Here is a 57671-nt window from a genome sequence, read left to right on the forward strand (position 1 = left end):
ACAGGGAAGTTAAGCCCGTTTGCGCCGATGGTACTGCCACACCAGGTGGGAGAGTAGGTCGCCGCCTTCCTCAAAGCCCGATACATTGCGTATCGGGCTTTTTTGTTTTTATATGGTATCTTTGCACGACGAGAATGTTACCTTAACCAATTCAATTGAGCACCAAATCCGACCCTATTCTGATTGAAGAAAAACTGAATGCCTATTCCCATGCATTGGGGATAGTACTGGCAGTATTAGGAGGAATATTTCTTTTTCAAAATGATCTGGAAAGCAACCCTTATATGAGAGCAAGCATTATCGCTTATACAACCTCCCTAATAGTATTGTTTTCAGCTTCTACCATTTATCATGCAGTAGAAAATCCTAAAATAAAGAAGAAACTTAGAATCCTGGATCACATTAGTATTTATTATTTGATTGCAGGAACGTATACCCCAGTTTGTTTATCAGTGCTTTTACCATCCAAAGGCTGGTTGTTGTTCTATTTGGTTTGGGGAACTGCACTTTTTGGTACTATCCTTAAAATATTCTTCACAGGTAGGTTTGAGGCGTTCTCGCTTGTGCTTTATGGTGTAATGGGGTGGCTCATTGTAATTGATTTGCCTTACCTATTGGAGCATATGTCTTCCATGGGACTTTTATATCTAGCCGTGGGAGGCGCTTTTTATACCATTGGAATACTTTTCTATGCTGTAAAAAAAATACCATATAATCATTTGATATGGCATTTTTTTGTACTTGGAGGGGCTATCAGCCATTGGTGGTTAATCTATTCTTTAATCCAATAAAAAATTTGGTGCCCGATTGTAGTATCCTTGTACGGTGGAATTAAACTTGGATTCCATACTGGGAGAAACTGTATAGGAGTATTTGTTATCTTTTATCACACCATCCAAATAGCCATTATAATCTACTAATCCTTGAAAACCTTTTAGCTCAACTTGTTGCACTTTGAAGCCATCATTTTGATATACCGTATAAAAACCCCATGATTGTATTTCCTCAGGAATTTGTGGCAGAATCACTTGATTCATTTTTTCGCTATCATAAACCAAATTCCATCGATAGGAGACGTTCATTCCATTGATGACCTCTGGAGTTTCAGAATCGATGAAAATTTTACCAACTGTATGACCTACACCAGATTTGTTGATGTCGATTTGGTTGTTTAGGAAGGTATAATCAATAGTCCAATCCACTGGAGTGAAACTACTTTCAGGCTGACCAGTTCTTTCCGTAAAATAATCATTTATTCTTACGGTATATTTATAATCGGTAAAAGCATCACTGATGAAATATGGTATACCATTGGGCGGTATGTACCCGTATCCGTGGTTGTGAATTTGATGATGTACATTGTTATTGAAATCTTCTTGGTTTAAATAACCACGGATGTCAATTGTAGAGCTTTCAAATGCCTGTCCGTTCATAAGAGGTTCATAAAAGCGTGTTTCTACACCTTGAGTCGTAAACATATCTGCAGTAATGACCAGATCGGGAGCAATATTGGAATCCAATAAAGCATAGGAGTAATTATTCAGAGTGTTATTGTACAGAGCGAGGTAAAGCGAATTAGATTGTAAGGCATTGTTGATATTCTGTTTCTTAACAATCGACACATCGCCTGTTGGGCCACTTTCCGCTTGATTAAATCCTCCATAGTAGTCAAATCCTTGGAGCACGAGGTTTAATTCATCCGTGAAATCAAAATTTTCTGTTGGAATCACATAGGAATTTGATGAATTTAAAAACCTTTGGTACGTGTTCAGATTTATTACCGGCAAAACTGCTGGCGATATATTTTGTACGGTTGTGAATTCACTTGCATTACCTATTGAGCCACTGATGTATTCGCCGAAAGTGAGCATATACTCAAAATCACCGGTAGTTTCCATATTGGTATGAAGTCTTATCATTTCGGTATCACTATAGATTCTTTCTACATCCAATAATTGGCCATCCATACCTGAGGCAAAAACAAAAAGTCTTGCTGAATCAGGATTGTAAAAACCTGTCGGGATGTTGATAGTAATCAATCTTCTCAATATTTCGATCGGAAATTCCTCAACGGTCTCGTTGCCCAGTGCATCCGAAGATTTAATAAACAAACTGATTGCGCCTGTATTGAATAGATAAGGGTCTAATTCCCACTCATAAGTGGTTTCACCTTCAAGAGCCAACTGGGATATATCGGCCATTAAAAACTGCACCGAGGAAATTGTAGAATATTCATCAGAGATGGTTGGGGAAAATAAAATAGGTTCATCAATAATTTGATTTGCCGCAATGGATTCTAATGAAATAGTGGGTCCCGTGTTGTCTGAAATAAAAGGTACGGCATAGTTGGCAATGTTTTCTGCTAAATCTATGGCTTCGATTCTCAAGATATTTTCACCATCGGATAATTCCAGGGTATTTAGGTTGATTTCATACGTATCGCTTGTATGCTCTTCCAATAAGGTGCCGTTCAAATAAGTTTTTACAGAATTTAAACCTTCATTGTCAGTTACCATAAAAGTTACGGAATTGGTTTCTCCACCTATGATCTGACCCTCTGCAAGGGAAACATCTGTAATTGCTGGTAGTTCATTATCAATATGGATGACCTGTTCCTTGGACGTTTTATTTCCAGAAGTATCGGTTACGGTAATTTTTAAGATATAGTCCGTATACTTGCCAGTTAACGAATTTTTAGAGGAATAACCAGATACATCGATTACGATTTGATAAGGTGCAGCGGTATCTTCGCCCACTTTTTCGTTATTTATAAAGGCCTCTACCTTTGCAACCCCACCAGCATCTTCAGCATCAATATCCACAACAATCTGGTTGCTTACCACAGGCGTTTCCGTACTTGAAGCACCTGAATTTACAGGAATGGAAAAATCAACATTCGGGGCTACCGTATCTGGTTCTGGAGTAGGTTCTTCTGAATCTGAGGAGCAAGAAAGTAAAATAAATAAGCTTGATAAAGCAACAATGGTTAGTCTTGGTAATTTCATTTTGGTATTTTGTAAGTACCTAAATCTATATGAATTTGACAAAATATCATGTCTGAAATTCATAAAAATGTAAGAAAAATCCGTAACTTATTGTTTAAGAGTTAGATAGGTCGTAGCTCGGGATCAATCCAAAACAGAGCTAATTTTTACACCAAATAAGCAATCCCGATTCCCAATATGATCACCACCAATTTTCGAAGATTAAAGGCGTGTCCCTGTGCACTTTCGAACAAAATAATGGTGGATATATGGAAGAATACCCCAATGGCCAATGCAGTAAGTAGATGTCCGTAATTAGCCACCAAAGGTGATGTTGAAATATAGCTTCCCAAAGGGGTCATCAATGAAAAGGCACCGATAAAAAATAAGACGGTGGACAATTTCATTTTTGAATTGATCAAAAAAATGCTCAAAATGATGGCTATCGGAATCTTGTGGATGATGATGCCATAAAGGATGGAATCGTTGTCATGTATCGGGACTCCTTCAACCAATGCATGAATGGAAAGACTTAGAAACAACAATGTTGGAAATTTGTTTTCCTTTAAATGTACATGCATGTGCCCGTGCTCCGCTCCTTTGGAGAAAAATTCCAAGAATACCTGTAGCAAAATCCCACCTAAAATATAAAGGGCTATGTTTTTTGGATCATGGCCGTTATATACATCGGGCAATAACTCAAAAAACGTAAGTGATAACAGAAATGCGCCGCTAAAAGCCAGCAGAAGTTTAATATTGTCATTGTTGTTTGGTTTGGTGAACCATACAAATGCAAACCCTGCCCAAACGGCCACGATGGGGATTATATAGATGATAGCGGAAGGAAAATCCATAGTAGGGATTAAAGGAGCAAAAATAGCCTATTTTTACGGAAAGTTTTTAAGATAGTATGGCAGGAAATTTTAAGATGATGGCCAAAACCCTTTACGGATTTGAACCGATTTTGGCGAAGGAGCTACGTAATTTGGGTGCTGGGCATGTGGAAGAAGGAGTTAGGAATGTGACTTTTGAAGGGGATACGGGGTTTATGTATAAGGCCAATCTTTGTCTTAGGACGGCCTTGAAGGTGTTTAAGCCTATAAAAACGTTTAGGGTTTTTAATGAGAAAGACTTGTACAGGCATGTGTATGATATGGATTGGCCCGATATGTTCGATGTGGAAAAAACGTTTGCCATTGACAGTATAGCCAATACAGAGGTTTTCGATAACTCCATGTTTGTTTCCTTAAAGGCGAAAGATGCCATTGTGGACAAGTTTAGGGCAGTGGTTCGTGATCGTCCCAATGTAAAGACCCAAAATCCAGATATCCGAATCAATATCCATATTTATAAAAATACCTGTACGGTCTCATTGGATAGTTCCGGGAATTCGCTTCATCAGAGAGGCTACCGTATTTTGACCAATATTGCACCGATAAATGAAGTGTTGGCCGCTGGTCTGTTACTTAAAAGCGGTTGGGACGGTCAGACTGATTTTTTTGACCCCATGTGTGGTAGCGGAACTTTTTTGATCGAAGCGGCCATGATTGCCTGCAACATTCCGGTAAACATCAACAGGGAGTCGTATGCATTTATGCATTGGAACGATTACGATGCTGAGCTGTACGATAAAATTGTTGATGCAAGTTTAAAAAAGGTCAGGGAGTTCCATCATAAAATTATTGGGTATGACAAGGCTCCTTCGGCTGTAAGAAAAACCCAAGAGAACGTGGACCATGCGAACTTGTCGGATTATATAACTGTGGAACGGAAAGACTTTTTTAGGGCGGACAAGCCTGTTGAGGGAAAGCTTCACATGGTATTCAACCCACCATATGGGGAACGATTGCCCATTGATATGGAGATTTTCTATGGAAAAATCGGGGATACCCTTAAACAAGTATACCCTGGTACAGAGGCATGGTTGATTACGTCTAATTTGGAGGCGTTAAAACATGTGGGTTTAAAGCCTTCCAAAAAAATAAAGACCTTTAATGGGAAGTTGGAGGCAAGGTTGGTGAAGTACGATATTTATGAAGGTAGTAAAAAAGCTAAAAAACAAGACTACGATTAGTTGTGTGTGCAACAAAAAAGCAAAGCTTTGTCTTAAAATAGAGTTGGATGGAGCTAAAAGAAATGTTTAAATTTGAAGATGTGTTTAAAACACGACTAACTAACTCAACCAAATTTACGAAAGGAGTCCTTTTAGGCTCCTTTTATTTTTCTGACCAAATGGCCAGTTCGTTGCCCGATGGATCTTTAAAATGGAATCTTTTTCCACCTGGGAATTCAAAAATTTCTTTGCTAATAATACCTCCAGCAGTTATTACTTTTTCCTGGATTTCTTCCAGGTCTTCGTAATAGAGGACAACAAGTGCACCATTGACGATGGGACCTTTGGTCAATTCAAACCCCCCGGCAACACCTATTTTGGAAAATGATGTGTAGTTTGGACCGTAATCGGTAAACGACCAGCTAAAGGCATTGGAGTAGAACGTTTTCGTTTTCTCAATATCCGTGGTCTTGAACTCGATGTAATCGATGGGAGCAGTCTTCATATTATTGTCCGTTTTCTTCTTTCTTCTTTTTTGATTTTTTGTACAGTGGGATAAAGTAAGAAATGGAATAGTTGTAATTAATACCAAAATTACTACCGTCGGTAACCTTATTGAATCCAGGAATCCATAGGTTGGGGAATTGTTCATCTTCGGAATTGGTGATCAAAAAGCCCAATCTTGCACTCATGCCCACAAAAATATTAGCAAACAATTCCACTTTGGCGCCTATAACAAATTCAAGCCAAGAAGCGGAAAGTCCGCTAAACTCTCTATTGGGTTCTGAACCGAGCAAAAAATCCGGGTTGAAAAACCGATTTGTTTCATAAAGGCTGTAATCGTACAAAGTGTGGTTGAAACTAGCTACTGCATAGCGTCCACCAATCGTGATTGCGTTGTTCATACCGAACCAATTGTCGTATGTATTTAAATCAACTCCAGCTTTAATATAGCTGCCAGAGGTTTCATAATCGTACAAAAGGGTATTGTTTAAGGTCTCGTCCTGTCTTTTGGTTTCATTCCCAATTTCTGCAGCCAGATATAATTTGTGGGTAAGCCTATAGTCACCTACTAATTCAAGTCCGGTATAATCCTCATCAATAAAAGAGAGTACCAGTTTACTGATATCTGCACCAACACGTAGACCATATTCATCTTTGTACTCTACCGTATCTTTTTGTTGTAGATCGATAGGTTGGCTTTGTGCCTGAACAACAAAGGGGAGCACAGTGATAAGAATGCTAATGAAATATTTTGACATGGATGTTATTGGTATTTTCTACGTTGGGTTCGACAACCGTAATATCTTGGATCCAGTTTTCAGTACTTTCGGAGACAGAAACGGATATATTATTGTAATTGGCCACAAATCCACACGCTCGTGAAACAAAAGCTTCGCCCAGATCGTAAGAAATGGTCAAGGTGTCTATATTGCCAGTTTCCGCCCCGGTATCGGCATCATCCTGGGAACTGTAAATGATTTGATACGTTGTGGCTGTGGCATTGCTCCTTAAAGGGACTTGAAGTGAATCGGGGGAGTTTGATCTATCATTAAATGATTCATTGGTTAAAATACTATCTATATCTATACTCTTTATGCGTACGGACGGAACTCTTTTGAAAGCCGTTGTATCCTCAATATCATAAAAACCAATGACCAATAGCGGCGTGTCGCCATCAACACAAATATCATCCTTTTCGCAGGATGACACATAAAAAATTATGAATGCTATAAGTAGGATGGGGATTATCTTTTTCATTATGGTTGCCTAAGGGTTTTAATTCGAAAAACTACACCCGTTTTTCCAAAAGTACAACATTTTCAACGTGGTGCGTTTGAGGAAACATATCTACGGGTTGCACCTTTGTGACCGCATACTGTTCTTTCATTAGCGCTAAATCACGTGCTTGGGTTGCACTGTTGCAGCTTACGTATACAATTTTTGGCGGCGCTACTTGCAACAATTGCTCAACAACCTGTTTGTGCATCCCATCGCGTGGCGGGTCGGTAATGATTACATCGGGTTGCCCGTGCTCCGAAATAAAATCATCATTGAACACATTTTTCATATCGCCGACATAAAAATCCACATTGGAGATATTGTTGTGCAAGGCATTTGCTTTGGCGTCTTCAATGGCTTCGGGAACGGATTCCACCCCGACCACTTTTTTGGCGTCTTTGGATACAAATTGCGCTATGGTTCCCGTTCCTGTGTACAGATCGTAAACCAGTTCATCACCTGTTAGCCCTGCAAAATCCCTAGCTACTTTATAAAGCTCGTAGGCTTGGGCAGAATTGGTCTGATAAAAAGATTTTGCATTGATTTTGAACTGAAGGCCTTCCATTTCCTCGAAAATATGGTCGCGACCTGCATAACAGATGACTTCTTGGTCGTAGATGGTATCGTTTCCTTTGGAATTGATGACATATAACAAGGAGGTGATCTCCGGGAATTTTTCCTTTAAATGGTTTAACAGAAGTGCCCTGTTTTCTTCCTCATCTTCAAAGAATTGGATAAGTACCATTATTTCTCCAGTGGATGATGTACGAATCATCAAAGTTCTTAACAGCCCTTCTTGCTTTCTTGGGTTAAAAAAGGACAATCCATTTTCGTTGGCAAAGTTTTTAACCTCCAATCGTATCGCGTTGGACGGGTCCTGCTGCAGATGACATTTTTTAATATCCAGAATTTTGTCCCACATGCCCGGAATATGGAAACCCAGGGCATTTCTGTCCTCAATCTCCTCGTCTGAATTTATTTCTTCCTGCGTTAACCACCGACTATCGGAAAAAGAGAACTCCATTTTGTTCCTGTAGAAATATTGCTCTTTGGATCCTAGGATTGGAGTGGTCTCGGGCAATTCCAGATTGCCTATGCGTTTGAGGTTGTTCTCCACCTCTTTTTGTTTAAAATAGAGTTGGTGTTCGTAGCCCATATGTTGCCATTTGCATCCACCGCAAGTGCCAAAGTGCTGGCAAACAGGTTCCGTTCTTTTATCGGAAAGGGTGTGGAATTTGGTGGCAACTCCTTCAAAATAGGCTTTTCGTTTTTTGGTGGTCATCACGTCCACCACATCACCGGGCACGGCATTGGTCAAAAAAATTACTCGTCCGTCCGGGGCTTTCCCTACGGATTTGCCTTTTGCACCGGCATCGACCACTTCTACGTTTTCAAACGTTTTTCTCCTTCTGTTTTTACGCATGCCGCAAAAGTAAGTTCTTTTAAAGAACTCAGTCGTATGTCAAGTCAAAAATTAAATGTGCCGGAGTAATTATGGCCATTTTCCCTCCAGTACTATCTCCTACTGTACCTGATACTATGCCTACACATTTTGGAGTAGTAGAACCAAAAACTAGCGTATTGTTGAAAGCTCCCCCAGAATAAAAAACAGGTCCTCCACTAAAACCTCCAATAGATGGGTCTTGAAGAAGAATATGTATCAGGCTTTTTCCATTAAATACATCATTATTGCCATAAATATCCTTGCTGTTTTTAATGAATACATTGTTTGAAGCTAACCGAGAAGCTTTTATTAGTGGATTAAAATTAGGTGAGATTCCATAACCTAATGGAAAACCAACCGTATAGTAAAGATTGTTATTGTTAATTGTCGAATCTGGTATTTTTTGCATAAAATATTTGGAATCTAAAAATCTATGTTTGATGGTATCTAGAACCTTCTTGTGGTTGCTTAATTTTAGGATAGATAAATCGGCTTTGTCATGGGTTCTCCAAAGAGGAACTAATTTGTTTTTAATTAGTTTGATTATTGGAATATTGAAAGTATCCTTTTCAATGCTACCCAATGAGATATAACTATTTGAATTTGTAATTGCTTTTATATGCTCAGCAGTTACCAAATAGTACTCATCATTATTTACCATTAATACTCCAGTTCCTGTTTTTTTTGAATACAGACTTTCTTTTATCATTACAATCGATTCTAATATTTGATTCGTTGTGATGATGGAATCATTTTTTTGCTTTTGTCCAGAACCTTGGGCAAAACAAATTAAAAATGTGAAATAACACGCAGATTTAAATATTGGTTTCATTTATAAGCTTTCTACTAATCTCCGTATTTTTTTTAAAATATTATTTATAAATAGGTTATTAGAAATTGTATTGGGTATTTACATTTTGTAATTTGCGGGCACTCCAAGGGATGATTTCTCTCCCACGCTGCTTTTTCGAGACTTCGAAAGAATAAAGGTACAGTAGGAATGGTTATTTTATCAATTTTAATCATTTAATGAAATGGCTGTTTTAGAGCATTTAACATCGCAGCAAGCGATAGATTTGGAAAACAAGTACGGAGCACACAATTACCACCCACTTCCTGTGGTTTTGAGCAAGGGTGAAGGTGTTTATGTGTGGGATGTGGAAGGAAAAAAATATTATGATTTTCTCTCTGCATATTCTGCTGTGAATCAAGGGCATTGTCACCCAAAAATTGTTGGGGCCATGGTAGAGCAGGCAAAAACATTGACCTTGACATCACGCGCTTTTTACAATGATATGTTGGGGAAGTATGAGAAATATGCCACTGAAACCTTTGGTTTTGACAAGTTGTTGCCCATGAACACAGGGGCTGAAGCTGTGGAGACCGCCCTGAAAGTATGTAGAAGATGGGCTTACCAGAAGAAAGGCATTCCAGAGAACCAAGCCAAAGTGATTGTATGCGAGAACAACTTTCACGGTAGGACAACCACTATCATTTCCTTTTCCAATGACGAAGTGGCAAGGGAAAACTATGGCCCATACACAGAGGGATTTGTAAAAATCGAATATGATAATTTGACAGCGTTGGAGAATGCTCTTAAGAGCAACCCGCACGTTGCCGGTTTCTTGGTGGAACCCATTCAAGGTGAAGCTGGTGTTTATGTGCCATCCGAAGGTTATTTGAAAGGGGCGAAGGCCCTTTGTGAAAAATACAATGTGCTTTTTATCGCTGACGAGGTGCAGACCGGTATTGCCAGAACAGGAAGGCTATTGGCCACTTGTGGCAATTGTAGCTGCGCTGATAAAAACTGTAGCGGCACACCGGATGTGAAACCCGATATCTTGATATTGGGCAAGGCCCTATCGGGAGGGGTGTATCCTGTATCGGGTGTTTTGGCCAACGACGATATTATGGAAGTGATCACTCCTGGTAGCCACGGGAGTACTTTTGGGGGAAACCCTGTCGCTGCTGCGGTAAGTACCGCGGCTTTAGAGGTGATCAAAGAAGAAAACCTGGCCCAGAATGCCGAGGAATTGGGCGAACTGTTCCGAGAGGAGCTGAACAAATTCATCCCTACCTGCGACTTGGTCGTGAAGGTGAGGGGCAAGGGATTACTCAATGCGATCGTGATCAACGATACGGAAGAAAGTTCCACCGCGTGGGATATTTGTATGGCCCTTAAGGAAAACGGTTTGTTGGCCAAGCCTACTCACGGTAACATTATACGGTTTGCACCACCTTTGGTCATGAACCGCGAGCAATTGATGGACTGTGTGTCCATAATTATAAAAACCCTGAAAGATTTTGAAGTAAAAGCTTAAATAAAAACCGGGGCAGTTGCCCCGGTTTTCAATTAAAAATCTCCTTTGGATTCTATCGACATTTCACAACCAAAATTATCCACAAAGTAGTTGTCCAAATCGTCTGCTTTTATAGCTAGGTTTTTCAGATTTCCTTTGATTTTTTCTGCATGATCTGTAAATATATCAGATAGGTGTACTCTGTACGATAGATAGATTTGGTTGTCATGGATGCCCAAATAATAAGGTACTGTATTGCCTTCCAATAAATGGTTCAACAGTTCTTGTATATTTTGTTTTGGAAGGTGGTTTATCGGTGAGGTGGCTACCAAATAATCTTTTTTAAAGACAAAGATCCTGATCAGGGCGCTGCCTTGATGGAATTCCCAAAAATCCCTGCCTGCACGGCCGAGCACCGGGTTTATTCCGAGATCTTCAAGTGCACTTTCTACAAATTGGGCAAAATGGCTTTTTTCAAACTCTTCCCAAATAGAAATATCCAAAGTGTTACCGCAATTGGCACAAAATTCTGATTTCTGATCGATGTAATTATCGCACGAATTGCATTTCACATTATAGATTGATTTGTTTTGAAGTAGCTCGAAATCATTGATTTCCTTTATCAAGTCCAAATGTTTGATTCCAAATCCCACATTGTCCGCATTGTTGAATTTTGATGTGGTCACCCCAACCAATACGCCTACTTCATTAAGCATGGGACCTCCGGAATTCCCGGGGTTTACCGCCGCGTCGGTCTGTATATAATTTCTACCGCCCATGGGCTGGTTTGTGGCGGAAACAATTCCTTCCGTAATGGTATAGGGCATGCCAAAAGGATAACCGTTGATAAAGATTCGTTGGGTGTTCGCAATTGTAATTTCTTCTTGCAAAGAAATATCCGTCTGTAGGTTTTTAAACCCATCAATGCTCAAAAAGGCAAGGTCCACTTCTGGATTTACCATAACTACCTTGGCAACATACCTATCTTTTTTATGGTCTTCAACGGCGACTGTTTTTTCTCCTTGGATCACATGGTAATTTGTGATGATGTGGTCATGGCCACATACTGTAAAACCGCTTCCTGTTCCAGAAGCTGTTACGATTTTAAATACTGATTTTCTTATGTTTTCCACTTTAATTTGTTTCTGGTTAGCTGAATAATCTTGTGAAGAAGCCTTTTTTGGCTTCTTGTTTACCATTGGCAGTACCTGCTGTACCGTTTAAAAAGGCATTGAAGGTATTGAGCAATATGGGCTTGGCCTCATGCAGTTCTTTACCTGAAATGTTTTCCAGGACATCGTAAATGGAGTCTTGGTGATGCTCCTCCAAATTATAATCATATATCATTTTTAAGAAGGAATGCTGTAAATGGTAGCAGAGCATTAAATCGTTGTCCTTTTGTATAAATGAGTTGACATATTTCTCCATATTCCTGGCATGGTCCTGTAAGATTTTATCGGAACTGCGCCATTTGAGCGAGATCAAGGCTTCAGCATGATAAATATCCTGCATAAACTCTTCTTTGGATTTTGCCTGTAGCGTTTGCATAAAGTTTGTTCCTTTGTCAATTCGATGGTTAAAATCGATTTGGCCATTGAATAGATAGCCCACATATTCTTCCAATTTGGTTCTTAATGTGCCATGGACACAAGGAATGTTGACAATTTTCAACAAAGAAATCACGATAATGTCCCATTGAAAGTCATCCCATCTTTTTTCTTTGAAGAGTTGGCTGTAATTCTTGTAGTCCTCCAAAATATCACTGATTTGTTGCCAAACGACCTCTTTTTCCTCTTCGGACAATGTAGTGACCCTTGATTCCTTATAGAACTCGGCGTTGTATTTCTCAATGAATTCATCATCATAATTATCGGCATAAACGCTTATTTCCCTTAATAGATCATATACTTTGTGGGGCTGACAAAGTTCTATTGTGGTTTCATGTTCAAACCATAGGGCATTGCCCCTAAGATGAATCTGTGCCAATGTCAACGGATTGAAATTGATTTCTGCCACTCTTCTTAATAGGGCGACTTTGTTTGTTTTTCCAGTGATTTTTACAAAAGGAGCCTTAATGGAAAAGATTTCTTTTGTAATAGAAATATGGATCTCTGCGGAACCCTGGCCTTGAACAATTTGGATGTCTTTATCCGTAGAAAGGCCTTTAAGTACATTGGGATTGATGTAGTTTATGGTTTCGATCAATGCCGTTCTATGGTTTTTGGCATCGTAAGCTACCATTGCTTTGTTCCAGTAAGAAACGTCCATAAGAGGGTCGTTCTCACTTTTAATAGGTCTTGTGAACCTAGGGAGTACATGTTTCATTATTTATAGGTTAAGAAATTACAAATCAGATTTGGGTGAGGTTGATTTGTTTTCCAAGTGAGGTTGAAGAAAATTATGCTACTAATATAGTCTGTTTTTGATAATGGGCAACATTAAATTTCTTCTATAATGTAAATAATCAGTATGTTGAGGTGCTAACACACCGCGGCCTCTACTAGCCTAAGTTGTTTTTTATAGGCATTGAAGCTCGCTTCAATACCAATGGGAAGGGTTGAGTTTTGGGGAATATGTCCAAAGCTCATCCCATAAACCGCAGGTATGTTCAAAGGTGCGATCCTATCCATGATCACTTCCCTTAATGTAAAGTTTTCGGTAGTTCGTTTTCGGTCGCAGCCTTTACAAACTCCAAAAATAATTCCCTTGGCTTTAGTAAAACTTTCCACATCGGCCAGTTGGGTAAGCATGCGGTCTATGCGGTAGGGAGCTTCCTCGACATCTTCCAATAGAACCAGTTTGTCCGTAAAGTCAATTTCGTAAGGAGTGCCTATCAAGGCTGCCACCAGGGTCAAGCTACCTCCAACCAGTTCTCCCTGCCCCACACCGGGGGTTATGGTATAGCGATAGTATTCGCTGTTGCGGTATTGTTTTGGGTCTTTTAGTATCGCATTGTTGATGGGCAGGGACTCATGAGGTTCCATCAATACTTTTTTAAAGTATTCTTGGCTGTACTCATTGTCCAAGGTTTTGCCGACCGGACCATGGAATCCAACCAGACCGGTTTTTTTATAAATGGTATTGATCAATGCTGTAATATCACTAAAACCAATCAACGCTTTTGGATTGGTTTCTATAGCTTCATAATCCAACATATCCAAAATCCGGGTACATCCGTATCCGCCTCTGGCACACAAAATGGCATTGATATCGGGGTTGGCAAACATTTCGTTCAAATCCTTTGCCCGTTCTTCATCGGTATTGCTGAAATAGCCGAAATTCCCTTTTATACGATCTGTGTAATGGGTTTTGAATCCCATTTTCTGCAAGGTATCAACAGCTAGATAGAGTGCTTCCTCTGCTACGGCAAACCCAGGGGCAACCAAACCAATGGTATCGCCCGGATTTAGTTTATTGGGTTTTATTTTGTTTTTGGGTTTAGATGGCGATTGGTTTCCCCAACTTGTTTGATGCAAGAGAGTTGTAGCACCAAGGGCCGCGGCGGATTTTATAAAGCTTCTTCTTTTGGACATCTAATTTGAATTATGCAACGCAAAGGTAAAAATGCACAAAATTTAGAAGAAAAACGTTATCTAATCACTGTTTCTTTCGGCTCTTCTTAATTGTCTTTGTATTTTCCTAATAGCTGATTCTATGGACTTTTCAGGTTCTATTATATTGTATTCACCCCAAAAGTTAGGGTCGGAAAAACCGGAAGCCTCATCACTTAAAATTATTGATTTTTTTATTCTTTCCCTGTACCTGGGTCTATTACCATTTATGTTTTTTTCCCAATCTGTGATCGCCATTTCAGCGGTCATGCTATACTGTGAGTTGAACCATTTATCCTCCCAATCCACTTTAAACTCCATAAAAACGCTACTGTAGCCATAATACCATTTGCCGTCCTTTTCACGGTAATCAACCCGATAGGATACCTCGGTAGGCCATACATCAACCCTTGCGGGTTTTTTACGAACAAATAGCTGGGCCGCTTTTTTTCTATCTGTAATGTTCAAGGAAAAGATGGCACTGGTCAATACTTTGTTCTCAACATCAATGTACAATTCCCCTTGGTACAAAGGTTCATAAATTCCTGGGTATTGGTTGAACTTGATCACATAGATCAATCTGTCATTGGTCCTTGTAGAGCGGTCAAATGTAAATTTGTAATTGGATAGCGCCTCTTCGGAAAATATATATTCGGGATATTTCATCATATCCACATATAATGTATTGTAAGGTCCACCTTGAAGTTTTAGGGCAACCGTATCCAATTTACTGTAATCCGTGCTTTTACGTGCTTTGTAGAGTTCAACGGCATCGTCTCTGAACGAACTATAAGGTGTTTTGTAAATATTTACCACCGCTTCTGCCAAGGAAACATTTCTCCTTCTCCTTTTTATGGTTTCCCGGTAAAATGCGGTCATAAGTGTTGGGTCTTCAAAATAATTTTCATCCCTGTTCTTTAAGGTTTCCTTTACCAAGGCCAAAGCATCTTTAGGTGCGTTTATATTTATTTCTGAAAGTTGGGTTACCGACACCTGCAGCGAAATCTCGTTTTTTTCCGGCTCAAGACTGGCAATAGGAACCATTTTGGTTCTGTAGCCCAAAAAGGATACCACTACATTTTTATTAATATGCTCCCTTGGTACCTTTAAAAGAAAATTACCTTCGGTATTGGTGATGGTACTAATGTTGGTACCCTCAACGGTAAGTGTGGCAAAAACCAAAGGTTTGTTGCTCGATTCTTCGGTTACTTCGCCACTGTATTGATTAAAATCGACTGCTGTATCATTTTGCTGGAATGCCGATGCGTCTCTTGGGATTAGTATGGCCAAGGCGCATAATCCAAACAACAACAGTGCTGAAGATTTTTTATTTAAAATTGATAATGAGGTTTGTAATGACATATCTGCAATTTTTTCTTTTACTAAAAATACGAAATTTTGAAGATACGCATGAAGACAGGTCCTGTTAAAAACCGAACAATCAACTCATAATCAGCTGTTTTTTCAATCTACCATGAAAAGTGCATTGGCAAAGAACAATTTTCCATTTTCCCAAAACCCTCGGAACAAAGGGTTGTCCACCATATAAATCACTTGGCCACGACCGTAGTTTTCCACTCCAAACACCAATGTTTCTGAAATCCTTTTTTGTGCTTCGGTACCGGCAAAACCAGAAAATGGTTTGGAGTTCTTCTCCAAGTATACGGCATTTCCACTGTCGAGATATTTGTATGCATTGCTTCCTAATTTTAGAGAGAAATAATCAGAGCCGTAACCATAGGCCAAGGGGTTGGAATTATCCACCTTGGTTTTAAAGATAGCACCTGTGATAGCGCCTTTGATGCGTTCTCTTTCCCAATCTTTATAGGGCTGTGGTTTGTTGTCGCCGGAATCTTTCTCCATTTTCTTTTTCTCGATGCCAAAACCTTTTTCACCATCAAGGGCATCTATGGAGCCTCCCATGGCAATAATTTTTCCGCCTTGTCTAACCCAGTCTTTAAGTTTGGATAGCTGGTCTTCGTTAAAATGATTGCCATATCGGCCACCTGGCAGAACAAGAATATTATATTCGTTAAGGTCGACCCTATTGGCATAGTCATCGTCGATTACGGTGAGGGGATAATGCAATTGCTGCTCAAAAAAGTGCCAAATCTCCCCAAACCTAAGGGTGGAAGTTGGTCCTCCCGATAGCACTGCAATTTTGGGTTTGGTAATCATTTGAATGGATGAAGAGCCGAAATCCTTTCCAGAATCCACAAAACCGGTATTGGTAGAGGTAATATCTTTTTGAAATTTGGTGGCGATGGTTTGAACCATGGATATGAAACCTTCCTTGTTCTCGTTGTCGCCCTTGGTGATGATCAATGTGCCACGTTCAAAGGATTTGCCCTCAATGGTAAAGGGGTGGTCTGCTTTTCGAACTCGAATTCCTTCTTTGAGCAATGCAGCCAAAAAGCGTGCATCGTCCATGCTGTTCCAATCGGTTAGATAAGCATAGCTTCCGTTGCTAATATTTGATGAAGTTATTGTTTCCTGAACATTTTGAACAGAAACCGAGGATGTGGAGGCAACAGCATCCAAACCATAGGCATAGGGCAGCGACCACGCGGTAATGTCATAGGTCAGAGAATCCGAAAGCTTTGCGCTGGGTTCGAACAAGACCTTTACCAAAGTCCCTTTGGGTTGGTCGGTAGAAACCACCATACCATTTTTATTGATGGATATGCTACCGCTGCTTCCTGTGCCATAGTTGTGGCCCCGGTAAGAACCACTTGTCAAATCGCCATATTCAATATTGTGTTTGTCCAAAAGGGATTTAAGTGCATCCAGTTTGTCCTTATCGCCTTTTAGTACATAGCTTTGGTACTTGAATTCTTTGTTCTGATGAAACTTTCTGAATTCCGCGTTCAATTTTTCAGCATTTTTTGAGGAAACTTCCACAGTGGAGAGTCCTGTTGTAAAGTGATGTGCGATTCTATCCTTTAAGGTCAAAGTGTCACCAATGGCCGTGATAACACCTAGTCCAGCCCTGCCACTTCCTCCTTGTTCATACGTCATTCCAATGGAACCATTGTAAATGGGGTAGGTGTCACCATAACTTGGATATAACAGGTCAAAAACTTCTTTGGTAAAGTAAAACCAGCCGTTGGCATCAAAATACTTGGCATGATTTCTACCCAGTGTCACCTGAAAATCGCGTTGGAAGTCCGTTATCACCTCGTGATAGGGTTCTGCTGCGGGAGCAAAATAATACGGATTGTTTACGCCTTGCTCATGAAAATCCACATGGATGTGCGGTAACCATTGATTGAACATTTTTAAACGTTGCTGGCTCTCGACCTGTGTAAGCCAAGCCCAATCACGGTTTAAGTCGAACATATAGTGGTTGCTACGCCCGCTCCACCAGCCTTCGTGGTGTTCCTTGCTGTTTGGGTCCACTTGATATGGTGTATTCTTGTATTGGTTGTACCAGTTGCTGTATCGATCACGACCATCGGGGTTAATGCAGGGATCCATAATCACAACAGTGTTCTCCAGATAAGAACTCTTTTTGGTCAAAAGTTCATAAATGGTCTTCATGGATGCTTCGGTACTCACACTTTCGTTGCCATGTACGTTATAGCTCAACCAAACAATGGCTTTTGAGGAATTTCCCGTTCCTTCGGTGTCCTTTAAATGCTCTTGCCTAATGGTTTCCAAATTGGCAAGGTTTTCTGCAGAGGAAACGTACGCCAAAATCAATGGTCGGCGTTCGTTGGTCTGTCCATAAACCGTTAGTTGTACCCTATCCGAGGCAGTTTCGGCCAAATATTCGTAGTAATCCACTACTTCGTGGTGGCGTGTAAACTGTGTTCCGAGTTCGTAACCCAAAAACTCCGATGGGGACTTTAATTGTTGGGCAGATAAAGAAATGGATACTAAAAAAACGAGGGAAAATAAAAATTTGGTCATGCTTGGGTTAATTAGTTCTACCAAATCTACTAATAAATTGAGGCAGAAACCTAATTTTATCGAGGCTCGCCCTCTGAAATTGCATAAAATTCAATTAACGTATTTTTAGGAAGAGAAAAAAAGAAGAGGCTTATCTTTGAACACCTCATTACAGTTTTGAATGGAAGTAGAATGTATACCCTTTAAGGAGACCGGTTATTTTTCCCAACTAATTTGTGACTATCTTGATCAAAAAAAAGGTTTATCCCCTTTTTTTAACAGGTATCCCTTGCCAGAAAACTTTGGTGATCAAATCAAAGAGAAGACGGCCAATTATCCAAAGGAGCACAGGGCTGTATTGGTGAATTCGTTAAGGAATCAATACAAGGGAATTCAGGTTTCCAAGGCAACACAAAAAAATATCGATTCCCTTGAAAAGGAGACCTCCTTTACTGTGGTCACGGGACATCAATTGAACTTGTTTACGGGACCATTATATTTCCTGTATAAAATTGTTTCCACGATGAACCTGGCCAAAAAACTCAACAAGGAACATCCAAATCATCATGTTGTGCCGGTTTATTGGATGGCCACGGAAGACCATGATTTTGACGAGATCAACTACTTTAATCTGCATGGAAAAAAAATCCACTGGAACAAAAAGGCATCGGGTGCAGTAGGTAGGTTATCTACCGAAGGGCTGGACGAGGTTTATGAGATATTTGTTTCGGAACTGGGTAATTTGGGACTTACTGACAGATTAAAGGAACTTTTTAAAAAAGCCTATCTGGAGCATTCCAATTTGACCGGGGCAACCCGCTATCTGGCGAATGCCCTATTTGGGGAAGAAGGTTTGGTAATCGTGGATGGTGATGATAAGGAACTTAAAAAATTGTTGGTTCCCTATGCCAAAACAGATATTGTTGATCATACTCCTTACCAAAAAATATCGGATACTATTCAGACGTTGGGTGAGGTTTCCCCAGATTATACGATTCAGGTCAACCCAAGGGAAATCAATTATTTTTATTTGAAGGATGATTTACGGGAACGAATTATCCTGAAAAAGGGAAAATACCATGTGATCAATACCCATATCGATTTTTCCAAAGAAGAACTACTGCAAGAACTGGAATCATATCCCGAGCGTTTTTCACCAAATGTAGTGGCACGACCGTTGTACCAAGAAGTGATCTTGCCCAATCTGTGTTATATAGGTGGGGGAGGAGAGCTGGCTTATTGGTTGGAGCTTAAATCTTATTTTGATGAGGTGGGAGTTACCTTCCCCATGCTGATGTTGCGTAACTCAGCTTTGCTGATCACCGAAAAGCAGTCCGAAAAAGTGGAGAAAATGGGGCTCAAGGTTTCCCATTTGTTCATGAAGCAACATTCGCTCATCAACAAAAAAATAAGGGACATCTCCAATATCGACATTGATTTCTCGCCCCAGAAAAAATTGTTGGAAGAGCAATTTCAGCATATGTACGAACTGGCAGAAAAGACGGACAAGAGTTTCTTGGGTGCCGTAAAAGCACAGGAAGTAAAGCAAAAGAAAGGGTTGGATAAGCTTGAAAAACGTTTGCTGCGGGCTCAGAAACGTAAACTAAAGGATCATGTGGTACGGTTGACCGACCTTCAAAATGAATTGTTCCCCAACCAATCGCTTCAAGAAAGGCAATTGAATTTTTCAGAGATCTATTTGGAAATGGGCGAGGACCTCTTTCCCTTATTGCTGAATACCTTAGACCCATTCTTACAAGATTTTACCATTCTTAAACATAAATAATGGGTGTGGGCAGGTTCTGAGCACCCTGAAAAACCAAATTTTTTTCAAAAATTTATAAAACCATGGTAGGGTATTGCTTCCCTTGGTTGTTCTATAGTTGAAAATTGCTATGAAAAAGTAAATATTTTGAGTTGGTTAACTCATATGTTTAGGTTGGTTTTGATTTTATTGGAAAGCCCCGGAGTGGTTCCCGGGGCTTTTTGTTTTTACAGGTTTATCAAATTCTAAATTTTATTGGCTTTATTTGGCTCTGACTTTAGCTTCTTGCATTAGTTTGTCAAGCGCACCATTCGCGTTACAGTTACCAACTTCTGGCCTAGAAATCTCAATTAATTCGTTCTTATTGAAAATATTAAAACTCCCAACTTCTTTTTCCTCTCCATTGATGATTATAAAATGGGAGAATTCCTTAGTGTTGTGGTCGAATACAAATCCAGCTCCGCCAATACCATTGGTAAGCTCCTGAACACATGCTTCTACATTATATTTCAACCCTTCCAACTCTTCTACCGTAGGCAATTGGTCAACAACATCTTGGGCATCGATTCGAATACCATCAGCCTCTTCAATATATTTTACATTGTCGGCAGCTTCCAAAAGTTGTGCCTTTTGACTGCTAGTGAGTACCGTTTCATTGATGGTTACACTTCTTGATGCGGTCATGGTCCACAGGTCACCACAACCAAAAGTGGGATGACCATGGATAATGGTTACCGAAAAAGTCCTATTAATTCTATCCAGACTGGCCAAATCACGCAAAGCCCCTTCCAACTCGGTTCTTGTAGTTGCATTGTCACTTGTTTCATTTAGAGCATTTCGCAACCTTGTTAGGGTATTCCTATGCCCTCTTACAATGGCATCGATCTGTCCAGAAAGATTATCACTACAAAGTATACGGTTATTGTCGCTCAAATAGGAGTTGATTGTATTTCTTCCAGATGTTAGTCCTGCATCAACAGCATCATCAATGGCTTGTTGAGCATTATCGATAATTCCCGGTAGAACAGCTCTTAAACCTCTTAAGCTAAGTTCCAATTCATATTGATCTTCGGCATCTTTAAGGTCTTGGATTGCTTGTTCTGTAGCGGCAATGGCATTGTCAATCTGTTCAGTAACGGTTTCAGAGATACCTTCGGAAAAATTATCGGGCTTCGTGGCGATACATTTGGTTTCATTTGTGGTGTAGACGGCTGATGCACCCCAAACATCGTCGCCTGAATACACTTCCCCCTGCATGGTGAAAGCCTCCGGGGTTGCCCTTACAGAACCCTCCATGCCTTGGTCGCCTGTGGGCATTTGAATTTCAAAAGACCCCGACAATCCGATGTCAAAGTTGCCCGTTTGCTCTACAAATCCATAGGCATTCAAGTCTCCGTCTGGCATCAGGGGAATAAAATCCGGCCACCAGGATAGATCAGGGTCAACCAAACCATTAATAAAGGCTTTGGCCGTTACACCATCGTTGGTGGAAGCTTCAGCAACCACTGCAGCACTTCCCGAACCAATGGGGAAGCCAAAGGATATGAAAGAGGTTATTTCCATTGACAGGTCGAGCTGGCCATTGATGCCTGCCCGATAGTTTGCCCCAAAATCTGACTCCATAGGTTCATTAAAATCAAGATCAGCACTGAAACCTCTATTTTGGTAGTACATGCCGGAAGCTTCCAATAATTTGAAAAATGAGACCGTACCACCAGTAACTTGATTGGCTTGGAACGCTACAACATTCCCTTGAACAGGATTGGTAGGTTCATACATAAAGTTGGAACCAAAAGATCCTCCGAAACTAACACTACTCAATTTAGAACTGCTATCACCGTTGGAGTTGTCTCCATTATTATCCTCACCACCTAAGGCATTACCTCCCATTGAAAAGAAAAACATGGGGTCTGTATAGTCAGCAATCAAAGTGATGTGACCACCAACAGGTGTTTCTATGGAAAGGGGTTTGTGAGCATCGGGATCATCATTCACTCCGAGTTTTAATTCCAATCCGACTGAAATTGCAAAAACGAAATAGGAACGTTCATCCACCAGTTTAATTTCGAAATCTCGATTCTCGTTCAGAAATTTACCGGTGAAAAATCCAATTTCTGCCTGGACCGGCGTTTCAAATTCAAAATAGTTCGTAGGCGCCGGTATTTCCGAAGTGCCGCTTACACTTTTTAGGGTGCCGTCCTCATTAAATTGAACATCAAGCTCTGCTTCTGCAAAAACGATGGGTTCTTCTTCCGTGTTAAGAGTGAGTGATCCATCAACAATATATCCGTTTGCAGTTTCTGTAACTGTTCCCTCGGGGTTGAGGTCGTCTTCTGTGATTGCATCACCGGTATCTATGGCCACACATTGATCAGGACATTGTTCTGGGTTGCCGCATGGGTTTTCTTCACAAGGGTCGTTGGCAATAGGCTCTATTCCGCTTTCTTTTCCGCAGGACATGGTTAATGCCACTAGGAACAAAAGGCAAATTCCATTCAATGGTTTCAGTATTGTTTTCATCTCGTTCTGTTTTGTGGTTAAATGTGATTGCTGTTTTGTGTGACTTACTCCGTAACAGTCTGCAGGCCTTAGCCGAGCAAGACCACAAAACGGTGCCAAAAACTTGACAAAACAAACTTAAATTGCTGATATTGAGGGTGAAAATATTTAGGGTGGACAAAAGGTGGACACCCTGAAAAGTTGGTGGGGACAACAAGTGGACATGCAATAAACCTTTACAGGCTCAATACGAGGTCTTGAAGTGAATCTTCTGTTGGGATATTAAGTTTTTTTCGAAGACGGTACCGTGCTTTTTTAATCCCCTCGTTGGAGATGTTCAAGATATTGGCAATCTCTTTGGAGGATAGGTTCATTTTAAGCAGTGCCAACAAACGTAGCTCATTGGAAGTGACTTCAGGAAACCGGGCTTTCACATTGCTGTTGAAATCGCTGTGGACTTCCTCGAAATATCGAGAAAAGTTTTTCCAATTGTTATCATCCTGCAGATCAAAATCAATGGAGCGGATAAGACTTTGGTAGCCACTTGCTACAGACTCTTCTTTTTTTAGTACTTCCGCCTTTTGTTTTAGACTCTCCAACACTTCATTCTTTTTGGCCAAATGCAGGGCATGAGTGGTAAGTTCCTTCTTTTTAAATTCCAGTTCGGCATCTACCTTGGCCTTTTCGGCCTTGTTTCTTTTCAATTTTTGTCGGACTCCATAAAAACCGAACCCAAATACCAATACCGAAAGTCCGAGACCTCCGCCCAAAAGATACTTTTGAAGTTTGTCGACCTTTGCCTCCTGCTCCAATAAGGCAATTTGCTGCTCTTTTTTTTCGGTTTCATAAATAGTACGAAGCTCCTCGATTTGTTGGGATTTGGTGGAGTTGAAAATTGAATCGTTCAAAATTATGAACTGTTTTTTGTCCTCTAGAGCTTTTTGGTGTTGACCGTTCAGTTCATAGGCCAAGGAGCGCCCCTTATATCCATCTTTTAGTTCGACCAAACTATTTATGGAATCTGCTAATTGTATGGCCTCGGTATGGTATTTTATGGATTCCTTTGGGACATTTTTCTCCAAGTTCAAACTTCCCAGTTCATTTAAAGAACTGATACTGTTGTTGGCGGTTGTTTTTCCAAGCGCAATGCTTTTTTTTAAAAATTGCTCTGCAGCTTCAAGATTTCCTTTTTTGCGATTGGCCAAGCCCAGGTTGTGGTAGCAAATAGCTTCAAAGCCTTTTCTTCCCGAGCTTATTGAAATTTCCAAGCTTTTGTTGAAATGTTCGATTGCTTTGTCAATACTATCAAGTCCTAAGTGAACATAGCCAATTTCAGTGTGGGTAATGCATTCCCAAAGATGATTTTCCAGTGCTTCAAAAATACCGAGTCCTTCCATTAGAGGTTCCAATGCAGCCTTATCGTTGCCCCGCAGACTTTCGATTCTGCCCACACCGACCAGCATGTCCGCCCTTTGTCTTAAATATGGCTTTTTTAGCGAGTCTAAACCCCGTAGGCCTGCCAGCATATATTTTATGCCCAGTTCGTAGACACCTTTATCCATGTAGATAGTGGCTATTTCTCGATTGGTTTCTGCAATACGAATGCCACTTTTCATGTTTAGGGCGGTTTGCATTACATCGTCATACAGGCCAATGGATTTATCAAAGTTGCCGGATAACTGTTCTATCTTGGCAAGACCATTTAGGGTTTTAAACATTCCAGCTTTATTTTCAATAGTTTCCCATATAGGCTTGGCAAGTTGAAAGTAATATCTAGCGGAATCAAAAGAGTAAGTGCGACGATAATAATTGCCATAATTAAAGAGTGCGTCACCTTCCCCTTTTTTATAATTGAATGTTTTGGATAATTTAAGTTGTTCCTTTACATAGGGCAGTACGTCCTCCGGTTTCTTTTTTTGAAATACTTCGTAATAGAGATGGTCTAGCGTTTCAATTTTATCGATGCCCTCGCTTTGGTTTTGATAAACCGTTAGAAGACTGTCGAGTTTTGAATTCTTTTGTGCATGCAAAATATTGCTTAAAAGCAATACTAGACATCCCAAAACTCGGGATATGGTTTTCATGGAGGCCGATTTGCTAACTAAAATAAACATTTTAGCTCAACTTTTTGAAAAAGAGAGATTTGAGCTATTGAAGAATGCTTTGATAAATTTTTTAGAACAAATCTTTGAAATGTGCCTTTACTTCAAAAAGCGTGGCTTCCTTCATGGTATCGAACCTAATATCTGCATGGCCTACCCGTTCTTCTGGACCAATGCCCACACTGTGGAATTTTCCAGCTTTGGCGGCATCAATTCCCTTTTCGGCATCTTCAAAAACAATACAGTTTTCAGGGGGTAATCCCATTTTTTCGGCAGCATACAGAAAAATATCGGGAGCTGGCTTGCTCCTGGAAACGCTGTTGCCATCTCCAACAACATCAAAAAAATGTATGGCGTTGAGTTGTTTCAATACCTTGTTGGCATTTTTACTGGCACTCCCCAGGGCAACACTAAACCCTTCTGACCGTAAATGAGTTAGAAGCTCTCTGGCCCCGGGCAAATAATCTTCTGGTGTCATGTCGTCCAAGCTTTCCACATAAATGTCGTTCTTCTTGGTGGCCAGATCAATCACGGTATCTTCATCCAGGGATACACCATTGTGGTCCATGATCACTTTAATGGAGTCCATTCTGGAAATTCCCCTGAGCTTTTCATTGAGTTCACGATCAAACTGCCAGCCCATATCGTCCGACAGTTTTTTCCATGCAGCATAGTGAAGTTCCGCTGTATCGGTAATGACCCCGTCCAAATCAAAAATGAAACCCTTGATCATGGTTGTAGTTGTTTAGAGGGCAAAGAAAAAAGGAAAATAGTTAAGAAAAAAACTATTTAAGGGTTAGATTTTTAAAAGGAAAATGTAATATCGATTAAGATTGATTCACTTGTTAATAACCCGTTGGAATTACTTCATGGAAAAACTTGTCATAAATATCCTTTAAAAGATATTTTTGCAACTAAAGCAAATTGCTATTTTTGCCCATGCATAACAACGTACTCATCCTAGACTTTGGTTCCCAGTACACACAACTGATCGCAAGACGCGTGAGGGAACTCAACATTTACTCAGAAATCAAGCCATATAATAAATTGCCCGAGGATTTATCGGATTACAAGGCGGTTATCCTTTCCGGTTCGCCTTCTTCGGTGCGATCGGAGCAGGCCCCTCATCCGGATTTATCGGAGATAAAGGGCAAGAAACCTTTGTTGGGTATCTGCTACGGGGCGCAATACTTGTCGCATTTTCATGGAGGCAACGTGGCACCATCGGCAACTCGTGAATATGGTAGGGCCAATTTGTCCTACGTTAAGCCAAATGAGGATTTCCTAAGCGGAATCGGGGAAGGCAGCCAAGTTTGGATGAGCCATAGTGATACGATCAAGGAGCTTCCCGAGGGAGCCGTTTGTTTGGCCAGCACACACGATGTGGAAAATGCCGCTTACAAAATCGAGGGCGAAACAACCTACGGGATTCAATTTCACCCGGAAGTATACCACACCACGGATGGCAAAAAGCTTTTGGAAAACTTTTTGGTAAATATTGCAGGATTGAAACAGGATTGGACGCCTGATGCTTTTGTGGAAACCACTGTTGAGGAATTACGGAAAGAGATTGGTGACGAGAAGGTTATTTTGGGACTGTCCGGTGGAGTGGATTCCAGTGTTGCCGCCATGTTGTTGCACAAAGCAATCGGAGATCACCTGTACTGCATCTTCGTAAACAATGGACTTTTGCGTAAAAATGAGTTCGAAAGTGTTTTAGATCAGTACAAGCATATGGGGCTTAATGTGAAGGGCGTTGATGCTTCGGCACGTTTTTTGGATGCCTTGAAGGGAGAGTCCGACCCCGAAGGAAAAAGAAAGATTATCGGAAGGGTCTTCATTGAGGTTTTTGATGATGAGTCGCACAAAGTGGAAAACGCAAAATGGTTGGCCCAGGGCACCATTTATCCGGATAGGATCGAATCCGTTTCAGCCAGTGGAGGACCATCTGCAGTGATAAAAAGTCACCATAATGTAGGCGGTTTACCCGATTATATGAAGTTGAAAGTAGTGGAGCCTTTGAAAATGTTGTTCAAAGATGAGGTGCGAAGAGTAGGGGCCAGCATGGACATGCCAGCTGAGATTTTGGGAAGACATCCATTCCCTGGACCTGGTCTTGGAATTCGTATCTTGGGCGATATTACGGCAGAAAAAGTGGCAATTTTACAGGAAGTGGATGCCATTTTTGTTGATGGATTAAAAAAATGGGGGCTTTATGACAAGGTTTGGCAGGCCGGAGCCATGCTTTTGCCCGTAGATAGTGTAGGAGTTATGGGAGATGAGCGTACCTACGAAAAATGTGTGGCGCTGAGAGCGGTTGAAAGTACCGATGGTATGACGGCCGATTGGGTGAATTTACCCTACGAATTCCTACAAAAGACCTCTAATGATATAATAAACAAGGTTAAAGGCGTTAATAGAGTGGTGTATGACATTAGCTCAAAACCACCGGCAACTATAGAATGGGAATGAAAAAATATATTTTACAACTGGTTTTTACCATTGTCCTTTTGTTGGCGATGGCACCGGTTTCCGCACAAAATTATGCAACGCACGCTGTAAAGGAAGGAGAAACCCTGAAGAGTATTTCGCAGAAATACAGGGTAACGCCCTACAGTATATTACAGGCCAACAAGGAAATCAAGAGTGCCTCTGATGTAAAGGAGAACACCATCCTCATTATTCCTTTGAATGGGAAACCTATAAAGGATAAAGAAGACACCAAAAAAGAAGAGCAGGAGGAAGAAGAGGTGAAACCAATCCGTTTTATGCGTCATAGGGTAAAAAGGAGGGAAACTATCTTTGGTCTTACACAGAAATACAACATTTCCGAAGATCAACTGAAAAGGTACAATACCAGATTATATTCTGAACCACTCGAGCGTAGAATGGTGCTTCAAATTCCCGTTTTCCCCGAAGTTGACCCCGATGAGGAAAAAGAGCTGGACTTTGAAGTCTACACCGTGCAACCTAAAGAGACCCGTTGGAGCATTGCCCATAAGTATGGTATAAGTGTGGACAGTCTTTTGGTGTTGAATCCAGAATTGGACAAGAACAACAATTACTTGGCAGCAGGAGAGGAGTTGAAATTGCCAAGACCAAAAGGGGATAGTCTAAAAGAGCAGAAAACAGAAATATTCACCTCCTACACAGTGCCACCAAAAATGACCCTTTACAGTTTGGGAAGGGAGTATGGCATCCCAACGGACTCGATTGTTCGATTGAATCCTGAGATCGTAAAGGAAGGAGGACTTAAAGAAGGTATGGTGGTAAGACTTCCCAAAAAGAAAGATGATGAAGGGGAGGTAAACACGGAAAACTTTATTTTTTATGAGGTTAAGCCAAAACAAAATATTTTTAGAATTACCCAAAACCTTAAAATTACAAGGGACGAACTGTTCCGTTTAAACCCCGCTTTAGAAAACGGGTTAAAAGCCGGAATGGTACTAAAATTACCCAAAGAAAAGGCGGCAGACCTAGAGGTCAAGAATGCCTTGGTACTGGATAAAATCAACTTGGTGGACAGCATAAACGTGGAGAATAGGCCAAAATTGGTATTTATGTTGCCCTTTAGATTGGACAAGGTCAATGTAGCCGACGCCGAAAAAGCCGAAGAGCTGATCAAAAACAGAAGGGATTTGGCTTTGAGCCTTGGTTTTTATACCGGTGCCATGGTAGCATTGGACTCTATAAAAAAAATGGGGGTTTCGGTAGATGTAAAAACCTATGATACCCAATTGGACCAGACCAAAGTAAAGGAAATTCTCTTCAGGGAAAACCTAAATGGCGTTAGTGCCATTATCGGCCCATTGGCTTCGGGACCTTTGGACGAGGTGGCTGTTCAGGCTTCTGCAAAAGATATTCCTGTAATCGCTCCGATTTCCTCGGACAGTAAATTGAGTCACAGTAATGTGTTTTTCTCTGTTCCAAGGGATGTGGTACTCCGCGAGAAGATGTTGTCCTACATGGAAAAAATCCACAAGGATGAAAATATTATCATTATTGCAGATTCCACTCACCAAGTGGCACACGACTCCATCTTGAGCAAATTCCCGGCAGCCCAAATTGCCAAGGTGATCGATAATAAATCACTTCACCTCGACGAGTTTTTGGTTCAACTTTCTGAAGAAAAAGAGAACTGGGTATTTTTGGAAACCGACCAACCCAATATGGTGGCCAGTGTTACTTCTATCCTGAACTCAGCAAACACAGCGGCAATTAGTGATGAAGAAACGGTGGAAATCAATGTGCGCATGTTTACCACAAGTTTTAATGCGGCTTTTGAGGATGACGCGGTCTCCAAGACCCATCTTTCCAACCTTAAGTTTACCTATCCATCATTTTATAGAGAATCCGTAAATGATTCTTTCACTAAGGCGTATAGCCGAAAATATAATGGGGTGCTTCCCGATAGGTACGCCGTAAGAGGATTTGATGTAACCATGGATGTATTGCTAAAGCTGGCATACAAGGACAATCTATTCGAAACGTCCAAATATATTGGTCTGACCGAATATGCGGGAAATGGATTTGACTACTTTAATGATTGGACCTCTGGTTATTTCAATAGAGCGTGCTTTATCATGGAGTATGATAATCTTGAAATTAAAGAAGTAGAGCCAAAAGATGACATCAAAAGTAACCTATAACGGAAACCTTCGTACCACTTGCGTTCACATACGCTCTGGGAACGAATACATTACCGATGCCCCAATTGATAACAATGGTAAAGGCGAGGCTTTTTCACCAACCGATACCGTGGCAACCGGATTGGCCAATTGCATGATGACCATGATGGGCATAAAAGCACGCGACTTGGAGGTGGATTTAATAGGTTCCACAGCCGAAGTAACCAAGCACATGGCGGCAAACCCAAGAAGAATTTCCAAGATCGAGGTGAAAATGGAGCTGCCTGCATCGGTTTCTGAAAAACACCGGAAGATTTTGGTGCATACCGCCCAAACCTGTCCCGTACACTACAGTTTACATCCCGATATTGAAAGAGTAATTGAATTTAATTGGGTAAAATAATTGGCATAATAGGTATTCTTCTACTTGGTTTTTTAGGCTTTTCGCAAGAAATCGAGGAGGGAGTTTCATGGAACAAGGACATGCGGCTTACTTGGGCGGATTATAAGGGTAAGGTACCTCCTGCCGATGAGTCGGCAGCAACTACTGCCAGTGGTATCAGTTATTCCTATTCTGCAAACCTTTTGCACCATGAGGTAAAACTGGATTTTGAGGTAGGCGCCTATTTTTATCCCAATGAATCTTGGTACAAACCACAATTATGTGATGAAAACACCCTAGCGCACGAGCAGCTCCATTTTGATATCACGGAGCTTTTTGCCAGAAAAATGCGCGAAAAATTGAGACGTACTTCCTTTTCCGATGATGTAAAGGCAGAGGTCCGTAAGATTTATCGGGATATTTTAAAGGAGTTGCAACAATATCAGGAGCAATACGACTGGGAAACCAACTTTTCCCGAAATAGGGAAAAACAACGGGAATGGAACCGTAAGATTGCCAATGCATTAAACGGAGAAGGGTGAAATTGTATTTGATTTCTGCCTTTCGAATTGTCATTTAATTTCTTCATCAACCCTTTCTTTCATTCTTAACGCATTTTCAACAATATTTTTAGCCATACGTCGGGTTCTGTAAGCATAGGTAAGTTCGTGATCGATCAGTTGGCGAAACTTTTTAGTTTTCAATTCCTCCAAAAATTCATTGGTATCATAATCGTTAACATAGCTTGGATTCTCATTGTCGAATGGTCGAATTGCATTAATGTAATTACCATACTCCGTATTATAACTTTTGGATAATTCACCCTGTACTTTCATATCGGTATAGAACTCGGATAAATCTTTTCGTAAGCTATCATTGCTTATCAAACGCAAATTACCTGTGCTTACAAGTTCTTGGTATGCCTCATCATCGACCAGATAAAAACCACTAAACGATGCCGCTCCTTTTGCTATGGTATTTATAAAATTTAAAGTATCTGCAATGGGGAAGGGTGCCTCTATATATTGTTTGGCAAAATTTAAGTTTTCAATTTTTTCGTCAAATCGGTCAACATAAATTCGCTGGGTATTAAAAGTTAAATTTTCCAGATCAGCTGAGATGGATAAAAGATAATCTTGCTCTAGGTTGGCATTTTTTCGTTCCTCGTTCCAATTATTGATCTGTAGGGCAATAAGAATACCTATGACCACCAAGATGATTTCACCTAATGCGTAAAGCAAATATTTGCTGAGTTTGTTTTCCGATAGTAATCGTTGCCTAATCTTTCTAAATATTTTGATCATAGTATTGGAAGGTCAAAAATCAAGTTGGTTTAAAATGTTGGTCATTCCAAAATAAACACAATTGTTTGATTGATACTGGTCTCAAGGGACCGAGATTTGGCTCTAGTCTTTCAATTGAAAGAGAATTTCCATCACTTCAATTTTGGGTGCTTCCACAATTTCATAGGCCATAGGGATGCCCTTAGCCAGTTCGGACTCCCTAAAGGCCTGTGCTGACTCTTCGGAATCCCATACATATACACCCCCATATTCATTGGGCCCGTTCAATTTGACATAGTATTTCTGTAAAAGGCCTGGAATGGCCTTGAACTGTGGTTCTCTTTCTCGTGCCTTTTCCAGCAACGTAACTTCATCCAGATTACTTTTTAATCGTATTATTTGAAGTATCATAAGGTTTTCATTAAACGGATTTCAGGTAATCAATACTTTCTTTAAGGGCAACCCTTGGGTTTTCTACCACATCTTGCTCCACAAAAAAATGTTTTACGCCAGATTTTTGGGCTGCATCAACAATAGCAGGAATATCCATAGCTCCTTTTCCAACGGAGGTCATCAATGGAAAAAGTTCTATCCACTGGTCGGCCGTTCCACCATCTCCCTTAAAGGTTGTAATTTCCTTCATGTCCTTTAAATGCATTGCAATGTAACGGTCCTTATATTTTTGAAGGTATTCGGCAGGGTCCGCACCTCCGGCCGTGGTCCAGTAAATATCCATTTCAAAAAATACAAGCTCAGGGTCTGTGTTGTCCAAAATAATGTTCAAAGGAATCTGTCCATCCATTTCATGCAAACCATAACCGTGATTATGATAAATAAATCTGAACCCTTCATTTTTGGCATTTTCTCCTATGGCATTTAAGGTATCCGCCATACGTTTATAGTCATCAAGGGAAGTTCGCAATTCCCCTGGTATGGCCGAAATCCCCATGCAATCCAATCCCAGCGTTCGAACTGCTTCGCCTACTTCCGGCATTTTTGTCTGTAGTGAGACCAGGTCAATGTGCCCCGAAGTAGCTTTTAAACCATTGTCTTGCAACAATCCTTGAAATTCTTTTGCCGAATGCCCATAAAAACCACTACCGGTAAAACCCAAACTTGGTGTTACGGCCTTCCACCGCTCGTGTGCGGCAACGGAGCTGAATGGATAGGGACCATAAATCTCAATCTCTTTATATCCCATTTGGGACAACATGTTTAAAGTGCCGGGCAAATCATTTTCCAACATTTTTGGGAGTGAGAACAGTTGAATTCCGATACTGTCCAGGCCTTTTTTTGAGGGTGAACAGGCTCCAAGGCCCAAAAGCATGGTTGCACTGGAAGCCAAAGCGGTGTTTTGGATAAACTCTCTTCGTTTCATGTCTGTTTAGTTTGGTTATTTTATTGGGAGTATGGATTAAATATCACATCTCATAAATCCATCTTTCAATGCTTCGATTTTATCGTCCCAGGTAGCGATAAACTCTTGCGCCACATATCCTTTAAACCCGGTGTCGTGTATAGCTTTTATTATGGCAGGATAGTACAATTCCTGTGTTTCATCAATTTCGTGCCTTCCTGGCACACCTGCTGTATGGTAGTGTCCAAAATAAGGGTGGTAATTCTGTATGCTTCGGATGATGTCCCCTTCTTGGATTTGCATGTGGTAGATATCGAACAGCAACTTAAAATTGTCGCTTCCCAAGTGTTTGCAAAGCTCTACGCCCCAAAGGGAATTGTCGCACATATAATCTGGATGGTTTACTTGGTTGAAGAGTTCCATTTGAATGACAACGCCATGCTCTTCTGCCAAGGGTATGATCTGTGAAAGACCGTCCACACAATTTTGAAGGCCAACGTAATCGTTCATGCCATCTCTGTTGCCACTAAAGCAGATCAGGTTGGTATATCCAGCCTCGGCAACCTTGGGAATCATTTCGGTATAGTTTTTAATGAGTTGCTCATGATATTTTGGATTGTTCCATCCTTCGGTAAGGCTGATCTCGGCACCATTGCACATGGAGCAATGAATATCGTATTTCTTTAAAGTGGGCCAATCCTTTGGTCCGACCAAATCAATCGCCTTAACACCTAATTCGTTAAGGGTCTTTAAAAAATCTTCCAGGGGGATATCATTAAAACACCATTCGCACACGCTATGATTGATATTGTGCTTTAGATTAAATTCTTTGGATTGTCCATAGTTGTTTGAGGCCATGGCAGAAGCCGAAGCCAGTCCTGCAGACCCTACGGCAGCAGTGGTTATAAAATTTCTACGTTTCATTTTGAGGATTTGTTAATGGAAAGATAGTATTTTAGACCTACATATGGAAATACGTCCCGATACAAAACAGCTTTTGGAACTGGCCCATTACAAAATGCCTTTTGGCAAGTTTAAAGGACGATATCTTGTGGATCTGCCACTCCCATATCTGGTCTGGTTTCGGCAAAAAGGTTTTCCCAAAGGGAAATTGGGAGACTATTTAAATACCATGCTTACCATTAAGGATAATAACCTGGAACCCATCATTAGAAAACTGCAAAAAGATTTTCCTAAAGAATCTTCCTGATTTTTGTCCTGCAATTAGTAACTTTACGCCCCGTAATAGAATGATCAATATGTCAGAGACCAAGTACATTTTCGTTACGGGAGGCGTTACTTCTTCATTGGGTAAAGGAATTATAGCCGCATCCTTGGCCAAACTACTGCAGGCCAGGGGATACCGAACCACCATACAAAAGTTAGATCCATACATAAATGTTGACCCGGGAACACTGAACCCATACGAGCATGGCGAATGCTATGTAACCGATGATGGTGCGGAGACCGACTTGGACCTTGGCCACTACGAACGTTTTTTGAATGTTCGCACCTCACAGGCCAACAATGTTACCACAGGTAGAATATACCAAAGTGTAATCGAAAAGGAACGTAGAGGTGAATTTTTGGGCAAAACCGTGCAGGTAGTCCCCCATATTACCAACGAGATAAAGGAACGTATCCAAATTTTGGGCAATAATGGGGACTATGATATTGTTATTACCGAGATTGGTGGTACAGTGGGAGATATCGAATCATTGCCCTACATTGAAGCTGTAAGGCAATTGCTTTGGGAGCTTGGTGAGCACAATGGAATTGTGGTGCACCTTACTTTGGTCCCATTTTTATCTGCAGCCGGAGAATTAAAAACCAAGCCTACGCAGCACTCTGTCAAAACCTTAATGGAGAGTGGAATAAAGGCCGATATCTTGGTATGCCGTACAGAGCATCAAATTTCGGAGGATATCAAGGAAAAATTGGCGCTTTTCTGTAATGTGAAGAAAGAAGCGGTAATCCAATCCATAGATGCATCGACCATTTACGATGTTCCCTTATTAATGCAAGAAGAAGGTTTGGATACGGTTACCTTGGAAAAATTGGCCTTACCCAATGATACCGAGCCTAACCTAGATCAATGGAAAGAGTTTCTGCAAAGGCACAAAAACCCAAAGGATAAAGTTGTAATTGGTTTGATTGGAAAGTACGTTGAACTTCCCGATTCCTATAAATCCATTCAGGAAGCCTTTATTCATGCAGGCGCTGCCAATGAGGTGGATGTTGAGGTGAAATCGATTCATTCCGAACATTTGTCAGCAAAGAATATAGATAAAAAACTAAAGGGCCTCGACGGTATTCTGGTAGCCCCCGGTTTTGGTGAACGTGGAATCGAAGGAAAGGTAACGGCCGTAAAATATGCCCGTGAGAACAATATTCCTTTCTTAGGTATTTGTTTGGGTATGCAAATGGCCGTAATCGAATTTGCAAGAACCGTTCTTGGTCTGGAAAAAGCCAATTCTACCGAAATGGACAGCGAAACACCAGACCCTGTCATCAGTTTAATGGAAGAACAAAAATCCATCACCAATAAAGGTGGTACCATGAGATTGGGTAGTTGGGATTGCCACCTAAAAGAACGTAGTCTGGTGGAAAAAGTATATGGTTCTTCCGATATTGAGGAGCGCCACCGCCACCGTTATGAATTCAACAACAAGTATAAGGAGCAAATGGAGAAAGCAGGTTTGTTGGCTTCCGGTTTAAACCCGGAAACAGGCTTGGTGGAAGTTGTGGAAATACCCTCGCATCCATGGTTCGTTGGTGTGCAATATCACCCAGAGTATAAAAGTACCGTTGCCAGCCCTCACCCCTTATTTGTTGGGTTTGTAAAAGCGGTATTGACCCATAAACAGAAACAAAACAATGCCAGTTTGGCATAAAATGGGGTTTTGGGCATATATTTGCCACTTGAAATACCAATAAAATATTTCTACTAAATAATATTCATGGAAGAAAAGAAGCTGGATATTAAATCCATTATTGGATTTGTACTGATTTTTGGGATACTCATTTATATGTTTTACCAAAATCAGCCTACGCCAGAAGAGTTAGAGGCACAAAAAGCTGAACAAGCACAGCAAGCGCAGGTCGAGGAAGAGGAAGCCAAAGCTGAGGAAGAAGCCAAAACGGCTCCTGTTAAGGAAACAAAAACCATCGACTTGTCCGATTCTACGGCGGTTGCCCAGTATAAAAGCACCGTTGGGGCATTTGGTTTTACACAAACATCGGACGGTAATACCATTCTGGAAAATGAGGTGCTGAAACTTGAGGTCTCCAATAAAGGAGGACAAATTGTTGAGGCAAAAATGAAGAATTTTGTCACTCACGATTCTGTACCCATCTATTTGGTGAAAGATGGCAACGCCAATTTTGCCTTGAACTTCACTACTTCGGACAATAGAGTTTTAAGTACGGCCGACCTGTATTTTGAGCCTTCACTGAGCCAAAGTGGTGATAATAAGGTGCTTTCCATGAAGGCCAAAGTGGCCAATGATCAGTATTTGGAGTACCGTTACGAAATGAAACCAAATGAATATTTGGTGGACTTCACCGTTCGGTCCCAAGGTTTGAGCGGTGTTTTCAACAGTAGCCAGCCAGTTACTTTGGAATGGGATTTAAAAGGTATTCGACACGATCAGAGTGTGAGATATGAAAATCGATATACCCGATTAACCTATAACCACGACGACGGAAATATCAGCAAGCTTTCGGAGAGTAGCGATTTTGATGAGGAAACCGAAGTGGATGTTAAGTGGTTGTCGTACCGTCAGCACTTTTTTAGTTCAATTTTAGCTGCCGACGATCATTTTAAAACAGCTGATTTGACTTCTACAAACTTGGTCGAGGAAGAAAGCAAGGAACTACGTTTTACCAAAGAATACACGACAAGGGCTCCGTTGGAGTTAAAAGGAGGCGAACTGGGCCAAAATATGTATTGGTACTACGGACCAACGGATGTTAAAGTATTGGATGATTATGAGGATTTGGGTCTGGTAGAGTCGATTCCTTTTGGATGGGGAATCTTTGGTTGGATCAACCGCTATGTCTTTACTCCGTTCTACACTTTCTTGAGTTCGTTCTTGCCCTATGGAATCGCCATTATTATCATGACAATTATGGTACGATTGGCACTTTCGCCAGTGACGTACAAATCCTATTTGTCGCAGGCCAAAATGAAGGTGTTGAAACCTGAAATTTCGGAAATCAGCGAAAAGTACAAGGACAATGCCATGAAAAAACAGCAGGAGACCATGAAGGTTTACAACAAGGCAGGGGTGAGCCCTATGAGTGGTTGTGTGCCCGCATTGTTGCAGTTGCCGATTTTCTACGCACTGTTTATGTTCTTCCCAACATCGTTTGCACTGCGTCAAAAATCATTCCTTTGGGCGGAGGATCTTTCCTCTTACGACACCATTTTTGAGTTGCCGTTTACCATACCATTTTATGGGGACCACGTATCGTTGTTCCCGATTTTGGCATCCATAGCCATCTTCTTCTATATGCAGATGACAACAGGTCAGAGCATGCAGATGCAACAACAGCCTGGTATGCCGAACATGAAATTTATTATGTACCTATCGCCTATTATGATGTTGTTCTTCTTTAACAACTATGCGAGTGGGTTGAGTTTGTATTACTTTATCTCCAACTTGATTACCATCTTTATAATGTTGGCCATCAAGAACTACATTTTGGATGAGGATAAAATCCATGCCCAGATACAGGAGAACAAGAAAAAGCCTAAAAAAGAGAATAAGTTCCAGCGTAAGATGCGCGAGATGATGGAGCAGGCCGAGGAGCAAAAGAAATCTGGAAGAAGATAATCCAGAAGCAGATTGCTTTTTGATCAACATAAAAAAACTCCCTCAAGATTTCTTGGGGGAGTTTCCATTTATAGGTATAGTTTGGAAAGATTTGGGACTCCAAAGATGCAGGATTACCGACGTTCAAAAAATTAAAAGTTGTAAAACACCTTTTTTTTGTGGGAAAATATTCCCTTGTTGATGTGTCATCGACGAACGGTAAACCCCAGACGATAAAAAGCCCCCTCAATTTGAATTGAGGAGGCTTCTAAGCACTATCAATGTAATCAAAAACTGGTTAGCTTAGTTTGAAGTGTCTGGAATAAGTACAGTATCTACTACGTGAATCACACCGTTTACAGCTTGTACATCCACAGCGTCTATTCCAATCCCAGGATTTCCTGCTCCATCGGTAATATCGGCAATGTTATCACCTGTACCTGGTAGGTTAATGGTAATCATGTCACCTTCCAATGTAGTTGCGGTGGCTCCATCGCTCAAGTCACCAGAGCGAACATTGGCACCAGCTACAACATGGTGTTGCAAGATTGGAATCAAGTCAGCTTCGGCTGGAATGCTGGCAAGCGCATCGAATGCAGCATTAGTTGGTGCAAATACGGTAAATGGATCGCTTCCGGCTCCGTCTTGGGCGGACAATACGCTTACAAAATCTGTACTTGGCGTCAATTCGGTCAAGGCTTGAACCAAAGTGGAGAAGTTAGGATCGGCAGCGGCAAATGTTACAACTGTTGGCAAGTCGATTACGGCATCAACAGTATGGATTACCCCGTTGCTTGCCACAATATCCGCCATCACAACATTACTAGTTCCATTTAGGGTAACACCGTCATCCGTATTTATATATAGGCTCAAGTTTTCATCTACATCAAACTCCGCAGCAGTATTCACATAGGAATTTGTCAAATCTGAAGAGAAGGCAGCTGCACCTACTACAACATGGTTGGACAGAATTGCATTTAAATCATTGGAGTTTGGATTGGTAAAAGCACTAAAAGCATCGTTGCCTGGCGCAAATACGGTAAACGTTTCCTCTTCATTGGATAGCAAGTCGGTGAAAGTTGTGTTTCCACCATCGGTCAAAGCACCTACCAAAGAAGTAAGTCCTGGGTTAGCAATGGCATGGTCCACGATATTAGGAATATCGATTACGGCATCAACTACATGTACAACACCGTTAAGGGCTTTTACATCTGGAGTTACTACAGTAGAACCTCCGTTAAAAGTAACACCATCAGAGGTATCGAAGAACAGACTTACGTTTTGGTCGCCAGCTCCAATGGCCAAAGTACTTGTATAACCAGAACCAAGTCCAACCAAGTCTTCCGAAGTCACCTCGCCACTAATTACGTGGTTGAGCAAAACGTTGGTCAAAACGTCCACTGGAATATCTGTCAATGCTGCACCATCAAGGAAAGCTTCAAATGCTGCATCGGTCGGTGCCAATACGGTAAATGGTCCGTCACCGCGCAATACGGTTGGCAAATCCCCATCAGCTTCGGTCAGTGCTGCAACCAAATTTTGAAGGTTTTCGTTACCAATGGCCAAATCGGTGATAGGTACCAAAATAATATCGGCCAATTCATCTATAATGGCTTGGGGCAATAAAACTTTATCGATTATATGAACAACTCCATTAGAAACTTCTATGTCCGCAGTAGTTACCTCTGCAGCAACATCGGTGGCATCTTGTATAAACACTCCTCCTTGGGTAGATACTTGTAAAGAAGAACCTTGCAGGGTGGTTAGACTCATCCCATCGCTCAAATCTGTGGAAAGAGCAGCATCGGCTACTACATGGTAAGTTAGAATCACGGCCAACAAGTCTTGTAGTTGTTGGGAACTAAAGTCGTCCAGTGAATCAAAACCATCCAATTGGGCCAATAAATCATTAAAAGCCTGGTTGGTTGGTGCAAAAACTGTGAAAGGTCCTTCACCACTTAAAGCAGTTACCAAATCGTTGTTGGCACTTTCGTCAGCCTTTTGAAGGGCAGCGACCAAAGTACTCAATTCTGCAGTGGCCTGTGCTGCTTCAACAATGTTCACACCTTCTTCGGGAGGTGGGGTTGTTCCGTTGTCATCATCGGAGCACGAGGTGAATCCGATAAGTAATAATAATAAGGTCAGTCGGGTTAAATGTTTAAGAGTCTTCATTTGATGATAGATATTTGTTTAACTATTTAAAACTATGGTTAAACAAAATAAAAACAATAATGTTTAACATTTTTAATAAAAACTTTAACAAAAGTAATAATCTGCTATCCTGTAGTTTACAAATTGGATAGGATTGGTTTAAGACATAATTATCATAATAAGTGAGCGTCAATTTGTATTTTTGTGCTCTTAAATCATTGCAATGAAAAAGGTTGTTGTTGGACTTTCGGGAGGAGTGGATTCAAGCGTAGCGGCTTATCTGCTTAAGGAACAGGGGTACGATGTCATTGGCCTGTTTATGAAAAACTGGCATGATGATTCCGTGACCATATCCGAGGAGTGTCCATGGCTGGAGGACAGCAATGATGCCTTGATTGTTGCCGAAAAACTTGGGATTCCATTCCAGACAGTGGATTTAAGCACCGAGTACAAAGAGCGTATCGTGGATTATATGTTCAATGAATACGAAAAGGGAAGAACACCCAATCCCGATGTACTTTGCAATCGTGAAATCAAGTTTGATGTGTTCATGAAAATCGCCCTGCAATTGGGAGCCGATTATGTGGCCACGGGTCATTATTGCAGAAAGGGAACTGTTCAAAATGAAGATGGTACCGAAACCTATCAGTTGTTGTCCGGAAAAGACCCAAACAAAGATCAGTCTTATTTCCTTTGTCAACTTTCCCAGGAGCAGTTGGCCAAAACTTTATTCCCAATTGGTGAGTTGTTAAAACCAGAAGTAAGGAAAATAGCTGCAGAAAACAACTTGATCACAGCTGATAAAAAGGATTCCCAAGGATTGTGTTTTGTGGGAAAGGTACATTTACCTGAATTTTTACAACAAAAACTAAAGCCCAAAAAAGGCTTAATAGTGGAAGTGCCCAGCGATGCAGTGCAATTCTCCACTACAGTTCCGGAGTTCCAAAACGAAAGGGAAAAGTTATTCTTCCAAGCAGAAAAGCCTGTTTATTCCGAATCCGACGGAAAGGTGGTAGGGGAGCATCAAGGTGCACACTATTTCACCATTGGACAACGCAAAGGGCTGAACGTAGGCGGAACCAAAGAACCTCTGTTCGTAATTGATACCGATGTAGATAAGAACATTATTTACACAGGGCAAGGCAAAACACATCCTGGTCTGCTCAGAAATACATTGTTCATTAAAGAAGATGAACTCCATTGGGTACGCCCGGATTTAGCCTTGAAGGTGGACGAAACCATGGAGGTGATGGCCCGCATCCGATACCGTCAACCCCTACAATCAGCTACGCTTTACAAAGTAGAAAATGGATTGTTCGTGGACTTTAAAGAGAAACAATCGGCCATTACCGAAGGGCAGTTTGCTGCATGGTACATTAATGACGAGTTGATTGGTTCTGGGGTGATCTCCTAAATAGATTCTTTATTTATTTTAATTATTTTGGTGGAAAATTGAATATAAATTTCCATGCAAAATAAAATCACACAACTTTTCGGAATTGAATACCCAATTATTCAAGCAGGAATGGTCTGGGCAAGCGGTTGGCGTTTAGCCTCTGCGGTTTCAAACGCTGGTGGATTGGGCTTGTTGGGTGCCGGAAGTATGTATCCCGAAATATTGGAGGAACATATCATCAAATGTAAAAATGCTACGGACAAACCTTTTGGGGTGAATGTACCCATGCTGTACCCTGACATTGAAAAATTGATGGATATTATCGTAAAGCATGAAGTGAAGATTGTGTTCACTTCGGCTGGAAACCCCAAGACCTGGACCAAGTTTCTTCAAGAGAAGGGAATAACCGTTGTGCATGTGGTCAGTAGTGTAAAGTTTGCCCTCAAGGCTCAGGAAGCAGGAGTCGATGCTGTGGTGGCCGAAGGTTTTGAGGCGGGCGGACACAATGGGCGGGATGAAACCACGACCATGGTACTTATTCCTTCTGTAAAGGAAAAAATACATATTCCCCTAATTGCCGCTGGAGGTATTGCTACCGGAAGGGCTATGTTGGCCGCTATGGTATTGGGGGCAGATGCCGTTCAGGTAGGGAGTAGGTTTGTGGCCACCCCAGAAGCATCGTCGCACGAACTTTTTAAAAAATGGGTGGTAGATGCCAAAGAAGGCGACACCCAATTGACCTTGAAGGAACTTGCACCTGTGCGCTTGCTCAAAAATAAATTTTTCCAAGATGTACAAGAGGCATATGCCAAAGGTGCCACTAAACAAGAATTAAAGGAATTGTTGGGTAGGGCCAGGGCCAAAAAAGGGATGTTTGAAGGCGATATGGAAGAAGGTGAACTGGAAATAGGTCAAGTTTCAGGATTGATCCATAACATAACTCCAGCAGCGGAAATCGTAGCAGAGTTAATGGGCGAATTCAATCGAGCAAAAGCCCAAATACAAGACCTTTAGTGCGTTGATCGTGATAATCTGAGAAAATATTAATATATTTAACAAGCGCAATGAGAACACTAATCCCCACACTACTCTTTTTTGTGCTCGCCTCGCATTGTCATGGACAAGTGGAGCGGGACAAAGCACTCCATTTTTTGGGCGGTAATCTTTTTGGCCTTGCTGGGGCAGGGATTGCTAAACAAGCTTCTCATGGAAACCGTATCTGGACTTTTGTAGGTTCGGTAGCGGGAAGTACCCTGGTAGGGGTAGCAAAAGAAACCGTGGATGCAGGGCAGCGCGATAATGGTTGGGACAATGAAGACTTGGCCGCAACCATTTTGGGGGGAATCACCGTAGGGGTTACCATTGATCTTTTCGCAAAGAAGGATGACCGTAAACGTTTGCGTGGTCGTTATTCCAAACTCGATGTAAAAAAGAAAAAACATATTCTTCAACCACAAACCGAATTTGTTGTGCTAGATGGAAAACTTCCATCATTGAATACTTTGGGACTTTCCAATCAGGAGCTTACAACTAAATAATCCCTCTCGCTTTTATTTCCAAATATTTATTAATGGTATTTACGGTAAGTTCTTCTGGCTTGGTCAAAATGGTCTGGATGCCATACTTTTGAAGTTCTTTTTGCATCAATCGTTTTTCCAATGAAAATTTCTCGGCAATGGTCTTCTGGTAAATGGCTTGTAAATCTTCAACATCTTCAGCTACTAAAGATTCCAATTCCGTGTTTTCAAAGAAAATAATCACCAATACGTGCTTTTTGGCCATGGCCAATATATAGGGCAACTGCCTTTTGAGTCCCGATATGTGTTCAAAATTGGTATAGAGCAATAAAAGACTGCGTTGGTTCACTTTACGTTTGACATGGGCATACAGCAGGCCGAAATCAGAATCGGAATAATCTGTGGAGATATTGTACAGGCTCTCCATGATGGTGTTGAGGTGCGTGATTTTCTGGACGGCTGGTACAAAAGTTTCAATCTTTTTGGAGAAGGTGAGCAATCCGGTCTTATCATTTCTTTTTAGGGCGACATTGGAAAAGGCCAAGGCGGAATTAATGGCATAGTCCAACAGGCTCAACCCGTTGAAGGGCATTTTCATTACTCTTCCCGTATCAATAATGGAATAAATGGGCTGTGACCTCTCATCTTGGTACTGGTTCACCATCAGCTGGTTCTTTTTGGCCGTGGCTTTCCAATTAATGGTCCTTACATCATCACCTTTTATATATTCCTTGATCTGTTCAAACTCTTGCGTATGTCCTATCCTCCTTATTTTTTTGAGTCCGAACTCGGTCAAGCGATTGCTCGTGGCCAAAAAGTCATATTGTTGCATTTGTATGATGGATGGATACACGGGAACCATTTGGTCTTTTTGGAATACATATTTTCTTTTTACAATGTGTAAAGGAGAGGAGGCAAATACATTCAAGTTGCCAAAAACATATTCTCCACGTTCCACAGGACGGACGGAGTATTCAAAAAAGTGGGACTCACCTTTTTGCAGCTGTGTCTTATGTTCAAAATCCCTTTTTTGGAACTGTATGGGCAATTCATCGATTACCGAAATCCCTGTTTTAAAGGGATATTTGGAACTCAGGTGGACTGATAGAATATTTTCGTCGCTGTTGGATAATTTTTGAGGAAGTTTGCGATGTGCTTTTATGGCATTTTTGGTCGCATACATTAAATACAGGTCCAAAAAGAACAGCGTAAGCAACAGAAATACCAATATCCATGCAATGGGATAAAGTATCGGTAACCAATAGGAAATCACAAAGCATGCAGCCAGTACGGCGATATACCGGAAGAAAACATTATGTATGTACAGCGACCTGAGCAATGCCATGCTTACCTTGGTATTTCAACAGATTCTATGATCATAGTGACCACATTTTCGGTGGTCATACCTTCCATTTCCCGTTCAGGTGTCAATATTACCCTGTGGTTGAGTACGGGTACCAAAGCTTTTTTTACATCTTCGGGTATCACAAAATCGCGCCCCGATATGGCAGCAAAAGCCTTTGCAGCTGTTAATGTGGCAATGGATGCCCTAGGTGAGGCACCAAGGTATAAATGTGGGTGGTTTCGGGTCTGTGTTATAATGTTGGCGATATAATCCAATATTTTTTGTTCCACGACCACTTCGTGAATGTTCTTTTTGAATTCCAATAGTTTTTTAGGGGTGAGCACGGCCTTGATCTTGTCCTGCGGCTTTTCGCCCTTACGTTCGTGATGGTTTTGTAGAATTACAACCTCTTCCTCTACAGAGGGGTAATCCACTTTGATCTTGAACAGGAAACGGTCCAGTTGTGCCTCGGGCAGCGCGTATGTTCCTTCCTGTTCGATGGGGTTTTGTGTGGCCAACACCATAAAGGGCTGCCCCATTTTATACGTATTTCCATCCACAGTGGCCTGGCGTTCTTCCATGGTCTCAAAAAGAGCTGCCTGTGTTTTGGCTGGGGCACGGTTGATCTCGTCGATTAGAATGATGTTGGAAAAGATGGGACCTTTTTTAAATTCAAATTCATTGGTTTTGGTATTGAAAACAGAGGTCCCCAATATATCGCTCGGCATCAGATCAGGCGTAAACTGGATGCGATTGAATTCGGTTTTGAGCGTTTTTGCAAACAACTTGGCCGTTACCGTTTTGGCTATTCCGGGTACTCCTTCGATCAAGGCGTGTCCATCGGCCAATATGGAAATAATCAAAAGTTCGATAAAATCCTTTTGGCCCACGATTATGGTGGACAGCTCCTTTTTTATTTGTTCCACGGTATCCCTTAACTCTTCCAAGGGGACTCTATTGTTGAAATTCAAGTCGTTGTTTTCCTTATTTTCCATCCACGTTTGCTTTAAATGCTTGTATTTTTTGATTCAGATTCTTTAGTTCGGTTTCGGTCACGTATTGTTTTTCCCTTAGTTTGGAGATGGTACCCATCAATGTCTTCACGTCTTTTAAATCGGTATTGCTCCGCATGGACAGATTTCTCAAAAACGTTTCGTCTTCCAAATTTTGGGTGGAGATATGTAGTTTAGACCTTAGATATTCCAAAAAGTAATCAATTTTATGTTTGGTGATCAAGTGTAGTTCTCCTTTTTCGAAATACATGTCCGCTATGGTCCGTGTAAAGGCCAATGTTTGGTTCTTTACGGGCTGTACCACCGGAATGGCACGTTGTTTTCTTTTTCCTTCAAAAATGATGTAGATAAGCGCCCCGATCAGCACAAGATAGTAGGCCCATTTAAATTCTTTGGTGTTTAAAAAGAGATACATGGGAGAGGTATAAAAGGATTTCCCTGATTTATGGAAGTTGTCCATGTAAATCTGTTTATCGGTATCCAAATAAGATAACAGCCCTGCGGTATACTCTTGATTAGTATCCTTTAGGATAAAGTAATTGGTAAAGGCCTTTGGGAAACTGGTCAACAGGATCTCCCCGTTTCCAAAGGATTGTTTTATGGTATTGACATGTTTTTTGATGTTATCCGTACTGTCCGACCGAGTATATACCTGGGCCAAAACGGTAGTCCGTAAGGTATCCAACTGATCAAAACCAGTGGTGTAGTAATCTTTGGTGAATTTGTAGGTGGAACTCGTCAATTTTGGATTCGAAAGTTCCAAATAAAAAAGAGGCTCCAACTGTCCATCGTTATAAACGTTGGCCTGTTCCAAATGGAGAGTATCCAGTAATTTTTGTTCAAAACGATCTGAGGCCACAAAAAGCGTATTTCCTTGGTCTACCCAATCCAATAGTACATTTAGTTCAGCCTCTCCGAAAGAGACCGTTTCGTTCACAAAAAAGTAGGTGCCCCTAATGGAGTCCGTGCGGGTCAATAATTCAAAAGGTGGCTTTTGTACCTGTTCTATTTTGTTTGGAAAATGTTTTTCCATCAAGCTGTTGAGCACGTAAGTCCCATAAGGTATTTTATGGTGCGACACATAGGAGGGGAACCAATTCACCTTTTTCGGCTTGTTGTATTCCATGGCAAATATGGCCGCAAGGGTCAAAACGCCAATGGTCATATATATCCAACCCTTCCTAGACATCGGCAATTGAATTTTTTAAGGAGGTGAATACAATTTCGGCTTTCTCATAACGTGATCGGTCGAGTTCAAATTCTCCGTACCAAACATAATCGTAGAGCAAGGTGGCCTTTCCAAATTCGTTTTTCAATACACTTTCGGAAAGTTCATCCAAATAATCGTCATTGGTTTTCTGTTGCTGCCAATCTATCATCTCCCGTTCCGATAGTAATTGGAGGATGTAGAGGTAATAATACCGAATGGCAAGCCTGTAATTTTGATTTGCCAGTGCATTTTTTATCAATTGCTGGATATCCTCATTTTTAATGATGTGTTCATCTTCGGATAGGGACACCACATTTGGGTTTTTCCTGTTTTTACCTATTCCCTGCATATTGGATTTTACGAAGAAGCGAATCACTAAATAAAGGAATAGGGCCAAGAGCAGATAGGGAAGAATTTGTAAAAATACGGCCAAATAACCTTCGGCATTTCCAACACCAAAGATCCATTCAAAAAAGCTCCGCAAAATATTGTAGAACCAATTGGTAATATCGGACCACCACGTGTTTTCAGGTTCTACCTCCTCATAATTGAAGGTGCTATCCTGCTTAAAGGATTCCAAGTCTTCCTCACTGAATTGGATGGGGTCGATATCTGATGTGTCATACCTTATTAGGGAGTCGTTCTGGGCAAAAGGAATTGTCCAGGAAAAAAAAAGGTACGATAATATCAGCAATCTATGCATCTATTCCTCTGCTGATTTTCCGAGGCTTTCAATACGCTCAAAAGTACCCGTAAAGTTTTTCTTTTCGTTGAGGTTAAAAAAGATAAGCGCAGTGGCCACTAGTAGAATAATGTTCATCAAAAATTGTACTAAGCTACTCAAAATGTTCAGGAAAAGATATATGGGGTCGTTGAACAAATTCATGTTTTCGGCATCCATCTCGCCCGAAAATACGCCCATCTTTATCCAAGTATATATGGCCCCCGGTAAACTAAAGGCATAAGTGGCGACCATAACAATAATGTATATGATAAAGAGTGTGGCAAAGGTGATCCACCAGTTTTCCTTGATCAAGCTAAAGCTGTACTGGTAGGAATCCATAGTGTCCTTTTTAAGAAAAACCAAAATGGCAAATGAAATTGATAAAGGCACGGCCAAATATATACCAGGTATAAGGCAAAACATGGCGCCGATAAAAACCGATAGACCTACTAAGATACCCAAACCGATCAAAGACCAGAAAGAACCGTAAACGCCTTGTCGAATTTCATCATAATCCGTGGTTCCTTTATGGTCAATATATGATTTGATATAGTAAAGTACTGTGCCCTGTGCCAATACATAAGCCGCAATTGAACTTAACATAAGCGCCAATACCGATATGACCATGATAACTGGCGATAATGCGGAGAATTGATTTCCCCCAATGGCTGTAAGGTTAAAAACATCACCTATGGTGTACATGTAAAACCCCATGGAAATCAACATTGCCAAAATATAAGGACCTACAATTTTTAAAATAGTTCCGAAAAAGGGTTTGAATTCATTGCGGATAAAGCCAAAGGAATCGGAAAGTATTTCTCCCAATTCGCGCTGCTTTTTAAACTCTATATATTTATTGGTTGTTTGCATGGGCGGTTTTTCGATGGATTTGATTTGGATAAATAATGTAATAGTATATGATCAATGACAACGATGTGAGTATGATGAAAATTGCAAGCCAATCGGGCATTTCGGTATGTCTGGTCACAAAACCTTCCAAAAACCCTGCGATGATAAAGAAAGGTACCGTGCTCACCATTATCTTAAGTCCGTTTTTAATACCCCGTTTAAAGGATTCCAATCGCGTATAAGTGCCGGGAAAAAGGATTCCGTTGGCTAACACCAGGCCCGCACAGCCAGCGATGATGATGACTGATATTTCGGTAGTTCCATGGATCCAAATGGTGCGTGCCGATTCCCAAAGCAGTCCCTTTTCGTAAAAAAAGTATTGAAAACTTCCCAGCATGATACCGTTTTTCAGCATAATGTAGATTGTTCCGACTCCCAAAAAAATACCGAATGCAAAAGCATAAATAGCTACTTTAATATTGTTTATGGTAATGCCCAAGAACATATTGAAAGCGCCTTGTTCTTTGTAGACTGCCATGGGATCGCCCTTTTCTATGTTCTCCAAGGTCATGTTTACATAACCATTGCCCAATATGGAACGAACAAAATCACCTTCGTTGGCGGATGAAAATGCACCTACGGCCGTAAAAAAGGCAAAAACCAAAAAAGAAATGAGCAATTCTCGGTGATGTTGTTTGAACATTGTAGGGAATTCCGTTTTCCAAAAATGTACAATACGGTTTCTGGATTCCCGTTTGGTCTTATATATTTTTTGATGCGCTTGTGAGGCAAGGGTATTCAGGTAAATTTGGGTGTTGCTTCCAGGGTAAAAGGTCTTGGCGTAACCGAGGTGATCGGTAATCTCAATGTAAAGATCCGAAAGCTCATCAGGATGAAGTCGCCCTTTATTGAGCAGGGCATTTTCAAAAGCGGCCCATTTATCCTTATTTTGCCTAACAAAAGCGGCCTCACGCATTTAATCCGGTGGTTTGTAAGTAAAGAAACTAAAATATGGAACAATTTCAAATAGAAACGGCCCAAAATATCACCATCAACCAAAACACCTCTCATTTAGGTGAACGTATGCTGGCTTATATAATAGATACCTTTATTATTGTGGTCTACACCATTTTGATTTTCGTTTTTTTAGCTTCACTTGAGGTTGATATTGACGACCAGTGGGCTTTTTATTTGATATTGTCCCTGCCCGCTTTTTTTTATTATTTGCTGTTTGAAACGTTGATGAATGGCAGGACAATCGGAAAGGGAGCCATGAACCTTAGAGTGGTAAAACTTGATGGTTCCAAACCAAATTTCGGCAATTATTTTGTTCGATGGGCCTTACGGATCATTGATGTAAGCCTTACATCTGGAGGTGGCGCCGTACTCACTATTTTGATTCGTGGCAAGGGCCAGCGATTGGGCGACATTGCTGCAGGTACTACGGTAATCAGCGAAAAAAAACGAGTATCTTTGAGCGATACATTGCTTCGCGAATTACCGGACGATTATCAGCCGACCTTTCCACAAGTGACCGTTTTTAAGGATAAGGAAATGCAGACCATAAAAGAACTGTACGACAAGGCCAAGCGCAATGCCAATCATAATATTATTGTTTCTTTGGACAAACGTATCAAAGAGGTGTTGGGTGTGCAGACTTCACTTCAGCCTATTGATTTTGTGGACGTCATTATCAAGGACTATAATTACTACACTCAAAAAATGTAGTTATGCTGTATTTGACCATAGACATTTTGGGCACCATAGCCTTTGCCATTTCTGGAGTTTTGGTGGCTATGGAAAAGCGTTTGGATCTTTTCGGGGTATTTATCATTGCCTTTGTGACGGCAATTGGTGGAGGTACTTTACGTGATTTGTTGATCGGGAACACACCCGTCGGCTGGATGCAGGACCTTACCTATGTGATTACCATATTTATTTCAGTGGTTTTTGCCATCATTTTCGTGAACAAACTCAAATACCTTCGCAAGTCGTTGTTCTTGTTCGATACCATAGGTATTGGGCTTTATACCATGGTTGGTGTGGAAAAAGGTCTGGAAGCTGAGCTCTTGCCCGTTATGTGCATTTTTTTGGGTACCATGACGGCTTGCTTTGGCGGTGTGATACGGGATATCCTGTGTAATGAGATTCCAGTCATTTTCCGAAAGGAAATTTATGCAACAGCATGTATTTTGGGGGCACTGAGCTATTTTTTGATGATACAGTTCCCTGTAAAGGACGAATACGCCTACATAGCAGGTATATTAGTGGTAATACTCTTAAGGTTATTGGCAGTTCGTTTCAAAATAAGTTTGCCCAACATTTATAAAAAGCAAGTTCAATAACTACTTCGCTAACTTTTCTTCAATAGTGGTTAATTGTTGTTTAGTAAAATTAACCCTTCATTAATCATTTTTACTTTTTCATTAGTCTTGACCCTTTTGGTATAACTCTATTTTGGCCCTCGAGCAATATGTGTTAACCAAGCAAGGAGCATAAACAGGTAACCGGTCTCCTTGCAAAACCAATCGAAATTCAGGTATGAAAACATCACGATCATCAATGATTCCATTTTTTGGGCTTATCTTATTTTTAGGAATCCATCAAGCCACTGCGCAGGGATGTGTCGCTATCCGACATTTTTCCTCTTGTGTGGGGAATACTTTGGAAAACAATTTATTAGGTCCGGGGGACATTCAAATAGGAAGTAATTACAGATACTTTAAATCCTTTCGCCATTTTAGGGGAACGGAAGAAGAACCGGACAGGGTATCCAATGGGTCGGAAGTAATCAACCATTCCCATTCCTGGGATTTTTTCTTGACCTATGGGATTTCGGATAGATGGTATGCCAGTATCACTATCCCGACTGTCATCAATACGCGCTCCTCTTTATACGAACACGGTAGGGATGAACGAAACACCACGTTTTCAAGAGGCTTGGCCGATATTCGTGTGGGTGTAGGTTATTGGTTGTTTGATTTGGAAAAACACCAAAACGGAAACTTAGCTGTGGGATTGGGACTAAAGTTGCCAACGGGCAATTACAATGCCTCGGACATTTTTTACAATGTTGGGCCGGAAGGTGGACCACAAGTTAGACCTGTAGATCAAAGCATCCAGCCTGGTGATGGTGGTTTTGGGATTACGTTGGATTTTCAGTTTTACCAAAAAATCGCTGAACGCTTTTTTGCCTATGGAGGTGGTTTTTATTTGATCAATCCAAGAGAGACCAACGGTACGCGCACCTTTAGGGAAACCTTGAGCCCGATTCTACAAAATGAGGCTATTATGGCCGTTCCTGACCAGTTTTCGGTAAGAGCTGGATTCAGCCACAGTTTGAGCAATACCATTTCCGCTTCTTTGGGCGCACGCTACGAGGGAGTTCCCGTTAAAGATTTGATAGGGGGGAACCAAGGTTTTAGACGACCTGGAAATGTGCTTTCCATCGACCCGGGAATCGCTTTTATGAAGGATAACTTTTCGTTGAACCTGAACGTGCCGTTTGCAGTAAGAAGGGAACGTCCGCAAAGTGTTACCGATTTGGAAACACAACAGATGACCGGGGAGCCAAGAATGGGAGATGCAGCATTCGCCGACTATTTGATCAATGTAGGGGTGTCCTATCGATTTGCAAGAAGTAAAGTAAAAGTTGATCCAGAACTCATGAACGAATTCAATAATTAAATATTTATAAAATGGGAAAGTCTATAAAAGAGCGAATGTTGTCCATTTCCATGGGCGTAGTTTATTTTTGGTTTGGAGCACTGAAATTTGTCCCTAACCTAAGTCCGGCCGAAGATTTGGCAAAAAATACCATTCATCATCTCACTTTTGGGCTTATTCCCGATGAGGTTTCCATTATCCTACTTGCCATTTGGGAAGTAGGATTGGGATTTTTATTCGTTCTAGGGCTTTTCCGCAGGCAAGCAGTGATTCTTGCACTAATACATATGGTATGTACATTTACGCCCCTTTTGTTTTTCCCTAACGATGTTTTTGGAGAAGAACCGCTATCGTTGACTTTAGTTGGGCAATATATCATGAAAAATCTCATAATTATAGCCGTTCTGGTTTCTATTTATGAAAGGAAAACTGCTCCAACAGGGCAGGAGGTGCCATCTGAAAATAAAAAGGAGAGCTTTCCTTACCGGTTCATCATCGGGAAAAATCTCTTTAAAAAAGCCTAATGTCCTTTAATAATGATGGCTTTTTTAATTTTTCAAAAGGGATAAAAGTCCAGACAAAGTTTATAAAACTTCAGTCTTAAGGATGTAAATATTTTGCCAAGGCCAATCTCCGTCGCCCACGGGAACATTGTTTATGGCATCCACAACGTCCATTCCTTCCACTACGCGACCAAAAGGAGTATAGGAGCCATCAAGGTGATATGAGCCAGGATCCGTTACTACGATGAAAAACTCGTAGGGAGAGGCCAACTTGTGCGGATTGTCCCTTTCACTACTGGGCATGGAAATGGTTCCCCTGTGGTGTTTGTGTCCTTTTTTAGCATCTGGGGGGAGCAGGTATCGTCCTATTTTACCCCTTTTTCTTGCGGTTTTTCGGTCATCGGAGTTTCCACCTTGAATTATAAAATCTTTTACGACCCTATGGAATTGGGTGCTGTCAAAATATTTTTGTCTCGCTAAATAAATGAAATTTGCCTTGTGATATGGGACATCATCGTACAACTGAACGGTAAAACTCCCCATTGTCGTGGTAATTTTAACCTTGTCCTTTTTAAGTTTTTTGGAATAATCAAAAAAGAAGTCGATGGCATTTTCTTCCGTAAGTTGAAAAGGCTCTTCCTCTTCCTCCTCTTCTGCTATGGCGGTTGAATCCACTTCGGTTTCTGGTATGGTGTCGGTGTTTGCAATATTTTCCTGAACTTTGTCTTTATCCTTTTTAGGGGATTCTCCACAGGAAACGAATAAAAGAAATAATATACTTGTAGTTAAAGCCGATTGTCTCAACAGCATGAATTTTAATGAATTTTGTGAACTAGCTTTAAAATTAAAAAATCTCCCACTACCTGGAGAAGATTCTCATCATAAAATGTCTCCGCAACTTCGTATTCAGTGGTTAAAGAACAATAGGGTACAAGATGCAAATCCAAGAAGGGCAGGGGTAATGGCGCTTTTTTATCCTGATGTTGAGCAGGAAACCCGATTACTTTTGATCCTAAGAAAGGTGTATCAAGGTGTACACTCCAATCAAATTGGATTTCCCGGAGGTAAAGTGGAAAAAGAGGACAGGGACTTGATGGAAACCGCTTTAAGGGAAACCCATGAAGAAGTTGGTGTGCCGCCCAAAGCGGTAGAGGTAATCAAAGAATTGAGTGAGGTTTATATACCCCCGAGCAATTTTTTAGTTCGCCCATACATTGGAATTTATCCAAATCCGAAACCTTTTACAAAGGAAGAAGGCGAGGTTGAAAGTTTGGTAGAGGTGTATCTCAGGGATTTTTTGGATGATTCCAACCATATTGAAGAAATTTTGAGTACTTCTTATGCGAAAAACATTAATGTACCCGCCTTTAAATTAAACGGTTACACTGTTTGGGGCGCCACAGCCATGATGTTGAGCGAGATCAAAGAGCTTTTGCGGCAAGTGCTTTAATGGCTATTTTGTAAATTTGTGGTCAATAATCAACACTATAAATGGGTCTGTTTAAGAAAAATCCTTTTGGTCATATTTTATTTTTAAAACGATGGCTGATTCGTATAGCTGGTATGATGACGCACCAACGGTATAAAGGATTTAATACTTTAGAGATCGAAGGTTCACAAATTATCCGTGATCTTCCCGAAAACAATGTACTTTTTGTTAGTAATCATCAAACGTACTTTGCCGATGTGGTTGCTATGTTCCATGTTTTTAATGCCAGTTTAAGCGGAAGAGAGGATAGTATTAAAAATTTGGGCTATCTGTGGAACCCTAAATTGAACATTTATTATGTGGCGGCCAAGGAGACCATGAAGAAGAGCCTGTTGACAAAAATTTTGGCTTATGCCGGGTCCATTAGTATCGAAAGGACATGGAGGGCCGATGGTAAAAATGTGAACCGACAAGTTAAATTCAGTGATATCTCCAATATTGGAAAGGCACTTGACGATGGTTGGGTGATAACGTTTCCACAGGGAACCACTACACCTTGGAAACCGTTACGAAAGGGTACGGCACACATCATAAAAAAGTATAAGCCAGTGGTGGTGCCTGTTGTTATTGATGGGTTCCGCCGTTCTTTTGATAAGAAGGGATTAAGGGTGAAAAAGAAAGGAATTCTTCAATCCATGCAAATAAAGGAGCCTTTGGAAATTGATTATGACAATGAATCCATTGAGGCCATATTGGAAAAATTGGAGTACGCCATCGAGCAACATCCATCTTTCTTAAAAGTAATTCCTCAAAAAGAACTTCTTGCCTACGAAGAGGAGAATCAAAAAAGGCGGTACAGTTACAAGGGCAAATTAGATAATTAAACTTCTAACCTTTTGAGCTCGTTGTAGTTTTTTCTAAGTCTTTTCAGAAGGATACCATAAAGAAGTTTGTAGAACAGCCAGATCAAAAATAAGATCACTGCTGTGAAAACTATGGATATCCCGATCACCATGGCCCAAAAAGCCATACTGTTTCCATCTTGAGAAGCGGCTTCTACAATTTTCTGACCTTCAGGGCCGTAGAGCAATACCCCGTACATGTTAATGATCAGGTAGGTGGTAAAGATGATGAGATTGAACCATACGTACTGTGTAACGGTACGTTTTACCTTTAAAATGGTTTTCATCAAATTCCTGGAGGAATCTGTGAAGGATATTTTTTTGTAGTTGGTGTAAAACTTGTAAATAAAGTAAAGGATAATGGCGTAATTGATGACATTGAGAACCATGATCACTTTGTGGATGTGCATGGCTTTAAGCTCCTCCATGGTTTCGGGACCACTAAAAATAATATTGATACCTGCCCAGAAAACAAATTCTATAATACTTATATAAAAAATCCATTTTACTATGGACGATGACTTTTTCTTGGTCATCGGATAGATTTGCTCATAGGACAGCTTGGGGAGGTCTGCTTCCCGCTTCTGCCAATCTTTTTTCAAGAGCTCCAGTTCATCCAACATAATCAAGGATTTAATATGGTTCTTAATTTAGTTTTTACCCTGCTCATCTTCACTCTCGCATTTACTTCGGAAATACCCAAAGTTTCGGCTATTTCGGAATAATCCTTGTCTTCCAGGTATAGAAAGACCAAGGCTTTATCAATATCACCAAGTTGTTTTATGGCATCGTACATTAATTTTAATTGTCGCTCCTCGGTATCATCATAATCTGTGGCCTTGATTTTATAGAGGACCGAATCAAAATCCTGGGTTTTCACCCTTTTCTTGGACTTTCTGTACAATGTTATGGCCGTGTTCAATGCAACACGGTACATCCAGGTACTAAACTTGGCATCTCCCCGAAACTTTGGGTAAGCTTTCCACAACTGTATAGTGATCTCTTGGAACAAATCGTTATGGGAGTCCTTGTCATTGGTATATAGACTGCACACCTTATGGACAATGTTTTGATTGTCCTCAAGTTCCGTCACAAAACGATGTTCCAGTTCTTTGTTCACTAAGCGGTTGGTAATTTGCTTTATATATCAGTGTATATAAAACAACTTTTGTTACAGTGTTAGGTAAAAAACTAATTACGATAGTCCAAGGCAGGTGGTCTGTTGCCCAACATGGGAACATACTTGAAGTCTTTGCCTCTTCTTTCTTCCAATTCCTTTTTTGCTGCCTCCACCGTTTTGGGACTTTCAAAAATATCCATTGCGGTAAGTGCAAGGGTTTTGGCCGCGACCATCATTCCCTTAGAACCAATAGTCATTCCGCCGGCAGCTACGGCTTGCCAGCTGTGTGCGGGTGTTCCAGGAACCCAGGTTGCAGTTCCCAAACCAGCGGTTGGAACCGTATAGCTCACATCGCCCACATCGGTAGATCCATAAGCTTGGGCAGTCTCTTTGTATGGTTGAATGGTTTCAGCAGTAGCGATATCCGGAGCGCCTTTGCCCAAGGTTTCGGATATTTTTTCGGCAAAAGCCTTTTCTTCATCATTGTAGGTAACACCTCCAACTTCAACCAAATTGTCGTACATGATTTTTTGAACGGTGAGGTTGGGCAGTAATTCGTGTGTTCCCCCTATCATTTCGTATTCCATGGTAGTTCCAGTACCCATGGCAGCACCTTCTGCTGCCTTTACCATGCGGTCGAACATATCTACAACTACGTCACGTGTATTATGTCGGGCATAGTAGTATACCTCTGCAAAGTCAGGTACCACATTGGGAGCTTTACCACCATTGGTGATCACGTAGTGAATTCTCGCGTCTTCCGGGACATGTTCTCTCATCATATTTACCATAACGTTCATGGCCTCTACACCGTCAAGTGCGGAACGTCCTTTTTCCGGTGCTCCTGCGGCGTGGGCAGAAACTCCGTAAAATCGGAATTTAGCAGATTTGTTGGCGAGTGCAGCACCAGCGCTTGCAGCATTTGCGGAACCAGGGTGCCAGTGCAGTGCAACATCCACATCGTCAAAGACACCTTCACGAACCATATAGACTTTTCCTGAGCCACCTTCTTCTGCTGGACACCCATAAAAGCGAATGGTTCCTTTAATGTTATTGGTTTCCATCCAGTTTTTTACAGAAATTGCCGCTGCGGTGGATGCGGTCCCGAACAAATGGTGGCCACAGGCATGACCGGCAGCTCCTCCGGCTGATTTTTTCTCTGGAACGGCTTCTTGAGACAGTCCTGGTAGGGCATCGTATTCCCCCAAAATGGCAATTACCGGGTAACCGGAACCGTATTCTGCTTTAAATGCCGTTGGGATACCGGCAATGCCCTTGTCAATGCTGAAACCGGCATCCGACAGGGTTTCTTGCAATAGCGCAGAGCTTTGTTCTTCCAAATAGCCCATTTCGGCAAGACCCCAGATTTCGTGGGCAATTTCACTATATTTTTCAGATTTGGAATCTAAATCCTTGATGACATCATTTTTCTTTTTTTGGGCATGAATACCCATTGTGCACAAAAGAAAGAGTGCACCTAACAGGAGAATTTTTTTCATTGGTTGAAGTTTTTTTGAGTTAGGCGCTAAAGATACAAAAAAACCAACCCTGTAATGACCCGTACTACACGGGATTACTTAAATTTGTTGATATGTCTAAAATGAATATTCCCCAGTCCAGTTATCCAAGGGTCGTTATCGTGGGCGGCGGTTTCGGAGGTATTGCGTTAGCTAAGAAATTAGGTAAAAAGGAAGCTCAAGTAGTTTTGTTGGATAAGCACAACTACCACAACTTTCAGCCATTGCTTTATCAAGTATCCACAGGGGGACTCGAACCCGATTCCATAGCGTATCCTATTAGAAAAGTACTGCAGGGGTACCCCAATTTCTTTTTTAGACTTGCACAAGTACAGGAAGTCAAGATTGATACCAAAAGAATCAAAACCAATATAGGTGAGATTTTTTACGATTACCTAGTGATTGCCGCAGGTTCCGAGACCAATTTTTTTGGCAACAAAGGCATTGCCACCAAAGGAATGGCCATGAAAACCATTCCGCAATCCTTGAATTTACGAAGCTTGATCTTGGAAAACTTTGAACAAGCACTTTTAACGGACGATCTACACGAGCGCGATGCCTTAATGAATTTTGTGATCGTAGGCGGTGGACCAACAGGGGTTGAGCTTGCAGGAGCATTGGCGGAGATGAAAAAAGGAATACTTCCCAAGGATTATCCCGATCTGGATACGCGAAGGGCACAGATAAATTTGGTGCAGAGTTCGGATAGGCTTTTACCGGCAATGAGCGAAAAGGCATCGGAGAAAGCAGAAAGTTTCTTGGAGGAACTCGGTGTGAATGTTTGGAAAAACATCCGAGTAACGGATTATGATGGCAAAAAGGTGTCGACCAATACCAATACCATGTTCCAAGCAGAGACCTTGGTATGGGCCGCAGGGGTAAAAGCGGTAGAAATTGAGGGATTGGACTCGGAGGAGTTTCTTTGTAGAGGAAAAAGGTTAAGAGTAAATGAGTTTCATCAGGTAGCCGGACTGGAAGATGTTTTTGCCATAGGTGATGTGGCCCAAATGGAAACTGAGGAGTTCCCACACGGTCATCCTATGATGGCACAGCCGGCCATTCAACAAGGCAGAAATTTAGGGAATAACCTGGTGCGCTTGATGGAAGGAAAACCCATGAAGCCTTTTGTTTATAAAGATAAGGGCAGTATGGCCACGGTGGGAAGGAACAAAGCCGTGGTGGACTTGCCAAAGTTTAAGTTCCAAGGGGTGTTTGCGTGGTTTGTGTGGATGTTTGTGCATTTGTATTTCCTTATTGGTTTTAGGGACAGGGTCGTAGTATTCATCAATTGGGTGTATAACTACATTAGATTTGATCGTGAGGCCCGTTTAATCATTCGTCCGTTCAAAAAACAAAATAGGGTAGAGCGAGACACTTTGATGCAGGATTGAATGAACTTACTGTGATTCGAATCGCAAGGTTAAAGTTTACCTAACATTTATGGTGGATTGATATCACTTTGATAAATTGTAGTAAAACACTTACCATGTT

Annotated in this window: 51 protein-coding genes; 21 read left to right on the top strand and 30 right to left on the bottom strand. The window is 41.1% G+C overall.

What is annotated here, in order from left to right:
* Positions 1–155: 155 nt before the first annotated feature.
* Positions 156–791, top strand: coding sequence for a PAQR family membrane homeostasis protein TrhA (gene trhA, locus J0X13_RS14295; protein WP_207072070.1), 636 nt, complete (start codon positions 156–158; stop codon positions 789–791).
* Here trhA and J0X13_RS14300 read toward each other — a convergent pair.
* Both J0X13_RS14300 and J0X13_RS14305 read right to left on the bottom strand, forming a co-directional pair.
* Positions 780–3005, bottom strand: a complete 2226-nt coding sequence (locus J0X13_RS14300; protein ID WP_207072071.1) for an Ig-like domain-containing protein — start codon at positions 3003–3005, stop codon at positions 780–782. The two genes, trhA and J0X13_RS14300, sit on opposite strands and share 12 nt — an antisense overlap.
* Before the next feature lie 146 nt (positions 3006–3151).
* Positions 3152–3838 (bottom strand): ZIP family metal transporter, encoded by a 687-nt coding sequence (locus J0X13_RS14305; protein ID WP_207072072.1) that lies wholly within the window; start codon positions 3836–3838, stop codon positions 3152–3154.
* Positions 3839–3894: 56 nt separating this feature from the next.
* Here J0X13_RS14305 and J0X13_RS14310 point away from each other — a divergent pair, with 56 nt between their 5' ends.
* Entirely contained in the window at positions 3895–5058 is a 1164-nt protein-coding gene (locus J0X13_RS14310; protein WP_207072073.1) for a THUMP domain-containing class I SAM-dependent RNA methyltransferase, read from the top strand.
* 142 nt (positions 5059–5200) lie between these two features.
* On the opposite strand, the gene J0X13_RS14315 is transcribed toward J0X13_RS14310, so the two are convergent.
* From J0X13_RS14315 to J0X13_RS14335, 5 genes are read right to left on the bottom strand one after another with little or no spacing between them, the layout of a single operon-like run.
* Positions 5201–5542: a VOC family protein gene (locus J0X13_RS14315; RefSeq protein WP_207072074.1), complete on the bottom strand. Its 342-nt coding sequence runs from the start codon at positions 5540–5542 to the stop codon at positions 5201–5203.
* A gap of 1 nt (position 5543) precedes the next feature.
* A complete protein-coding gene (locus J0X13_RS14320) occupies positions 5544–6299 on the bottom strand; it encodes a DUF6048 family protein (protein ID WP_207072075.1) in 756 nt (251 codons plus the stop codon).
* Positions 6280–6798, bottom strand: a complete 519-nt coding sequence (locus tag J0X13_RS14325; RefSeq protein WP_207072076.1) for a DUF6452 family protein — start codon at positions 6796–6798, stop codon at positions 6280–6282. The genes J0X13_RS14320 and J0X13_RS14325 overlap by 20 nt, the downstream gene beginning before the upstream one ends.
* Positions 6799–6829: 31 nt before the next feature.
* On the bottom strand, positions 6830–8242 hold the full coding sequence (rlmD, locus tag J0X13_RS14330; protein WP_207072077.1) for a 23S rRNA (uracil(1939)-C(5))-methyltransferase RlmD: 1413 nt from the start codon (positions 8240–8242) through the stop codon (positions 6830–6832).
* Positions 8243–8270: 28 nt separating this feature from the next.
* Complete coding sequence (locus J0X13_RS14335; RefSeq protein WP_207072078.1) at positions 8271–9095, bottom strand: S1 family serine peptidase; 825 nt, start codon at positions 9093–9095, stop codon at positions 8271–8273.
* A 202-nt stretch (positions 9096–9297) separates the two neighbouring features.
* Here J0X13_RS14335 and rocD point away from each other — a divergent pair, with 202 nt between their 5' ends.
* Complete coding sequence (gene rocD / locus J0X13_RS14340) at positions 9298–10584, top strand: ornithine--oxo-acid transaminase (RefSeq protein ID WP_207072079.1); 1287 nt, start codon at positions 9298–9300, stop codon at positions 10582–10584.
* A gap of 32 nt (positions 10585–10616) precedes the next feature.
* Here rocD and J0X13_RS14345 read toward each other — a convergent pair whose 3' ends face one another.
* The 5 genes from J0X13_RS14345 to J0X13_RS14365 form a co-directional block, all read right to left on the bottom strand.
* Positions 10617–11696 (bottom strand): trypsin-like peptidase domain-containing protein, encoded by a 1080-nt coding sequence (locus tag J0X13_RS14345; RefSeq protein ID WP_207072080.1) that lies wholly within the window; start codon positions 11694–11696, stop codon positions 10617–10619.
* A 16-nt stretch (positions 11697–11712) separates the two neighbouring features.
* Positions 11713–12888, bottom strand: a complete 1176-nt coding sequence (locus J0X13_RS14350) for a type III secretion system chaperone family protein (RefSeq protein WP_207072081.1) — start codon at positions 12886–12888, stop codon at positions 11713–11715.
* Between the two features lie 155 nt (positions 12889–13043).
* Entirely contained in the window at positions 13044–14096 is a 1053-nt protein-coding gene (locus J0X13_RS14355) for a S66 peptidase family protein (protein ID WP_207072083.1), read from the bottom strand.
* 60 nt (positions 14097–14156) lie between these two features.
* Positions 14157–15476 carry a carboxypeptidase-like regulatory domain-containing protein gene (locus J0X13_RS14360; RefSeq protein ID WP_207072084.1) on the bottom strand — a complete coding sequence of 440 codons (1320 nt, stop codon included), beginning with the start codon at positions 15474–15476 and terminating at the stop codon, positions 14157–14159.
* A gap of 102 nt (positions 15477–15578) precedes the next feature.
* Positions 15579–18026 carry a M14 family metallopeptidase gene (locus tag J0X13_RS14365; RefSeq protein WP_207072085.1) on the bottom strand — a complete coding sequence of 816 codons (2448 nt, stop codon included), beginning with the start codon at positions 18024–18026 and terminating at the stop codon, positions 15579–15581.
* A gap of 160 nt (positions 18027–18186) precedes the next feature.
* On the opposite strand from J0X13_RS14365, the gene bshC reads away from it, so the two are divergent.
* Positions 18187–19791, top strand: a complete 1605-nt coding sequence (gene bshC, locus J0X13_RS14370) for a bacillithiol biosynthesis cysteine-adding enzyme BshC (RefSeq protein ID WP_207072086.1) — start codon at positions 18187–18189, stop codon at positions 19789–19791.
* A 240-nt stretch (positions 19792–20031) separates the two neighbouring features.
* On the opposite strand, the gene J0X13_RS14375 is transcribed toward bshC, so the two are convergent.
* The 3 genes from J0X13_RS14375 to pgmB form a co-directional block, all read right to left on the bottom strand.
* Complete coding sequence (locus J0X13_RS14375) at positions 20032–22290, bottom strand: hypothetical protein (protein WP_207072087.1); 2259 nt, start codon at positions 22288–22290, stop codon at positions 20032–20034.
* Between the two features lie 215 nt (positions 22291–22505).
* Entirely contained in the window at positions 22506–24353 is a 1848-nt protein-coding gene (locus J0X13_RS14380; RefSeq protein WP_207072088.1) for a tetratricopeptide repeat protein, read from the bottom strand.
* A 91-nt stretch (positions 24354–24444) separates the two neighbouring features.
* Positions 24445–25104 (bottom strand): beta-phosphoglucomutase, encoded by a 660-nt coding sequence (gene pgmB / locus J0X13_RS14385; RefSeq protein ID WP_207072089.1) that lies wholly within the window; start codon positions 25102–25104, stop codon positions 24445–24447.
* A 206-nt stretch (positions 25105–25310) separates the two neighbouring features.
* On the opposite strand from pgmB, the gene guaA reads away from it, so the two are divergent.
* Genes guaA through J0X13_RS14405 form a run of 4 tightly spaced genes read left to right on the top strand, consistent with a single transcriptional unit; the run spans position 25311 to position 29923 of the window.
* The gene (guaA, locus tag J0X13_RS14390) at positions 25311–26843 is read left to right on the top strand and encodes a glutamine-hydrolyzing GMP synthase (protein ID WP_207072090.1); all 1533 of its coding nucleotides are present in this window, start codon (positions 25311–25313) and stop codon (positions 26841–26843) included.
* Entirely contained in the window at positions 26840–29020 is a 2181-nt protein-coding gene (locus J0X13_RS14395) for a LysM peptidoglycan-binding domain-containing protein (protein WP_207072091.1), read from the top strand. Before guaA ends, J0X13_RS14395 begins: the two co-directional genes overlap by 4 nt.
* The gene (locus J0X13_RS14400; protein WP_207072092.1) at positions 28998–29402 is read left to right on the top strand and encodes an OsmC family protein; all 405 of its coding nucleotides are present in this window, start codon (positions 28998–29000) and stop codon (positions 29400–29402) included. The genes J0X13_RS14395 and J0X13_RS14400 overlap by 23 nt, the downstream gene beginning before the upstream one ends.
* Positions 29390–29923: a DUF922 domain-containing protein gene (locus tag J0X13_RS14405; protein ID WP_207072093.1), complete on the top strand. Its 534-nt coding sequence runs from the start codon at positions 29390–29392 to the stop codon at positions 29921–29923. The genes J0X13_RS14400 and J0X13_RS14405 overlap by 13 nt, the downstream gene beginning before the upstream one ends.
* A 30-nt stretch (positions 29924–29953) precedes the next feature.
* Here the strand turns inward: J0X13_RS14405 and J0X13_RS14410 are convergent, their stop codons facing one another.
* The 4 genes from J0X13_RS14410 to J0X13_RS14425 form a co-directional block, all read right to left on the bottom strand.
* On the bottom strand, positions 29954–30685 hold the full coding sequence (locus tag J0X13_RS14410) for a DUF6090 family protein (RefSeq protein ID WP_207072094.1): 732 nt from the start codon (positions 30683–30685) through the stop codon (positions 29954–29956).
* Between the two features lie 102 nt (positions 30686–30787).
* On the bottom strand, positions 30788–31075 hold the full coding sequence (locus tag J0X13_RS14415) for an antibiotic biosynthesis monooxygenase family protein (protein ID WP_207072095.1): 288 nt from the start codon (positions 31073–31075) through the stop codon (positions 30788–30790).
* Between the two features lie 10 nt (positions 31076–31085).
* Positions 31086–32042 carry a sugar phosphate isomerase/epimerase family protein gene (locus J0X13_RS14420; protein WP_207072096.1) on the bottom strand — a complete coding sequence of 319 codons (957 nt, stop codon included), beginning with the start codon at positions 32040–32042 and terminating at the stop codon, positions 31086–31088.
* Positions 32043–32078: 36 nt separating this feature from the next.
* Entirely contained in the window at positions 32079–32945 is an 867-nt protein-coding gene (locus J0X13_RS14425; protein ID WP_207072097.1) for a hydroxypyruvate isomerase family protein, read from the bottom strand.
* A gap of 43 nt (positions 32946–32988) precedes the next feature.
* On the opposite strand from J0X13_RS14425, the gene J0X13_RS14430 reads away from it, so the two are divergent.
* The 3 genes from J0X13_RS14430 to yidC all read left to right on the top strand — a co-directional run bounded on the left by J0X13_RS14430 (position 32989) and on the right by yidC (position 36859).
* A complete protein-coding gene (locus J0X13_RS14430; RefSeq protein WP_207025573.1) occupies positions 32989–33231 on the top strand; it encodes a DUF3820 family protein in 243 nt (80 codons plus the stop codon).
* 49 nt (positions 33232–33280) lie between these two features.
* On the top strand, positions 33281–34915 hold the full coding sequence (gene pyrG / locus J0X13_RS14435; protein ID WP_207072098.1) for a CTP synthase: 1635 nt from the start codon (positions 33281–33283) through the stop codon (positions 34913–34915).
* 66 nt (positions 34916–34981) lie between these two features.
* Complete coding sequence (yidC, locus tag J0X13_RS14440; protein ID WP_207072099.1) at positions 34982–36859, top strand: membrane protein insertase YidC; 1878 nt, start codon at positions 34982–34984, stop codon at positions 36857–36859.
* 282 nt (positions 36860–37141) lie between these two features.
* Here the strand turns inward: yidC and J0X13_RS14445 are convergent, their stop codons facing one another.
* The gene (locus J0X13_RS14445; RefSeq protein ID WP_207072100.1) at positions 37142–39010 is read right to left on the bottom strand and encodes a fasciclin domain-containing protein; all 1869 of its coding nucleotides are present in this window, start codon (positions 39008–39010) and stop codon (positions 37142–37144) included.
* 202 nt (positions 39011–39212) lie between these two features.
* On the opposite strand from J0X13_RS14445, the gene mnmA reads away from it, so the two are divergent.
* From mnmA to J0X13_RS14460, 3 genes are read left to right on the top strand one after another with little or no spacing between them, the layout of a single operon-like run.
* Positions 39213–40403, top strand: a complete 1191-nt coding sequence (gene mnmA / locus J0X13_RS14450; RefSeq protein ID WP_207072102.1) for a tRNA 2-thiouridine(34) synthase MnmA — start codon at positions 39213–39215, stop codon at positions 40401–40403.
* Between the two features lie 54 nt (positions 40404–40457).
* Positions 40458–41399 (top strand): NAD(P)H-dependent flavin oxidoreductase, encoded by a 942-nt coding sequence (locus J0X13_RS14455; protein WP_207072104.1) that lies wholly within the window; start codon positions 40458–40460, stop codon positions 41397–41399.
* A gap of 50 nt (positions 41400–41449) precedes the next feature.
* Positions 41450–41923 carry a YfiM family lipoprotein gene (locus J0X13_RS14460; RefSeq protein WP_207072105.1) on the top strand — a complete coding sequence of 158 codons (474 nt, stop codon included), beginning with the start codon at positions 41450–41452 and terminating at the stop codon, positions 41921–41923.
* Here J0X13_RS14460 and J0X13_RS14465 read toward each other — a convergent pair.
* The 6 genes from J0X13_RS14465 to J0X13_RS14490 are packed head-to-tail and all read right to left on the bottom strand — an operon-like array spanning position 41916 to position 48019.
* A complete protein-coding gene (locus J0X13_RS14465; protein WP_207072106.1) occupies positions 41916–43247 on the bottom strand; it encodes a DUF58 domain-containing protein in 1332 nt (443 codons plus the stop codon). The two genes, J0X13_RS14460 and J0X13_RS14465, sit on opposite strands and share 8 nt — an antisense overlap.
* A 2-nt stretch (positions 43248–43249) precedes the next feature.
* On the bottom strand, positions 43250–44242 hold the full coding sequence (locus tag J0X13_RS14470; RefSeq protein WP_207072107.1) for an AAA family ATPase: 993 nt from the start codon (positions 44240–44242) through the stop codon (positions 43250–43252).
* Positions 44232–45449 (bottom strand): DUF4350 domain-containing protein, encoded by a 1218-nt coding sequence (locus tag J0X13_RS14475; protein WP_207072108.1) that lies wholly within the window; start codon positions 45447–45449, stop codon positions 44232–44234. The genes J0X13_RS14470 and J0X13_RS14475 overlap by 11 nt, the downstream gene beginning before the upstream one ends.
* Positions 45442–46173 carry a DUF4129 domain-containing protein gene (locus J0X13_RS14480; RefSeq protein ID WP_207072109.1) on the bottom strand — a complete coding sequence of 244 codons (732 nt, stop codon included), beginning with the start codon at positions 46171–46173 and terminating at the stop codon, positions 45442–45444. The genes J0X13_RS14475 and J0X13_RS14480 overlap by 8 nt, the downstream gene beginning before the upstream one ends.
* Positions 46174–47064, bottom strand: a complete 891-nt coding sequence (locus J0X13_RS14485; protein ID WP_207072110.1) for a hypothetical protein — start codon at positions 47062–47064, stop codon at positions 46174–46176.
* Complete coding sequence (locus tag J0X13_RS14490) at positions 47048–48019, bottom strand: stage II sporulation protein M (RefSeq protein WP_207072111.1); 972 nt, start codon at positions 48017–48019, stop codon at positions 47048–47050. The genes J0X13_RS14485 and J0X13_RS14490 overlap by 17 nt, the downstream gene beginning before the upstream one ends.
* A gap of 35 nt (positions 48020–48054) precedes the next feature.
* Between J0X13_RS14490 and J0X13_RS14495 the strand changes: the two genes are divergently transcribed.
* The 4 genes from J0X13_RS14495 (at position 48055) to J0X13_RS14510 (ending at position 51233) form a co-directional block, all read left to right on the top strand.
* Positions 48055–48771, top strand: coding sequence for an RDD family protein (locus J0X13_RS14495; RefSeq protein ID WP_207025596.1), 717 nt, complete (start codon positions 48055–48057; stop codon positions 48769–48771).
* 2 nt (positions 48772–48773) lie between these two features.
* Positions 48774–49388 carry a trimeric intracellular cation channel family protein gene (locus J0X13_RS14500; protein ID WP_207025597.1) on the top strand — a complete coding sequence of 205 codons (615 nt, stop codon included), beginning with the start codon at positions 48774–48776 and terminating at the stop codon, positions 49386–49388.
* Between the two features lie 196 nt (positions 49389–49584).
* Complete coding sequence (locus J0X13_RS14505; protein ID WP_207072112.1) at positions 49585–50730, top strand: hypothetical protein; 1146 nt, start codon at positions 49585–49587, stop codon at positions 50728–50730.
* An 11-nt stretch (positions 50731–50741) separates the two neighbouring features.
* Positions 50742–51233 carry a DoxX family protein gene (locus tag J0X13_RS14510; protein WP_207072113.1) on the top strand — a complete coding sequence of 164 codons (492 nt, stop codon included), beginning with the start codon at positions 50742–50744 and terminating at the stop codon, positions 51231–51233.
* A gap of 60 nt (positions 51234–51293) precedes the next feature.
* Here J0X13_RS14510 and J0X13_RS14515 read toward each other — a convergent pair whose 3' ends face one another.
* Complete coding sequence (locus J0X13_RS14515) at positions 51294–52022, bottom strand: peptidylprolyl isomerase (RefSeq protein ID WP_207072114.1); 729 nt, start codon at positions 52020–52022, stop codon at positions 51294–51296.
* Between J0X13_RS14515 and J0X13_RS14520 the strand changes: the two genes are divergently transcribed.
* Together J0X13_RS14520 and J0X13_RS14525 are read left to right on the top strand one after the other, a co-directional pair.
* Positions 52021–52662, top strand: a complete 642-nt coding sequence (locus J0X13_RS14520; protein ID WP_207072115.1) for an NUDIX hydrolase — start codon at positions 52021–52023, stop codon at positions 52660–52662. The two genes, J0X13_RS14515 and J0X13_RS14520, sit on opposite strands and share 2 nt — an antisense overlap.
* Before the next feature lie 41 nt (positions 52663–52703).
* Positions 52704–53525: a lysophospholipid acyltransferase family protein gene (locus J0X13_RS14525; protein ID WP_207072116.1), complete on the top strand. Its 822-nt coding sequence runs from the start codon at positions 52704–52706 to the stop codon at positions 53523–53525.
* Here the strand turns inward: J0X13_RS14525 and J0X13_RS14530 are convergent.
* From J0X13_RS14530 to J0X13_RS14540, 3 genes are all read right to left on the bottom strand, one after another.
* The gene (locus tag J0X13_RS14530) at positions 53522–54166 is read right to left on the bottom strand and encodes a DUF8845 family protein (RefSeq protein ID WP_207072117.1); all 645 of its coding nucleotides are present in this window, start codon (positions 54164–54166) and stop codon (positions 53522–53524) included. The two genes, J0X13_RS14525 and J0X13_RS14530, sit on opposite strands and share 4 nt — an antisense overlap.
* 2 nt (positions 54167–54168) lie before the next feature.
* Positions 54169–54663, bottom strand: coding sequence for an RNA polymerase sigma factor (locus J0X13_RS14535; protein ID WP_207072118.1), 495 nt, complete (start codon positions 54661–54663; stop codon positions 54169–54171).
* Positions 54664–54734: 71 nt separating this feature from the next.
* Entirely contained in the window at positions 54735–56162 is a 1428-nt protein-coding gene (locus J0X13_RS14540) for an amidohydrolase (protein ID WP_207072119.1), read from the bottom strand.
* A 101-nt stretch (positions 56163–56263) separates the two neighbouring features.
* Here J0X13_RS14540 and J0X13_RS14545 point away from each other — a divergent pair, with 101 nt between their 5' ends.
* Entirely contained in the window at positions 56264–57571 is a 1308-nt protein-coding gene (locus J0X13_RS14545) for an NAD(P)/FAD-dependent oxidoreductase (RefSeq protein ID WP_207072204.1), read from the top strand.
* Positions 57572–57671 lie beyond the last annotated feature (100 nt).

The organism is [Muricauda] lutisoli (nom. illeg.) (assembly GCF_017313105.1).
Taxonomy (GTDB): domain Bacteria; phylum Bacteroidota; class Bacteroidia; order Flavobacteriales; family Flavobacteriaceae; genus Flagellimonas; species Flagellimonas lutisoli.

Excerpts from the sequence above, each read along its gene's own strand:
- J0X13_RS14300 (WP_207072071.1), bottom strand. The coding sequence starts at position 3,005 with ATGAAATTACCAAGACTAACCATTGTTGCTTTATCAAGCTTATTTATT.
- J0X13_RS14305 (WP_207072072.1), bottom strand. The coding sequence starts at position 3,838 with ATGGATTTTCCTTCCGCTATCATCTATATAATCCCCATCGTGGCCGTT.
- J0X13_RS14310 (WP_207072073.1), top strand. The coding sequence starts at position 3,895 with ATGGCAGGAAATTTTAAGATGATGGCCAAAACCCTTTACGGATTTGAA.
- J0X13_RS14315 (WP_207072074.1), bottom strand. The coding sequence starts at position 5,542 with ATGAAGACTGCTCCCATCGATTACATCGAGTTCAAGACCACGGATATT.
- J0X13_RS14320 (WP_207072075.1), bottom strand. The coding sequence starts at position 6,299 with ATGTCAAAATATTTCATTAGCATTCTTATCACTGTGCTCCCCTTTGTT.
- J0X13_RS14325 (WP_207072076.1), bottom strand. The coding sequence starts at position 6,798 with ATGAAAAAGATAATCCCCATCCTACTTATAGCATTCATAATTTTTTAT.
- rlmD (WP_207072077.1), bottom strand. The coding sequence starts at position 8,242 with ATGCGTAAAAACAGAAGGAGAAAAACGTTTGAAAACGTAGAAGTGGTC.
- J0X13_RS14335 (WP_207072078.1), bottom strand. The coding sequence starts at position 9,095 with ATGAAACCAATATTTAAATCTGCGTGTTATTTCACATTTTTAATTTGT.
- rocD (WP_207072079.1), top strand. The coding sequence starts at position 9,298 with ATGGCTGTTTTAGAGCATTTAACATCGCAGCAAGCGATAGATTTGGAA.
- J0X13_RS14350 (WP_207072081.1), bottom strand. The coding sequence starts at position 12,888 with ATGAAACATGTACTCCCTAGGTTCACAAGACCTATTAAAAGTGAGAAC.
- J0X13_RS14355 (WP_207072083.1), bottom strand. The coding sequence starts at position 14,096 with ATGTCCAAAAGAAGAAGCTTTATAAAATCCGCCGCGGCCCTTGGTGCT.
- J0X13_RS14360 (WP_207072084.1), bottom strand. The coding sequence starts at position 15,476 with ATGTCATTACAAACCTCATTATCAATTTTAAATAAAAAATCTTCAGCA.
- J0X13_RS14365 (WP_207072085.1), bottom strand. The coding sequence starts at position 18,026 with ATGACCAAATTTTTATTTTCCCTCGTTTTTTTAGTATCCATTTCTTTA.
- bshC (WP_207072086.1), top strand. The coding sequence starts at position 18,187 with ATGGAAGTAGAATGTATACCCTTTAAGGAGACCGGTTATTTTTCCCAA.
- J0X13_RS14375 (WP_207072087.1), bottom strand. The coding sequence starts at position 22,290 with ATGAAAACAATACTGAAACCATTGAATGGAATTTGCCTTTTGTTCCTA.
- J0X13_RS14380 (WP_207072088.1), bottom strand. The coding sequence starts at position 24,353 with ATGAAAACCATATCCCGAGTTTTGGGATGTCTAGTATTGCTTTTAAGC.
- pgmB (WP_207072089.1), bottom strand. The coding sequence starts at position 25,104 with ATGATCAAGGGTTTCATTTTTGATTTGGACGGGGTCATTACCGATACA.
- guaA (WP_207072090.1), top strand. The coding sequence starts at position 25,311 with ATGCATAACAACGTACTCATCCTAGACTTTGGTTCCCAGTACACACAA.
- J0X13_RS14395 (WP_207072091.1), top strand. The coding sequence starts at position 26,840 with ATGAAAAAATATATTTTACAACTGGTTTTTACCATTGTCCTTTTGTTG.
- J0X13_RS14400 (WP_207072092.1), top strand. The coding sequence starts at position 28,998 with ATGACATCAAAAGTAACCTATAACGGAAACCTTCGTACCACTTGCGTT.
- J0X13_RS14410 (WP_207072094.1), bottom strand. The coding sequence starts at position 30,685 with ATGATCAAAATATTTAGAAAGATTAGGCAACGATTACTATCGGAAAAC.
- J0X13_RS14415 (WP_207072095.1), bottom strand. The coding sequence starts at position 31,075 with ATGATACTTCAAATAATACGATTAAAAAGTAATCTGGATGAAGTTACG.
- J0X13_RS14420 (WP_207072096.1), bottom strand. The coding sequence starts at position 32,042 with ATGAAACGAAGAGAGTTTATCCAAAACACCGCTTTGGCTTCCAGTGCA.
- J0X13_RS14425 (WP_207072097.1), bottom strand. The coding sequence starts at position 32,945 with ATGAAACGTAGAAATTTTATAACCACTGCTGCCGTAGGGTCTGCAGGA.
- J0X13_RS14430 (WP_207025573.1), top strand. The coding sequence starts at position 32,989 with ATGGAAATACGTCCCGATACAAAACAGCTTTTGGAACTGGCCCATTAC.
- pyrG (WP_207072098.1), top strand. The coding sequence starts at position 33,281 with ATGTCAGAGACCAAGTACATTTTCGTTACGGGAGGCGTTACTTCTTCA.
- yidC (WP_207072099.1), top strand. The coding sequence starts at position 34,982 with ATGGAAGAAAAGAAGCTGGATATTAAATCCATTATTGGATTTGTACTG.
- J0X13_RS14445 (WP_207072100.1), bottom strand. The coding sequence starts at position 39,010 with ATGAAGACTCTTAAACATTTAACCCGACTGACCTTATTATTATTACTT.
- mnmA (WP_207072102.1), top strand. The coding sequence starts at position 39,213 with ATGAAAAAGGTTGTTGTTGGACTTTCGGGAGGAGTGGATTCAAGCGTA.
- J0X13_RS14455 (WP_207072104.1), top strand. The coding sequence starts at position 40,458 with ATGCAAAATAAAATCACACAACTTTTCGGAATTGAATACCCAATTATT.
- J0X13_RS14460 (WP_207072105.1), top strand. The coding sequence starts at position 41,450 with ATGAGAACACTAATCCCCACACTACTCTTTTTTGTGCTCGCCTCGCAT.
- J0X13_RS14465 (WP_207072106.1), bottom strand. The coding sequence starts at position 43,247 with ATGGCATTGCTCAGGTCGCTGTACATACATAATGTTTTCTTCCGGTAT.
- J0X13_RS14470 (WP_207072107.1), bottom strand. The coding sequence starts at position 44,242 with ATGGAAAATAAGGAAAACAACGACTTGAATTTCAACAATAGAGTCCCC.
- J0X13_RS14475 (WP_207072108.1), bottom strand. The coding sequence starts at position 45,449 with ATGTCTAGGAAGGGTTGGATATATATGACCATTGGCGTTTTGACCCTT.
- J0X13_RS14480 (WP_207072109.1), bottom strand. The coding sequence starts at position 46,173 with ATGCATAGATTGCTGATATTATCGTACCTTTTTTTTTCCTGGACAATT.
- J0X13_RS14485 (WP_207072110.1), bottom strand. The coding sequence starts at position 47,064 with ATGCAAACAACCAATAAATATATAGAGTTTAAAAAGCAGCGCGAATTG.
- J0X13_RS14490 (WP_207072111.1), bottom strand. The coding sequence starts at position 48,019 with ATGCGTGAGGCCGCTTTTGTTAGGCAAAATAAGGATAAATGGGCCGCT.
- J0X13_RS14495 (WP_207025596.1), top strand. The coding sequence starts at position 48,055 with ATGGAACAATTTCAAATAGAAACGGCCCAAAATATCACCATCAACCAA.
- J0X13_RS14500 (WP_207025597.1), top strand. The coding sequence starts at position 48,774 with ATGCTGTATTTGACCATAGACATTTTGGGCACCATAGCCTTTGCCATT.
- J0X13_RS14505 (WP_207072112.1), top strand. The coding sequence starts at position 49,585 with ATGAAAACATCACGATCATCAATGATTCCATTTTTTGGGCTTATCTTA.
- J0X13_RS14510 (WP_207072113.1), top strand. The coding sequence starts at position 50,742 with ATGGGAAAGTCTATAAAAGAGCGAATGTTGTCCATTTCCATGGGCGTA.
- J0X13_RS14520 (WP_207072115.1), top strand. The coding sequence starts at position 52,021 with ATGAATTTTAATGAATTTTGTGAACTAGCTTTAAAATTAAAAAATCTC.
- J0X13_RS14515 (WP_207072114.1), bottom strand. The coding sequence starts at position 52,022 with ATGCTGTTGAGACAATCGGCTTTAACTACAAGTATATTATTTCTTTTA.
- J0X13_RS14525 (WP_207072116.1), top strand. The coding sequence starts at position 52,704 with ATGGGTCTGTTTAAGAAAAATCCTTTTGGTCATATTTTATTTTTAAAA.
- J0X13_RS14530 (WP_207072117.1), bottom strand. The coding sequence starts at position 54,166 with ATGTTGGATGAACTGGAGCTCTTGAAAAAAGATTGGCAGAAGCGGGAA.
- J0X13_RS14540 (WP_207072119.1), bottom strand. The coding sequence starts at position 56,162 with ATGAAAAAAATTCTCCTGTTAGGTGCACTCTTTCTTTTGTGCACAATG.
- J0X13_RS14545 (WP_207072204.1), top strand. The coding sequence starts at position 56,264 with ATGAATATTCCCCAGTCCAGTTATCCAAGGGTCGTTATCGTGGGCGGC.